We start from the raw sequence: 57,671 nt of genomic DNA, 5'->3' as shown, positions 1-57,671 counted from the left end.
GCGCCACGGTTATGCCCGCCCGACGGTACAAGGCGCTGAAGGCGGCGGGCAGGGCGTAATGCTGCCAGGTTTCAAGCCGTACTTCCGCCATCGCTTTCGGCACGTTAATCGCAAATTCATGAGGCGGCGCATACTGACACGCGTGCAGACAAGCGCCGCAGTTATGGCACAGGTTCGCCAGATAGTTAATATCGGCTTTACCGAATTCCAGGCGCTGGGTCATCGCCGGGAACACAGCGCAAAAACCTTCGCAGTAGCGGCAGGCGTTACACACCTGCATCACTCGCCCGACTTCAGCTTCCGGCTCAGTGAGAATGTGTGCTTCGATGATCAACTTCTCAAGCTGCTTCATGACGCGCCTCCTTCTGTGCTGCCAGAGCGGCCTCTTTTCCGGCGATACGACCAAAGGTGGTGCCGATGGACATGCCGACGCCAGCGGTATAGCCTTTGCCCAGCACGTTGCCCGCCATCATTTCGCCGGCGACAAACAGATTACGGCTCGGTTGTCCGGCAAAGTGCACTGCGGCGCGTGCGTTCACTTTCAGTCCCAGATAGGTGAAGGTGATGCCTGGTCGCAAGGCATAGCCATAGTAAGGCGGCGTGTCGAGCGGTCGTGCCCAGTGGGTTTTTGGCGGCGTCAGCGCCTTCGTTGCGCAGTTATCCAGCGTGGTATGGTCGAATTGCCCGGGCTGGCAGGCTTTATTGTATTGCGTTACGGTGTGGGTTAAGCGTTCGCCATCCAGCCCTAACTGGCGCGCCAGTTCCGCCAGCGTATTGGCCTGCGCGCCGGGGAAGACCGGCGGCATAAAGTGGCCGATCGCTTTGCTGTCGATAATGGAATAGCCAATTTGCCCCGGCTGGTGGGCGACCAGACGCCCCCAGATGGCGTAACGTTTTGGCCAGAAATCTTCCCCTTCATCATAAAAACGCTCAGCGTCACGGTTGACCACCACGCCCAGCGATACGCAGTCCACGCGGGTACAAATCCCGCCGTCATACAGCGGCGCTCTGGCATCGATCGCCACGCAATGTGACTGGGAGGGATCGCCGATAATGTCCGCCCCGGCATCCATCATAAATTTGAGCAGGACGCCCTGGTTAAAGCGGGTGCCGCGAATGAGAAAATTATCCGCTGGCCACTCGCCGCGTTCGTTTTCACCCCACGCTTCCCGCAGCCATTCGCGGTTAGATTCAAATCCTCCGGCGGCGAGGACACAGGCTTTAGCTTCAATGCGTTCCTCTCCCGCCAGTGCCGCCACGAACTCGCCGTTATGCAGTTCAAGCGCCTGCACTGGCATGTTGTAGCGAATTTGCACCCCCAGCTTTTCTGCACTGCGATAATAGGCATTGACGAGAGCTTTCCCGCCGCCCATAAAGAAGGCATTGGTACGTGCTACATGTAGCGCGCCGGAAAGAGGGGGCTGAAAGTTAACGCCGTGCTGGCGCATCCAGTCGCGACATTGTGAAGAGGTACGGATCACCAGTCGCGCCAGCGCTTCGTCGGTATTCCCTTCGGTAACGCGGCGGAGATCCTGCCAGAACTCCTCTTCGGGATAGCTCTCGACCAGCACATCCTGCGGCGCATCGTGCATGCAGCGTAAGTTGCGGGTGTGTTGCGAATTTCCGCCGCGCCACTCCCGGGGGGCCGCTTCAAGCAGCAGCACGGAGGCTCCGCTCTCACGGGCGGTCAAGGCGGCACATAATGCGGCGTTGCCTCCGCCAATCACCAGGACATCAATCATCGTATACTCCATTACTATTTAACTGATTGTTAAATTTGTAATTAAAATGTATACGTATAAGTTGTGTGGGCGCTATGAGGCTCTGCTAAAGAGTTCTTTAGTTAGCGTAAAGTGTTGCTCCAGGCCAACCGCCTGTATCTACCAGGTGACGCATGACCTTCGTCAGCACGACGCGGGCGGCGAGGCCCGCAGGGGTAAGCTCATCATCAGAAAGGCTGACCAAAAAGTTGGGGCGACTCAGTATCGGATTGTGGATGCCGATCACTCTGAGCGCCTCTTTATCAAGATGAGAAATTGCGGCGCCTGGCTGTAGCGTGGCGCCGAGCCCACTACGAACGGCGTGCATCAACAAGGTCAGGCCGTCAATTTCTGCTGTAATTTCAACCTGAAACGCATTTTCCTGACAAATTGCTTCCAGTCTGCCACGCAGACCATGACCGGGACTGGGCATAATCAGGGGAATACTGGTCAACTCTGCTGGGGTGATGATCTCATCAGAAATTTCAGCCAGCAGAGCGTGTGCGCCAATCAGAAACAGTCGCTCTTCAAGAATCGGCCTGGCGCTCCAGCGCAGCATTTTCTCTTTCTGGAACACCACGGCTAAATCAATCTGCCGGGTATTGATCATCCGTTCCAGATTACCGGAAAGGCTTTCCACCAGATGCAGACGCACATCCGCATAGTTTTCCCGCATCGCATGGATAAAAGGTATGCCGAGGACAGAGGCGGTGCTGGGGGCCATGCCGACGCTGACGTGTCCTGAGAGACGCGCTTCCCGCGCGGCGAGAATAGCATCGTCAGCATGACGCAGCGCCAGCTGAGCCTGGGAATAAAAGGCCAGTCCGGCACTGGTGGGCGTTACGCCGCGAGAAGTGCGTTGCAACAGGCGAATGGCAAGTTCGTTTTCCAGCCGCGTCATCTGCTGGCTGAGTGCCGAGACGCCGATATTAAGATCGAGCGCCGCACTGCCCATACTCCCGGTTTCCACAATACGGACAAAGTAGCGTAGCTGGCGAAGCTCCATTTCGATTCTCCGGAAGAGGTCAGACAGAACTTACATGAGATTAGCACAGGGATGGCGGGGAGCGCGTGGGCGAGTTCAACAGATAAAAAAGCCAGCCTGATGCGGCTGGCTTTTCAGTGCGACATATTACTTGGTGTCGTGAGCGTGCTCATCTTCGCGGCAATCGCCTTCCGCACAGTGGCCGTACAGGTACAGGCTGTGGTTAGTCAGACGAATACCGTGTTTGGCGGCAATTTCACGCTGGCGCGCTTCAATGGAATCATCACTAAATTCGATCACTTTGCCGCAATCGAGGCAAATCAGGTGATCGTGGTGATGTTGCTGCGTCAGTTCAAAAACGGATTTACCGCCTTCGAAATTATGGCGGGTAACGATGCCAGCATCGTCAAACTGGTTCAGTACGCGATAAACGGTTGCCAGACCAATTTCTTCCCCCATATCAATCAGGCGTTTATATAAGTCTTCCGCGCTGACATGATGGTTATCCGGTTCCTGCAGGACTTCCAGGATTTTTAATCTCGGAAGGGTCACTTTCAGGCCAGCTTTCTTTAATGCGGTATTGTTGTCAGTCATGCGGAATCTGTCCTGTTGCTAAACGATCTACTTCCATGAGCGGAAGTAATACAGAGAATAACCCGATGTAATGCGTATCATTATAGAACTGCCATGGCGAAATGAAAACCGCAAGCATCGGGCCTTGTATACTGTCAAAAACGAGGCATTCGCTGCAAAAGCACTTTACGTGACCTCGTTAAATCAGAGGACATTGTACAGATATGTGATTAAAAGTTAAAAACTTGTAGCTATATCTTTGATTGCTTTTGTCTATTAATGCAAAAAAATCTGTCGATTATGTTGTTTATCCCCTCACTAATTCAAGTTGCAGGACAAAACGGTTAACCGTTTTGAACAGCGCTTGCGCTGGCCTCGCAGGGCAAGGCCCGGGGATGAGCGAGTATTGTCAACGCAGATGCAACAGACCGTATGACGGGTACAGACTCAGGCATTCTTGATTTCTTCAAGATGCAGTTCTTCAGAAATCTGTTTTACCCATTTGTCGACACGTTCATTAGTCAGTTCCGGCTGACGGTCTTCGTCGATAGCCAGGCCGACGAAGTGGTCATCATCGACCAGGCCTTTAGACGCTTCAAAATGGTAGCCAGCTGTCGGCCAGTGACCCACGATAGTCGCGCCGCGAGGCTCAATGATATCGCGGATAGTCCCCAGCGCGTCACAAAAATATTCTGCGTAGTCTTCCTGATCGCCGCAGCCAAAGAGCGCGACCAGCTTGCCATTGAAATCTATCTCTTCCAGCGTAGGGAAAAAATCATCCCAGTCGCATTGGGCTTCACCGTAATACCAGGTCGGGATGCCGAGCAGCAGAATGTCGTGGCCTTCCAGATCTTCTTTGCTGCTTTTGGCAATGTCGTGGACTTCAGCAACATCTTTACCAAGCTGCTTTTGAATCATTTTTGCAATATTTTCGGTGTTGCCGGTGTCGCTGCCAAAAAAGATGCCGATGATAGCCATGAGTAAAATAACCTCTTGAAACTTAATGATGTGGTAATGGCTTAATGCCTGCAGATAAGGGCAATCATAGCAGAACTGAGAAGGGCGCGGAAACAGCAATCGCGCCCAACTGCACACTCTGCTACATGAAAGGTTATTTTTTGAAGGTTTCAGGCGTTATCGTGGCTGCGCATGGCCGCCAGTTGGTTCATCAGTATCTCTTCTATCAGATCGCTGCGGGTCATACGACGGGCTTCGGCCAGCTCATTCAGCTCATCGACGATATCGGCATTCAGTTTTAACTCAACGCGCTTCAATCCGCGAACTTTATCGCGTTTAAGCTGATTGCGTTTATTGATGCGCAGTTGTTCATCGCGTGAAAGCGGATTGGTTTTCGGTCTACCCGGCCGACGCTCAGTTGCGAACAAATCTAATGTCGTACGGTCCGTTTGTTCTTTTGCCATGATTCAGAGTGACTTCGGGGGAAACAAGCTGTCGGGTATAGCCGACGCAGATAGCGCGCCATCATACATCAGGCAATGCGATGCGCCAACGACCGCAGACATTCTGCCGCGCGGTCGGGCAGATTTTAGCCAGTTATGCGCCGAGGGTGAGCAAATATCGGCGAATTGCCCGTATCACGGCCTCCGGCTTTTCGGCATGCACCCAATGCCCGGCACCGGCAATGACGTGCGCCCGGGCCTGGGGAAATTGCGCCAGCAGGGCATCGCGGTAAGCATCGGTCACGTAAGGGGAGTTGCCACCGGGGATAAACAGCGCCGGGTGAGGCCAGGCCGGGATAGTTTGCCAGCCGACGATATTGTCATACTGCTCCCACAGAGCCGGTACGTTAAAACGCCACTGGCTATCGACAAAAGACTTCAGCAGAAACTGAATCACCCCTTCTTCGTGAAGGTGCTCGCGCATAATCACTGCTGCCTGTTGGCGAGTACTCGCGCCGGCATCGGTTACGGCATTGATGGCGGCGAAGATTTCATCATGACGGCGGACGTGATAATTCACGGGGGCGATATCAATGATCACCAGACCTGCAATGCGTTCAGGAGCCAGCGCGCTTAGCGCCATGACCGCCTTGCCGCCCATAGAATGGCCAATAAAGACCGCTTTTTCTATCTGACATTCATTGAGGGTATCCAGCAGATCCTGCGCCATCGCGGCATAGGTCATTTCCGGCGCGCGCGGCGAAAGGCCGTGGTTTCGCATATCAACCTGCAAAATATCGTGATCGGCGACCAGATCGCGGGCGAGGATCCCAAGGTTATCCAGGCTGCCAAAAAGGCCGTGGACCAGGACGACAGGGGGATGATTATGCGGATTCTGTGCAGATTGTATTCGGCTATTTAATTTCATGGCAAAGTTCTTTTTTTCGCTCCGTCGGGTTAGGGTATTATGTTGGACATTCTGCCATTCGGCTGCAAGAACCGGAAGATTTCCGAGTTTTGCCGCCATCCTGGTTTGACGCTATCCGCGGTTGGGATTTGCCCCTATAATCCCGACAACTTGTATTCAGAAAAAGATATCGCACTGGATTAAGATGAAAACAATCGAAGTTGATGATGAACTCTATAGCTATATTGCCAGCCACACCAAGCATATTGGCGAGAGCGCATCCGACATTTTACGGCGCATGTTGAAGTTTTCCGCCGTTCCTCAGTCCGCTGCACCGGTAGCGAAAGCTACTCCGGCTCCCGCGCCAGCGCCTGTCGTTGAAGTGAAACCCGTTAATCCTCTGAAAGATAAAGTCCGCGCGATGCGCGAACTGCTGTTGTCTGATGAGTACGCTGAACAAAAGCGTGCGGTAAACCGTTTCATGCTGATTCTGACCACCCTCTATTCTTTAGACAGCAAAGGGTTTGCGGAGGCCACCGAGTCTTTGCACGGGCGTACCCGCGTCTATTTTGCGGAAGATGAGAAGACGCTACAGAAAAACGGTAATCAGACGAAACCTAAGCAGGTTCCGGGTACGCCATGGTGGGTGATTACAAATACCAATACCGGTCGCAAATGCAGCATGATCGAACATATCATGCAATCAATGCAGTTCCCCGCGGAATTGATCGAAAAGGTTTGCGGTACGATCTAGTTGTTTAACTTTTGCACCAGAAGGATCAGGCAATGGCAATCGATAAGCGCGCAGGTCAACCTGCGCAACAGAGTGATTTGATTAACGTCGCCCAACTGACTGCCCAGTACTATGTGCTGAAGCCGGATGTAGGCAACGCGGAACATGCAGTGAAGTTTGGTACCTCCGGTCACCGCGGCAGCGCGGCGCGCCACAACTTCAACGAGCAGCATATTCTGGCGATTGCGCAGGCAATTGCCGAAGACCGCGCGAAGAACGGGATCACCGGCCCATGCTACGTCGGGAAGGACACCCACGCATTATCCGAACCGGCTTTCATTTCCGTACTAGAAGTGCTGGCGGCAAACGGTGTTGATGTCATCGTGCAGGAAAACAACGGTTTTACTCCGACACCAGCGATTTCGAATGCGATTCTGGTGCATAATGAAAACGGCGGGCCACAGGCTGACGGGATTGTCATTACTCCCTCTCATAACCCGCCGGAAGACGGCGGTATCAAATACAATCCGCCAAATGGCGGCCCGGCAGATACCAACGTCACTAAAGTGGTAGAAAACCGGGCCAACGAACTGCTTGCTGCAGGTTTGCAGGGCGTGAAGCGCATTTCCCTGGATGCCGCACTGGCCTCCGGACATGTGAAAGAGCAGGATCTGGTGCAGCCGTTTATCGAAGGGCTGGCGGATATCGTCGATATGGCGGCGATTCAGAAAGCGGGCCTGACGCTGGGCGTTGATCCGCTGGGCGGTTCCGGTATCGAATACTGGAAGCGTATTGCTAAGCACTACAACCTGAACCTGACTATCGTTAACGATCACGTTGATCAGACGTTCCGCTTTATGCATCTCGACAAAGACGGCGCAATCCGTATGGACTGTTCCTCCGAGTGCGCGATGGCGGGTCTGCTGGCGCTGCGTGATAAGTTCGATCTGGCGTTCGCCAACGACCCGGACTATGACCGCCACGGCATCGTGACTCCGGCTGGGCTGATGAACCCGAACCACTATCTGGCGGTCGCGATCAACTATCTGTTCCGGCACCGCCCGCAGTGGGGCAAAGAGGTGGCGGTCGGTAAAACGCTGGTCTCTTCCGCGATGATCGACCGCGTAGTGAACGATTTGGGGCGTAAACTGGTGGAAGTGCCGGTCGGCTTTAAATGGTTCGTCGACGGTCTGTTCGACGGCAGCTTCGGCTTCGGCGGCGAAGAGAGCGCCGGGGCTTCTTTCCTGCGTTTCGACGGCACGCCGTGGTCTACCGATAAAGACGGCATCATCATGTGCCTGCTGGCGGCGGAAATCACGGCCGTCACCGGGAAAAACCCGCAGGAGCACTACAACGAGCTGGCGGCCCGCTTTGGCGCGCCGAGCTATAACCGTTTGCAGGCAAGCGCGACCTCCGCGCAGAAAGCGGCGCTGTCTAAGCTCTCTCCGGAAATGGTCAGCGCCAGCACGCTGGCGGGCGATCCGATCACCGCGCGCCTGACGGCGGCGCCGGGTAACGGCGCGTCGATTGGCGGCCTGAAGGTGATGACCGACAACGGCTGGTTTGCCGCGCGACCTTCTGGTACGGAAGACGCGTATAAGATCTATTGCGAAAGCTTCCTCGGTGAGGAACACCGCAAGCAGATCGAAAAAGAAGCGGTTGAGATTGTCAGCGAAGTGCTGAAAAACGCGTAAGTGCGGTTTGTGTGCCGGGCGGTAGTGCGGCCCGGCCTACAACAACGATCGTGGGCCCGGTAAGCGTTAGTTATCGCTACCGGGCTTTTTTTTAACCGTGTTTGTTTTTCAGCTCAAAGCGCGGCGATACCAGTCCATACAGCGTCCAGCCGAGGAAGGTCACGATGGAGCCGTACAGCATCGCTTCTTCACCGGAGGAATACAGCGCGTAGAAGCTGTACAGCGCGCCGATGAATGCCACGAAGTTCGCCGTTTTGGCTTTTGACGACGGAACATTTGCCACTTTCTGAATGATCACCAGCGCGGCCATCGACAGAATGTACGGGATAATGTTTGTTACCACCGCCAGGTTAACCAGCACGTTGAACTGGCTGTTCAGCGATGGGCTGATGGTCATCAGCGATAATCCGCTCTGGATAATCACAATGGTCAACATCCCCTGAACCGGCGCATCCACTTTCGTTACGCGAGAGAAGATTTTCGGGAAATAACCTTCATCCGCCGAGGATTTGAAGACCTGGGCGATGGTGAACTGCCAGCCCAGCAGCGAACCGCAGCAGGACATCACCATCAACGCCATGATCACTTTACCGACTTCCGGGGTAAACATCTGTGCGAACGCCAGACCGAACGGCGCGGTGGAGTTGGCCAGATCCATGTTCGGTACGATCCCGGCAATCACGTTGGTGGAGATGATGTAAATCACCGCCGCGCCCAGCGTACCGCCTAATACCGCAATCGGTACGTTACGCTCCGGGTTTTCCACCACTTCGGCGTTGGCGCAGGCAGATTCCAGACCGAGGAAGGCCCACAGCGTCATCGCAATAGAAGAACCGACGGCGGTGAAGAACGGTACGTGATGCGGGTTCCAGGAACTGGCGTACAGCGTCGGGCTAAACCAGAACCAGCCGATGATGCACAGACCGACAACCGGAATAATCACCCCCCAGACGGTGATACTGCTGATTTGCCCGGTAATGCGCGCGCCGCCGAAGTTGGCGACGGTGCACAGCCACAGCACGCCGATGGTCGCCAGACCGATCTGCACCGGTGACAGCGTGGTGCCGAATAACTCGGTGCCGTAGCCGACGGCGGAGATGGCGATAGCGACGTTGGCAATCAGCAGCGAAACGCCATAGGTGTAGTTCGCCATAAAGTTGCCGGACTTACCAAAGGCATACTCCGCGTAGCCGCCCATGCCGCCGGATTTACGGCTGAACATCCCGCATTTGGCGAAAGCCCATGCCAGCGCCATTGAACCAACGGCAGTCACCAGCCACGAGATGATTGAGATGGTGCCGACCTCCGCAAGTTTGGTGGGCAGCATGATAATCCCGGAGCCCATCATATTGACCATTGTCAGGATAGTGAGCTGGACGACGCCCATTTTATTGGCTTTAGCTTTGCTCATAATTTTTCCCCTTTCAGCAGGGTGTTCTGTGCTTCGCGTGGTTTAATGACGTAACACCACACCTGTTTACATCCGTCTTGTTCTTCGATGTAAACGCCCTGTAGTTCAGGCGCGAAGCCCGGCAGCAGGTTGATCCCTTCTTCCAGCGCGCTGAAATAACGCAGCACCGCCCCGCCCCAGATTTCACCCGGAACAACGCACAAAACCCCTGGCGGATAGGGAAGCGCGCCTTCTGCCGCGATCCGTCCTTCTGCTTCCGGCAGGCGAACCAGTTCGACTTCACCGCGCAGATAGGCGTAGTTGGCGTCCTGTGGATTCATGCTGACGCGTGGGAAATGGGATTTACGGAACATCTCTTTTTGCAGTTGTTTGACGTTATGGCGTGCGTACAGATCGTGCATCTCCTGGCACAACTGACGCAAGGTGTAACCGGCGTAACGGGTTTCGTGCTGTTTGTAGATTGATGGCAGAACTTCGGCCAACGGCGCATCGGCTTCCAGCAGTTTCTCAAAGCGCACCAGCAGGGCGATGAGTTGCTGCAATTTCGCCATGTCTTCCGCTGGCGTCAGCAGGAACAGGATCGAGTTGAGATCGCATTTTTCCGGTACCACGCCGTTTTCACGCAGGAAGTTGGCAAGGATGGTCGCCGGAACGCCAAAGGTGTCGTATTCTCCGTTGCGCGCATTGATGCCCGGCGTCGTGAGCAGTAGTTTGCACGGATCAACAAAGTATTGATGTTCGGCGTAGCCTTCGAAGGCATGCCAGCGTTCGCCCGGCACAAAGTGGAAAAAGCGCAGGTCGTTTGCAATCTCTGCAGTGGGGTAAGATTGCCAGGGTTTGCCATCGATCAGATCGGGCACAAACGGACGTATATGACGGCAGTTATCAAGGATCAGCTTACGCGCGTTGATGCCGTTCTCTACGCAGTCCATCCACATGTTACGGCCACTGACGCCTTCGTGCATTTTGGCATTGATGTCCAGAGCGGCGAACAGTGGGTAGAACGGGCTGGTGGAGGCGTGCATCATGAATGCGTTATTTAGACGCTTATGCGGTACATAGCGCTCCTGTCCTTTGATATGGCTGTCTTTTTTGTGGATCTGCGAGGTCTGGGAGAAACCGGCCTGCTGTTTGTGAACCGACTGCGTGACCAGGATCCCCGGATCGTTTTCGTTCAGATCCAGCAGCAATGGCGAGCAATCGGCCATCATCGGAATAAACTGCTCGTAGCCGACCCATGCGGAGTCAAACAGGATGTAGTCGCACAGATGACCAATCTTATCCACCACCTGCCGGGCGTTGTAGATGGTGCCATCGTAGGTGCCTAACTGGATCACTGCGAGGCGGAACGGACGCGCGTCCTGCGCGCGTTGCGGCGCCACTTCGCTGACCAGTTTACGCAGATAGCTTTCTGCAAAGCAGTGGGCGTCGATCCCGCCGATGAAGCCGTACGGGTTGCGCGCGGTTTCCAGATAAACCGGCGTCGCGCCCGCCTGCAACAGCGCGCCGTGGTGGTTCGATTTGTGGTTATTACGATCGAACAACACCAGATCGCCTGGGGTCAGCAGCGCGTTAAGTACCACTTTGTTTGACGATGAGGTGCCGTTCAGCACAAAGTAGGTTTTATCGGCGTTGAACACTTTCGCGGCGTGTTGCTGGGCGATGCACGGCGCGCCTTCGTGGATAAGCAGATCGCCCATCGCCACGTCGGCATTACACAAATCAGAGCGGAAAAGCGTTTCGCCAAAGTACTCAACAAACTGGTTCCCTGCCGGATGTCGGCGGAAGAACTCGCCGCCCTGATGCCCCGGACAGTCAAATGCGCTGTTGCCCTGGTTTACGTAGTCCACCAGCGCCCGGAAGAACGGCGGGCGCAGTTGCGTTTCATAGTGGCTGGCAGCGGTCTCCAGTTGGCGACCATAGAAAGCCGTACGGGCGTCATTATGTTCAAATACGCCCGAGATCCGCGGCAGATATTCGGCCGGAACGCGCTCTTCATTTTGTGTCGCGATAAACACGGGAATACCGTAGCCTGTGGCATCAATCTCATCGAGTTTTCCACATTCAATATCATTGACAGACAATACCACTGCGGCAACGTCAATATAATTACTTTCATTAATATTAACGATACTTCGCTGCGTGGAAAAACAGTCAGGGCAGGTACGGCTGACGGCGATTTTTAATTCAGACATTTTTCATTCCTTTATTTCAGGTAATAGCAGGTCCTCAATTTCTTGAATAAGAAATCGATCGCTCCGGAAAAAAAGCAAAGTGCTGCCGCTGATAAATTAATCAGTAATTGCTTTTTTTAGTATGCAAAAAACCATGCCTGTCCGGTCACAGGTATGTCAGGTATTTGCAGAGTGAGCACCGCTGGATACAGGCGTTAGCCTGCGATACAGAGAGTCAGGAAGACCTGTATGCTGGAGTGCCCTTAGTCAAAAGACTAACGGGCATTAAAGAAATGAAAATCGAAGCTGTTACGGTGGGAGAACATCATAATATGCGTTGTTCGCCTTATATGGGGCATTGTTCGACTATTATTTTCCATTTTGGTTACCTTTACTGAATAAGTTTAAGGTGTGGGTATTTTATCCGTGAGATGCCGTTTTTGTGTGATAATGATCAATAAAAACGATCATTAATAAAATATTAATCCGGTTTTTTGGCTGTAACAAGCGATAAGATACTGCATTGTTGTTTTTGTGTTAATTATTTGTGTTTTTATATTTTATTAAGGACGACCTGCACTCTGTTAAATATATTTATTCAGAGTCGATAATAAAAAATATTATATTTATTTTTAATCAAAAAAAATGAATAACCATTCATGGCATAAAGCGATAGCCAATCCCGGTTTCGGTAATGAAATGGCGGGGACGAGCCGGATCCAGCTCCAGCTTCTGTCGCAGGTGGCCCATATAAATACGCAAATAGTGACTGTGCTCGACCGCGTTCGGTCCCCAGACCTGATTTAACAGTTGGCGCTGAGTCAGCACTTTTCCGGCGTTATTGAGCAGTACGGCCAGCAGACGGAATTCGATCGGCGTCAGGTGAATCTCCTCTTCATCGCGACGAACAAGGTGTGCGGCTAAATCCACTTTTACGCTGGAAAACTGTACGATGGGTTCGGAAGAAGGGCCGCTGGCGTGACGTCGCAGCGCCACGCGTAAGCGCGCCTGCAGTTCGCCGATGCCGAAGGGTTTACTCAGATAGTCGTCAGCGCCCGCATCCAGCGCGGCGATTTTGTCGCTCTCTTCACTACGCGCAGAAAGCACAATCAACGGAATTGCGCTCCACTGCCGCAGATCGCGAATAAAATCGATGCCGTCGCCGTCAGGCAGGCCAAGATCAAGAATGATGAGATCGGGTTTTCGCGTGGCAGCTTCCAGCAGGCCGCGATTTAACGTTTCTGCCTCATACACGCGCAGCCCGTCACTTTCCAGCGCGCTGCGCAGAAAGCGGCGAATAGCCTGTTCATCTTCAACTATCAGAACGTTGGTCACATATCCTCATGAAAATCTTCAAATTCAGGTGCGGTTTCCTGCGGGAGTGTAACACGGAAACAGGTTCCGCCTTGCGGACGATTATGCGCGGAAATCGTTCCGCCGTGCACTTCAACAATTGCCTGGCAAATAGCCAGCCCCAGGCCAACGCCCGGTACCGTCGACTCTTTATTCCCGCGGGCAAATTTGTCGAAGATGCTTTTCTCCTGCCCGTCCGGAATGCCGGGACCATTATCCCACACCTCAAGCTGGAGATACTGGCCTGCAATATGAGCATTAATGCCGATCTCCGCCTGTGAACCGGCGTACTTGACGGCGTTTTCCAGCAGGTTAATCAGCACCCGCTCGAACAGCGGGCCGTCAACGTACACCAGCGTCAGCGGCTCAGGCAACGACAGGTTAACCGGACGGGAGAGCCCTGGCTCCAGCATTTGCAGAGCGCTGCCAACGATCTCTTCAAGCGTCAGCCACTCTTTTTTAAGATTAAAGCCGCCGGACTGGATTCGCGCCATATCCAGCAGGTTATTCACCAGCCGGGTAGTGTTGAGCACATGCTGGCGAATTTCGCTGGCCTGGCGAGCGTGAGGCGATCCTTCACTTGCTAAATCAAGGGTTAAAATTTCCGCCTGACCAAACAGCACCGTCAGCGGCGTGCGCAGATCATGGGATAGGGCGGCGAGCAGGGCGTTGCGAACGCTCTCGCGCTCGCTGGCGAGTCGCGCCAGCTCTTCGCTGGCGGTCAGCGTCAGGCGCTCCAGCGCGCTGGCGACCAGCAGGGTGAATGTTTCCAGTAACCGCTGTTGCTCCGGGATCATCAACTGGCGAAGATTACCCGGCTCCACTACCACCAGCCCGTGCGTTTTGTCGGCGCTTTTTAACGGCAGGATTTGATACGGCACGCCGGGCAGGGTATCGGTGCCCGCCCCGGCTGGCAGGCCTTTATCAAAACTCCATCGGGCGATGGCGTCATCCCAGGGTGTGATGCCCTGCTGGTGCGTCAGCGGCGTTAGCGTGCCGTTTTCGTCCGGCAATAACACCTGACTACGAGCCTGAAACGTGGAGGTGATAAACCGTTCGCTGGTGGCGGCGATATCCTGCTTGCTTCGCCCTACCGCCAGCGCTTTGGACATCTCGTACAGATGGCGTGTGCGTTGTTCGCGATAACGGGCAACCCGTGCCTGGTAGCGTACGCCTGCCGTCAGGTTACCAATCACCAGACCCACAGTCAGCATCACGGCGAAAGTTAACAGGTATTGCACATTGGAAACGGCAAGCGTACCGCGAGGCGCGATAAAAAAGAGATCGAAGCTGGCGACGTTAATAAAGGTGGCGACCACCGAGGGCCAGCGCCCGAAAAACAGGGCGATAATCACCACGCCCAGCAGGTACAGCATCACCAGGTTAGCGGCATCAAAAGCGACCATCCACTGTATGGCGATGATCGTCGTCAGCGCACATAAAGCGATGGCAACCAGACAGCCCTGGATTTGTACCCGCCACTTATCCTTAAACGTTCGGGTGTCCGATGAGCTGCTAAGCGGGCGAACTGGCGGGTCATCGATCGCCACCACTATCTGATCGAGATCCGGGGCCAGTTTCGCCAGCCGATCGGCAAACGAATCGCTGCGCCACCAGCGCCGCGTTGTGGGACGGCCCAGCACAATTTTGCCGAGATTATGCTCCCGGGCGTAATGCACAACCGCTTTTTCTGCCGCAGGATCGGAGAGGGTGGCGGTCTCGGCCCCCAGTTCCTGCGCCAGGCGCAGGGCGCTTAAGATGGCGCGTCGCTGCTTTTCTGGCAGACGATGCAGCGCCGGGGTTTCGACATACACCGCGTGCCAGACGCTACCGAGGCGGGCTGCCAGCCGCGCGGCGGCGCGCACCAGTTTTTCACTACCGGTGTTGTGTCCGATGCACAGCAGAATGGCGTCGCGGGTATGCCATACTTTCTCTTCGCCAGGATGGCCCCGCCAGGCGCGCATCTGATCGTCCACCCGGTCGGCCGTGCGGCGCAGCGCCAGTTCACGCAGGGCAATCAGATTACCTTTACGAAAGAAATGTTCAATGGCGCGTTCGGCCTGACCGGCAATATAAACCTTGCCTTCTTTCAGGCGCGCCCGCAGATCGTCAGGCGGCAGATCCACCAGCACCACTTCGTCGGCGGCATCGAAGAACGGATCGGGGACGGTTTCGCGGACCTGAACGCCGGTGATGCCGCTGACCACATCATTCAGGCTCTCCAGGTGCTGGACGTTGACGGTGGTAAAGACATCAATTCCGGCTTCCAGAAGTTCCTCTACGTCCTGCCAGCGTTTGGGATGACGTGAGCCGGGCGCGTTGTTATGCGCCAGTTCATCGATGAGGATCAGCGCCGGGCGGCGAGCCAGCGCGCCGTCCAGATCAAACTCTTTAACGTAGCGCCCTCGGTGGGAAAGGCGGCGCAGGGGAAGGACGCTGAGCCCGTCAAGCATCGCCGCCGTCTCTTTACGCCCGTGGGTTTCCACCACGCCGATCAAAATATCCAGGTCCTGACCGCGCAGCCGCTGCGCTTCCGCCAGCATCGCCCAGGTTTTCCCGACGCCCGCGCAGGCGCCAAAGAAGATTTTCAGTTTTCCCCGGTGCGGTGCGGCGGTGTGTTCCAGAAGGTGGTCAGGGTCCGGGCGCAGCGGCTCATCACTCATTTTTCACTTATCCTTCAGCGCATCCAGCGACATATTTAGCTGCAGTATATTTACCACAGGTTGGCCAAGAAAGCTGAGCAACGGTGTTTGCGTTGCGTCGTTGACCAGCTGGCTGACCTGTTCAACGCTAAGCTGCCGCGCTCTGGCGACGCGAGGTACCTGCCATAGGGCGGCGGCCGGAGTCAGATTGTTATCCAGTCCGCTCGCCGAGGCGGTGACCAGCTCCACCGGCACAGCCGGACTCGCATCCGGGTTGGCGGCGCGCAGCGCCTGTATCCGTTCGCCGATAGTTTTATCCAGCGCCGGATTGCTGACGGAAAGGTTGCTGCCGCCGGAAGCCAGCGGGTTGTCCGGCATCCCGGTCGTGGCGGACGGGCGGCCCTGGAAATAGCCAGCGGAGGTAAAGTTCTGGCCGATCAGGCGGGAACCGCGCACTTCACCGTCAATCCTCACCAGCGAACCGTTGGCTTGTTGCGGGAACCACCACTGTCCCAGCGCGGTGGTCAACAGCGGATAGACGCCGCCGGTAATAAGCGTTAACAGAATAAAAAGCACAATGGCGGGGCGAATCAATGACATGATCTTTTCCTCACAGCAGCCCGCTCAGGGTAAGTAACAGATCGATAGCTTTGATACCGATAAACGGTATCACCAGCCCGCCAAGACCGTAGATCCACAGGTTACGGCGCAGCATGGCAGAGGCTGAAAGCGGCTTATAGCTCACCCCTTTTAATGCCAGCGGGATCAGAAAAATGATAACCAGCGCATTGAAGATCACCGCGCTGAGGATCGCGGAGTCCGGCGAATGCAGACGCATAATGTTCAGCGCATTCAACTGTGGATAGGTCGCGGCAAACGCCGCCGGAATAATAGCGAAATATTTTGCTACGTCGTTGGCGATGCTAAAGGTGGTTAAAGAACCGCGGGTCATCAGCATCTGTTTGCCGATATGCACCACCTCAATCAGCTTAGTGGGGTTAGAATCGAGATCCACCATGTTGCCGGCTTCTTTCGCCGCCTGAGTACCGGAGTTCATCGCCACCGTCACATCAGCCTGCGCCAGCGCCGGCGCATCGTTGGTTCCGTCGCCGGTCATCGCCACCAGACGGCCTTCGGCCTGATACTGGCGAATCAACGCCAGCTTGGCTTCCGGCGTCGCTTCCGCCAGAAAATCATCCACACCGGCTTCGGCGGCAATCGCCGCCGCCGTCAGACGGTTATCGCCGGTGATCATCACCGTTTTGATGCCCATTTTGCGCAACTGGGCGAAGCGTTCTTTGATCCCGCCTTTGACAATATCTTTCAGCGCGATAACGCCCAGCACGCGGGAACCTTCCACCACCACCAGCGGCGTGGCGCCAAGACGAGCGACGCTATCCACTTTTTGTTCCACGTCAGCAGGAAAATGACCGCCGCTGGCGGCGACATGGCGACGAATGGCATCCACGGAACCTTTACGGATCATTCGGTTATCGATATTGATACCGCTCATTCGGCTTTGCGCGGTAAAGGGAACAAAAGTGGCATGAAGCGACTGGACATCGCGTTCCCGCAGGTTAAAACGTTGCTTGGCGAGGATGACGATGCTGCGGCCTTCCGGCGTTTCGTCGGCCAGCGAGGAGAGTTGCGCCGCGTCCGCCAGCGTCTTTTCATCCACGCCCTGAGCGGGCAGAAAATCCGAAGCCTGGCGGTTACCGAGGGTGATGGTGCCGGTTTTGTCCAGAAGCAGCACGTCCACATCGCCTGCGGCTTCTACCGCGCGTCCGCTGGTGGCGATGACGTTGGCCCCCAGCATCCGGCTCATCCCGGCAACGCCAATCGCCGAGAGTAATCCGCCGATAGTCGTCGGGATCAGACACACCAGCAGGGCGACCAGCACCGTTACGCTGACGGCGTGACCGCCCCAGGCAGAGAAAGGCCAGATGGTGGCGGTCGCCAGCAGGAACACCAGAGTCAGGGCGATCAGCAGAATGGTCAGGGCGATTTCGTTTGGCGTTTTGCGGCGCTGCGCGCCTTCCACCATGGCGATCATCCGGTCAAGGAAGGTTTCGCCGGGATTCACGCTGCATTCGATGACCAGCCAGTCAGAGAGAATTCGCGTTCCGCCGGTCACCGAGGCGAAGTCGCCGCCGGATTCGCGAATGACCGGCGCGGACTCGCCGGTGATGGCGCTTTCGTCCACCGACGCGCCCCCTTCGATAACTTCGCCATCGCAGGGAATAATATCCCCTGCTTCGACCAGGACGACGTCCCCTTTACGCAGTTCATCGGCGGGGATGTGGTCAATTTGCGCATCGCGCTGCGGCGCGCGCAGTTTACGGGCAAATGCGGTCTTTTTGACCCCTTTGAGGCTACTGGCCTGCGCTTTACTGCGGCCTTCGGCCATTGCTTCGGCGAAGTTGGCGAACAGCACGGTAAACCACAGCCAAATACTGACGGCAGCGGTAAACGGGGCGCTTCCCGCGATCTGCCCGCTTGCCATCGCGATGGCGAGCAGAGTGGTCAGCAGGCTGCCGATCCAGACGATAAACATGACCGGGTTACGCCACTGTACTTGCGGGCTAAGTTTTTTCACTGCGTCAAGCAACGCCTGGCGTACAAGCGTCGGCTCCAGCAGGGCTAATGATTTGCGACTCATAACAGGTTGCTCCGCAATCGCTTAAAGTAAAGAGAATTGTTCCGCCAGCGGGCCGAGCGCGAGCGCGGGAATAAAGGTCAGGGCACCGACCAGCAAAACGGTGCCGATCAGCAGGCCGATAAATAACGCGTCATGGGTTGCGAGCGTCCCGCTGCTGGCGGGCTGAATTTTCTTCGTTACCAGCGAGCCGGCAATGGCCATTACCGGAATAATGACCGCGAAGCGGCCGACCAGCATGCAGAACGCCAGTAGCAGGTTCCAGAACGGCGTCGTTGCGTTGATGCCCGCGAAGGCGCTGCCGTTGTTATTGGCCGCCGAAGTTACCGCGTACAGCACTTCGCTAAATCCGTGCGGGCCGGGATTAAGCATTGCGGCGCGTCCGGCCCCGGTCATCATCGCCAGAGCCGTACCGAGGAGCACCAGCGTCGGCGTGACGAGGATCGCCAGCGCAATCATTTTCATTTCACGGACATCGATTTTCTTACCGAGGTATTCCGGCGTGCGGCCAATCATTAACCCGGCGATAAATACCGCCAGCATCACGAATAACAGCATGCCGTACAGACCCGACCCGACGCCGCCAAAAACCACTTCGCCGATTTGCATCAGCCACATGGGCACCATCCCGCCCAGCGCGGTAAAGGAGTCATGCATCGCATTCACCGCTCCGCAGGATGCGGCGGTGGTGATAACCGCAAACAGGCTGCTGGCGAGAATGCCAAAACGACTCTCTTTGCCTTCCATATTCAGATTACTGTCGGCCCCGAGGTGTAACAGATGCGGGTTGCCGCGAGTTTCCGCCCACATCACCGCCGCCGCGCAGACAATAAAGATCAGCAACATTGCCCACAGAATCGCGCGACCCTGGCGGCGATCGCCCACCACCTCGCCAAAGGCGAAGCACAATGCCGCCGGGATCAGAAAGATCGCCAGCATCTGCACCATATTGGTCAGCGCGGTGGGGTTTTCGAACGGGTGAGCGGAATTGGCGTTAAAGAAACCGCCGCCGTTGGTGCCAAGCATCTTAATGGCTTCCTGGGAAGCCACTGGCCCCATCGGCAGCATCTGGCGCACACCTTCAAGCGAAACCATGCTCTGATAGGGAGCGAAATTCTGCGGCACGCCTTGCTGAATAAAGAACAGGGCGATCAGTAGCGAAATCGGCAGCAACAACCAGAGCGTGATACGAATCAGATCGACCCAGACGTTGCCCAGGGTGCTGACTTTCTGCCGGGCGTACGCACGGGTGAAAGCGAAGACCACCGCGATCCCGGTGGCGGCAGAGAGGAAATTTTGCACCGCCAGTCCTGCCATCTGGCTCAGATAGCTCATGGTGGTTTCCCCGGCGTAGGCCTGCCAGTTGGTGTTACTGACGAAGCTCACCGCGGTATTCAGCGCCAGATCCCATGACAGGCCGGGCAGATGCTGAGGGTTGAGCGGCAGTGAACCCTGAAGCATCAGCAGCACAAATAACGCCAGTATACCGAGGGCGTTAAACAGCAAAATAGCGCATAAATATTGATACCAGTTCATCTCCTGCGAACGAATACCGGCTACCCGCCATAAACTGCGTTCGATACCGGCAAGGCCAGGTAACGGTACATCGTTAATCATGCTTGCCAGTACGCTTCCCAGCGGACGCGCCAGGATGAACAGCAGCAGAATAAAGCTCGTGATGAGTAAAAATCCTTGCGCGGCCATCAGAATGCCTCCGCGTGTAGCAGGGCATAAACCAGATAAACCAGCAACAGGAACACCAGCGCTACGCCAGCGATTACGCCTGCGGTCACAATCCACCTCCGGGTGTTTTTGGGCTTTACGCGGAGAATAGAAAGTTGGGCGCAAAGATTTCGCAAAAATCAGCGCCGGGGGGATAAAAAAAATATAAAAATCGTTAAAACCACAATTTAACTAATGGTTAGTATTAATTTAACTTTTATGTAACTAATTTACCGAATGAATAAAAATAAAGGCGAAAATAAGTGCTTTTTAGTGGTCGGATGAGTAGTAAAATTACAGTCAAAGCGGTACTATTTTAGCCAGAGTACATTGGCACTTTACCGGCGTTGATTGCCGGCCTGACAAAGGGGAGAGAAATTATGACGTTGTACAAAAACTATCCGGCTTACGTCATCTTCGCGCGCCGTGCTTTCGCCGTTGTGGCTGGCGTGCTGGCTTTTCCGGTGATGCTGTTCTGGAAGGATCGCGCCCGTTTTTACAGCTGGTTGCACCGCGTGTGGGCCAAAACCAGCGATCAGCCGGTATGGATGGCCCAGGCGGAAAAAGCCGCCGCAGATTTTTACTGATCGTCTCAAATTATTCATCGTACGGATAGTGTGCGGGTATTTCCGCCTGATGGCGATCGAGGCCTGGCTTCTCATGGGAAACTCGTAATATCATCATGTTATGAATTTTACTCCGGTCCGCGCAAGCGAAGCGCCGCCGGGCAATTCCAGGAATAACCCACTTTATCAGTCATCTGGCCGCCGGTTTTCCCGGCGGTTTTTTTTTGCCAGTTGTGTTTTATACCCTAAATTATTCGAGTTGCAGGAAGGCGGCGACGCAGTGAATCCCCGGGAGCGTACTCCAGTACGTGACTGGGGTGAACGAGGAAAGCCAACGCACATGCAACTTGAAGTATGACGGGTATACACTGACAACTTCCCATGAGACAAGGAGCGGTAATGAATGAGACCTGGCTGGAAGACGATGATAAAACCCGTATGTATACCTTACGTGAACTGGATAACTTGCGTCGCGAAGGATTGACCCGCGGCGGACTGATCGATTTTCATAGCCGCTACAAGTTGATACTGCTGGCGCATTCGCAGCCAGCGTACCGTCAGATAGGGCCTTTTGTGGCGGCGATGGCCGACTGGCCATCGCTGGATGCTTTTTTCGATGCCTATCGTGAGCGTCTGGTGAATCTGCTGGCCCATCCTTCTACCCGGCAGAACCATACCAACGTTCTGATGCATGTTCAGGGCTATTTCCGTGAACACCTGACCGCTGAACAGAAGCAGGCGCTGACGATGCTCATTAATGACTATCGCTTGGGGAGAGAGCCGTTGCTTGCCCCGGTAACGTTGCTAAAACATTATATGACCGAATTTCCGGATGCTTACCTCGCTGAACAACGCTATTTCACTGGCTGGCCGGAAACACTGAACGAATAAAAAATCACGGATTTCAGGAGCGTTATGGCCACCCATCTGGTCTGGTTTCGCGCGGATTTGCGCATTCACGATAATCTGGCGCTCGCGGCGGCCTGCCGGGATCCACATGCCCGTGTCCTCGGGGTATTTATCGCCACGCCAGGACAATGGCATCAGCATGGCATGGCGCCACGCCAGGCGGCATTTATCGTCAGCCACCTTCATAGTCTGCAAACGGCGCTGGCAACGCGAGGGATCCCGCTGCTCATTGAACATGCGGAAGACTTCGCCGCCAGTGTGAATCTGCTCGCCAGGATCTGCGAGCAGCAGCAGGTCACCCATCTGTTTTATAACTACCAGTACGAAATTAATGAACGCCAGCGCGACGCGGCCGTGGAGAAAATCTTAGAAAAGGCGATCTGTCAGGGTTTTGATGACAGCGTATTGCTGGCGCCCGGCAGCGTGCTCACCGGCAATCGCGAAATGTATAAGGTGTTTACGCCATTTAAACATGCTTTTATTCGCCGTTTACAGGAGGCGTTGCCTGAGTGTGTTGCCGCGCCGCAAGTCCGCGCCAGCGGGGCAAGGGTGTCGGCGTCTGAAGTGAAAATAGACTATCCGCAAACGCCCTTTGATCGCGCCCTGTTCGCCGCTGATGAAAAAAGTGCTATTACGCAGCTTCGCCGGTTCTGTCAGAAAAAGGTTGCCGATTATGAACACCTGCGCGACCTGCCAGCCATTGAGGGAACCAGCCGGCTGTCACCGTGTCTGGCGGTGGGCGTCCTCTCGCCGCGTCAGTGTCTGCATCGCCTGCTGGTGGAGCAACCACGGGCGCTTAATGGCCACGCAGGGGCCGTGTGGCTCAATGAACTTATCTGGCGCGAATTCTACCGCCATCTGATGGTGTACCATCCGAAAGTGTGTAAAGGACGCCCCTTTATTGCCTGGACTGATAATGTCGCATGGCGGGATGATGAGTTAGCGCTACAGGCCTGGCAACGCGGAAAAACCGGCTTCCCGATTGTTGATGCCGCGATGCGTCAGCTAAATACGACTGGCTGGATGCATAATCGCCTGCGAATGATTGTCGCCAGTTTCCTGGTGAAAGATCTGCGTATCGACTGGCGGCTGGGCGAACGCTACTTTATCGAACAGCTTATTGATGGCGATCTGGCGGCCAACAATGGCGGCTGGCAGTGGGCGGCTTCAACCGGCACCGATGCCGTACCCTATTTTCGTATTTTTAACCCGACGACGCAGGGTGAACGGTTTGATAAAGCCGGGACGTTTATTCGCCAATGGCTACCTGAGCTGGCCGATGTTCCTGACAAAGCGCTGCATCAACCGTGGATATGGGCGGAGAAAAATGGCCTCACGTTGGATTATCCGCGCCCGATTATTGATCACAAGCAGGCCCGGCTGGCGACGCTGGCAGCCTGGGACGCCGCCAGAGAGCTGAAGAGGCCATCGGCGGACGACTGAACGGCGTCACGTCCACGCGACGTCGCAGAACATCCCCTCCAGGTGCGGTAATCGTCGTCACAATGAGCGACGGTACCGACCGCTCCCGCCTGAACAGCACGGCGGGCAGGCGCGCAAAGCAGGTGAAAAAACAGCGCCGGATTTCGCGCATGATCAAAATCGTCAGCGAAAGGCGGGAGGCTATCGACGGATCGCATGGATATCGTTATGTTATCCCTCTGCACAACACGATCGCCTGATGGAGCGAAAATGAAAAATAGTGAACTGGAACAACTGATTAATGAAAAGCTGAATAGTGCGGCCATCAGTGATTACGCCCCCAATGGTCTGCAGGTGGAAGGACGTGAAACGGTGCAAAAAATTGTTACCGGCGTGACTGCCAGCCAGGCGCTGCTTGACGAAGCCGTGCGCCTGGAGGCCGATGCGGTGATTGTCCATCATGGTTATTTCTGGAAAGGGGAATCGCCGGTTATTCGCGGTATGAAGCGTAACCGTCTCAAGACGTTGCTAAGCAATGATATCAACCTCTATGGCTGGCACTTACCCCTTGATGCCCACCCGGAACTGGGGAATAACGCGCAGCTGGCTTCGCTGCTTGGCATCAACGTGATGGGTGAGATCGAACCGCTGGTGCCATGGGGAGAACTCTCAATGGCGGTATCCGGCCTGGAACTGGCTTCGTGGATTGAAGCGCGCCTGGGACGTAAACCGCTGTGGTGCGGTGATACCGGGCCGGACAAAGTAGCCCGTGTGGCGTGGTGTACCGGGGGCGGTCAGAGCTTTATCGACAGCGCGGCGCGTTTTGGCGTCGATGCGTTTATTACCGGTGAAGTTTCGGAACAAACCATCCATTCGGCGCGTGAGCAGGGATTGCATTTTTACGCCGCGGGTCACCATGCCACCGAGCGCGGCGGGATTCGTGCGTTAAGCGAATGGTTGACGGAAAACAGCGAACTGGATGTCACATTTATTGATATCCCGAATCCGGCCTGATAAATGGAGGTAAAAGTGCAGCGAGCGCGTTGTTATTTATTAGGTGAAACGGCTGTTGTGCTGGAGCTGGAGCCACCGGTGACGCTGGAGAGTCAGAAACGGATTTGGCGGTTAGCGCAGCGGCTGATTGGCCATAGTGAGGTGGTGGAAGCGATTCCCGGTATGAACAACATTACCGTGATATTGCGTAATCCACAGCAAACCGCGTGGGATGCGATTGAGCGCCTGCAAATCTGGTGGGAGGAGTGCGATACGCTCGAACCGGAATCCCGGCAGGTCTCGATCCCGGTCGTTTACGGTGGCGAAGGCGGCCCGGATCTGGGGGAGGTCGCTCGCCATAGCGGCCTGAGCGAAAAGCAGGTTGTTGAATTGCATGCCTCGGTGGAGTACGTGGTCTGGTTTCTTGGCTTCCAGCCTGGGTTCCCGTATTTTGGCGGCCTGCCGGAACAACTGGCGATGCCGCGCCGGGCGGAGCCGCGGCTACTGGTGCCCGCCGGTTCGGTCGGGATTGGCGGGGCGCAAACCGGGATCTACCCGCTGGCGACGCCGGGAGGCTGGCAGCTACTGGGGCGTACGCCGCTGGCGCTGTTTGATCCGACGCGCAAGGAGCCGACGCTGCTGCGTTCCGGCGACCGGGTCCGTTTTGTGCCGCAAAAGGAGGGCGTATGTTGAAGATAATCCGTGCCGGGATGTATACCTCGGTACAGGATGGCGGGCGTGAAGGGCTGCGTCAGTTGGGCATCAGCCGCTGCGGCGCGATGGATAAGCCCGCGCTGGTGATCGCCAATTTGCTGGTGGGTAACGGCGCCAACGCCGCGGCGCTGGAGATAACCCTGGGTCAGGTGGATATTCAGTTTGAACGTAGCGGCTGGTTTGCACTGACCGGCGCCGCCTGTGAGGCGAAGCTGGATGATGAGCCGGTGTGGGTCGGCTGGCGGACGGCGGTCAGGGCGGGCCAGCATCTGGTGCTCAAAAATCCCCAGCACGGCGTGCGTAGTTATCTTGCGGTGGCGGGGGGCATTGCGGTGCCGAAAGTGTTGGGCTCGCGCAGTACCGACCTGAAAGTGGGGATTGGCGGACTGGAAGGACGGCGTTTACAGGATGGCGACCGGCTGAAACTGGGTAAATCCGAAAAACAATTTCGCGGGCCGCGCGGCGTGAAGCAACTGCCTGTCGGCAATCGCATCCGTGCGCTGCCTGGGCCGGAATATCAGGAATTTGATAGCGCATCGCAGGCGTCTTTCTGGCGTTCGCCCTGGCAATTGAGTCCGCAAAGCAATCGCATGGGGTACCGTCTGCAGGGGCAACCGCTGAAGCGGACGACCGATCGCGAGATGCTCTCTCACGGCCTGCTGCCCGGCGTGGTGCAGGTTCCGCACAACGGTCAGCCGATCGTACTGATGAATGATGCCCAGACGACCGGTGGCTATCCGCGTATTGCCAGTATTATTGAGGCTGATATGTACCAGCTGGCGCAAATTCCGCTGGGTCAGCCGATCCACTTTGTTCCCTGTACGCTGGAGGAAGCGCTTAAAGCGCGTGACGACAGACAGCGTTATTTCGAACAACTGGCATGGAGACTTGATAATGAAGATTGATTTAAATGCCGATCTGGGTGAAGGCTGCGCCAATGACAGTGCCCTGTTGCAACTGGTTTCTTCCGCCAATATCGCCTGCGGTTTCCATGCCGGAGATGCGGTGATGATGCTGCAGAGCGTCCGCGACGCGCTGAAATATGGCGTTGCGGTAGGGGCGCATCCGAGCTTCCCTGACCGGGAGAACTTCGGACGGACGCCTATGCAACTGCCGCCGGAAACCGTTTATGCGCAAACGCTGTACCAGGTTGGCGCGCTGGCGGCGATGGTGCGCGCGCAAGGCGGCGAATTACAGCACGTTAAGCCGCACGGAATGCTCTATAACCAGGCGGCGAAAGATCCGCAACTGGCCGATGCGATTGCCCGTGCGGTGCGCGATATTGATGCTGATCTGGTGCTGGTTGGGCTGGCGGGCAGCGAGCTGATTCGCGCCGGACAACGTTACCAGTTGGCTACCCGTCAGGAAGTGTTTGCCGATCGCGGCTATCTGGCGGATGGCAGCCTGGTGCCGCGCACGCAGCCTGGCGCGCTGATTGAGAGCGAAGAGCAATCGCTGGCGCAGACGCTGGAAATGGTGCAACACAATCGGGTTCGGAGCATTACCGGTGAATGGGCGCATGTGGTAGCGGAAACCGTTTGTTTGCATGGTGACGGTGAGCACGCGCTGGATTTTGCCCGTCGTTTGCGCGCGGCGTTTGCCGGGCGCAATATACAGGTGAGCACGGAAACAGAAGAGTAAAATAATAATATTAAGCAATTAACAATACACAACATACAGGATGCTACTATGGAACAGTCAGTATCTCTCTGGCCGCTGATCGGCATTGCCGCGATCGTGGTTGGTTTTCTATTACGTTTTAACCCGGTTCTGGTGGTGATTGTTTCCGGGATCATCACCGGGCTGACGGCGCATATGCCGGTCGCGACCATTCTGGAAAAGCTGGGGGAAGGGTTTCTTAATACCCGCAATCTGCCGTTTATTCTTCTGCTGCCGCTGGCGGTCATCGGCCTGCTGGAACGGCATGGGCTGAAAGAGCGCGCGCAGGCGTGGATCGCGAAGATCCGCAGCGCAACAGCGGGCCGTTTGCTCATTGTCTATCTGTTCGTACGTGAAGTGACCGCCGCGCTGGGGTTAACCAGTCTGGGTGGGCATCCGCAGATGGTGCGTCCGCTGCTGGCACCGATGGCGGAAGGCGCGGCGGAGAAGAATTTTGGCGCGCTGCCGGGCGATATCCGTTACCGCTTACGCGCGATGTCGGCCGCCACCGATAACGTTGGCCTGTTCTTCGGCGAAGATATTTTTGTCGCCTTTGGCGCGATTATCTTTATGCATAACTTTATGCTGGAGTCAGGCGGCATTCAGACCGAGCCGCTGCACATCGCCGTGTGGGGGATCCCTACGGCGGTATGCGCCTTCCTGATCCACTCCGCCCGTCTGTGGCGTCTGGACCGTCATCTACAGCGTGAGCTGGACAAGATTAACGCCGCGCAGGCGAAAGGCGGTGTCGCATGAATTTTCAGCAAACCTGGTTGTACTGGCTGGCGGGCGCCGTTCTGCTGGTGGTGGCGGTGATGTCATGGCGCGATAAAGCGAACCCGCGCAGGCTGACGACCGGTCTGTTCTGGGGGCTTTACGGCGTGGTGTTTCTGTTTGGCGACTGGACGTATCAATTGGTCGGCGATAAGCGGACCGTTAATATTGCCGTCGGTATCATCGTTGTCGTGCTGGCGCTGATTGCTGGTTTTGGCGGTGTTCGCCTCGGCCGCTATCATCAGCGTTCGCAGGAAGAGCGCACCGCCAGCGCCGCGCGTCTGGGCAACAAACTGTTCTTCCCCGCGCTGGCGATCCCGGTGGTGACCGTTGCTGGCGTGTTGCTGTTTAACAATCTGCCAGCGTTGCAGGTTGCCGTCTTTGGCGCGGGCAATCACGCCACGTTGATTACCCTGTTTTCCATGACCGCGGGAACGCTGCTCGGCCTGGTGATGGCGATCCGCATGACCCATGAAACCGCCGCACAGCCGTTACAGGAGGCGCGCCGTCTTCTGGATTCGGTCGGCTGGGCGTTTATTTTGCCGCAGATCCTGGCGGTTCTCGGCCTGCTGTTTACCGCCGCCGGCGTCGGCAATAGCATCTCGTGGTTGACGCAGCACTATCTGGCGGTGGACAGCCGGTTTATTGCCGTTGCCGTTTATGCTATCGGCATGGCGCTACTGACGATGGTGATGGGTAACGCCTTCGCCGCATTCCCCATCGTGACGGCAGGTGTCGGGATCCCGATTCTGGTGTTACAGCATGGCGGAAATCCGGCGGTGATGGCGGCGATTGGTATGTTCTCCGGCTATTGCGGCACTCTGATGACCCCGATGGCGGCTAACTTCAATATCGTCCCGGCGGCGCTGCTGGAGCTGCCGGATAAAAACGCGGTGATCAAAGCTCAGGTACCGACCGGTGTGCTGCTGCTTACCGTGAACGTATTTTTGCTCTATTTCCTGATGTTCCTGTAAGGAGGGATGATGGCTGGCGTATTGATCACCGGTTTTGAACCCTTTGGCGGCGAGGCGATTAATCCTTCGTGGGAAGTGGTTAAGCAGCTGGATGGGGTTATTATCGCCGGGCTGCCCGTTACGGCGCGGCAACTGCCGTGCGTATTTGGCGATGCCCTGGCGGTACTCAACGCGGCGCTGGACGAGCTGGAGCCCGTCTTGACGCTGGCGATTGGTCAGGCGGGCGGGCGCGTCGATATCACCGTGGAACGGGTGGCGATTAACGTTGATGATGCGCGAATTCCGGACAATAAAGGCCTGCAGCCGATCGACGTACCGATTATTGCCGATGGTCCGGCGGCGTATTTCAGCACGCTGCCGATTAAAGCGATCGTTGCGGCGCTGCGCGAGCGTGGGATCCCGGCGTCGGTGTCGCAGACGGCGGGAACATTTGTCTGTAACCATGTGATGTATGGTCTGCTGCATCGGCTACAGGGTAAATGCGGCGTGAAGGGGGGATTTATTCATATCCCCTATTTGCCGGAGCAGGCTGCGGCTCATCCCGGCGAAGCGAGTATGGCGGCAGAGACGGTACGTGCGGCGCTGGAGATCGCGATTGCCGTTGCTTTGCGCCAGGATGGCGATGTGAAAGCGGTAGGCGGCGCAACGCATTAAGACAAGGACATTATTATGCCGGAAGGTCCGGAAATTCGCCGTGCGGCGGATAGCCTGGAAGCGGCGATCAAAGGCGAACCGTTGACTGAGGCGTGGTTCGCCTTCCCGCAGTTACACGCTTATCAGTCACAGCTGATCGGCCAGCAGGTGACGCGTATCGAAACTCGCGGCAAGGCCTTACTTACTCACTTCTCTGGCGGATTGACGCTTTACAGCCACAATCAGCTGTATGGCGTCTGGCGAGTGGTCGACGCGGGGGAACAACCTGAAACGACGCGTATTTTGCGCGTTCGCTTGCAGACCGCCTGCAAGGCGGTTTTGCTCTATAGCGCCTCTGATATTGAAATACTGACGCCTGAACAGCTCGCCCGACATCCGTTTTTGCTGCGGGTCGGGCCGGATGTGCTCAATATGACGCTTACCGTTGAGAAAGTTAAAGCGCGTCTGCTGTCGGCGAAATTCCGCAATCGTCAGTTCTCCGGGCTGTTGCTGGATCAGGCGTTTCTTGCGGGGCTGGGGAATTATTTACGCGTAGAGATTCTCTGGCAGGCGGGGTTAACCGGGCGGCACAAGGCTTCCGGACTTGATAATAAACAGCTTGATGTGCTGGCTCAGGCGCTGCTGGATATTCCGCGGCTGTCCTACAATACTCGCGGCCTGGTTGATGATGATAAGCATCACGGCGCGCTGTTTCGCTTTAAGGTTTTTCATCGCGAAGGGGAGAATTGTGAGCGCTGCGGCGGGATTATCGAGAGAACGATGCTGTCGTCAAGACCGTTTTACTGGTGTCCAGGATGCCAGCATTAGCCGGTGAGATTGCCGGCCGGTTTGCTCTTCCGGAATCGCCCGGCGGCGCTTCGCTTGCGCGGGCCTGCTGGTGATACATAATCTATTGATATTAAAGAGGTTATAGGCCGGGTAAGGCGTTAGCCGCCACCCGGCGGAAATGCGGGCACAATATCTGACACGGGTTTGTCAGTACGCGAAAACGCGCCTTCTGGCGCGTTTTCGTCATATCAGGCTTACCGCTTGATATCGTTCTGGAAATCGCGTTTTTCGTAGCCGGTGTACAGCTGACGTGGGCGAGCGATTTTCATGCCGTCGCTGTGCATTTCGTTCCAGTGCGCGATCCAGCCCACGGTACGCGCCATCGCGAAGATAACGGTGAACATGGAGGAGGGAATACCCATCGCTTTCAGGATGATGCCGGAATAAAAATCGACGTTCGGATAGAGTTTTTTCTCAATAAAGTACGGGTCGTTGAGCGCGATGTGCTCAAGCTCCATGGCCACTTCCAGCAGATCGTCTTTGGTGCCCAGTTCTTTGAGCACCTGGTGGCAGGTTTCACGCATAACGGTCGCACGTGGATCGTAGTTTTTATATACGCGGTGGCCAAAGCCCATCAGACGGAAAGAGTCGTTCTTGTCTTTCGCGCGACGGACAAACTCCGGAATGTGTTGAACGGAGCTGATCTCTTCCAGCATCTTCAGTGCCGCCTCGTTGGCGCCGCCGTGCGCCGGCCCCCACAGGGAGGCAATGCCCGCCGCAATACAGGCAAACGGGTTAGCGCCGGAAGAGCCCGCGGTACGAACAGTGGAGGTTGAGGCGTTCTGTTCGTGATCGGCATGAAGGATCAGAATACGGTCCATGGCGCGCTCCAGTATCGGGTTTACCTCATACTTTTCACACGGCGTGGAGAACATCATATTCAGGAAATTACCCGCGTAAGAAAGGTCGTTGCGCGGATAAACGAAAGGCTGGCCAATCGAATATTTGTAACACATCGCCGCCATGGTCGGCATTTTGGAGAGCAGGCGGAACGCAGCGATATCGCGGTGACGCGGATTATTTACATCCAGCGAATCGTGGTAAAACGCGGCCAGCGCGCCGGTGATACCGCACATTACGGCCATCGGGTGAGAGTCGCGGCGGAATGCGTGGAACAGACGGGTGATCTGTTCGTGAATCATGGTGTGGCGGGTAACGATGGTTTTGAATTCGTCGTACTGGGCCTGAGTCGGCTTTTCACCGTTCAGCAGGATGTAACACACTTCCAGATAGTTGGAATCGGTGGCTAACTGATCGATCGGGAAACCGCGATGCAGCAGGATACCTTCATCGCCATCGATAAAAGTGATTTTAGATTCGCAGGATGCGGTTGAGGTAAAACCAGGATCAAAAGTAAATACGCCCTTTGAACCAAGGCTACGAATATCAATAACATCCTGACCGAGCGTGCCCTTTAGCACATCCAGTTCGATAGCAGTATCACCACCCAGGGTGATTTTTGCTTTAGCATCAGACATTTATGGTCTCCTTAGCGCCTTTATTGCTTAAGACTGCCGGGTGGTGGATTTGCATTCGGCCCGTAGCAGATAACATTACCAGTTTGTTATGTTGCACATCGCTCTGCGTCGCGGAACAGGGCAGGGTACAGAGCAAGGGCGCTTGATGGTACGCCTTCTGTCTACGATGAAACAACAGCAAATCAGCGTTTTAGCAGTCCGAATTTTATAAACTATATACCACTAATAACTGTCCTGATTACATCGGTCAATACTCTCTCACTGTTACATAACTTATTCTCAGGTAAAAGCATGACCCGATAACTTTTGTGCATTATCGCATTTATCTGGTAATGGTTGTAACAATAATGTTTAATATTTGTCAAATCAGATGATTAAATTTTAAAAATATGTTGTTATCGTGATATTGATCACTGTTCGGGAGAAAACCCGACAAACTATATGTAGGTTAATTGTAATGATTTTGTGAACGGCCTATACTGCCGCCAGGTCTCCGGAATACCCTGCAATCCCGAGCCACCCAGCGTTATTTTCGTCACGTTTTAACTCCTGAAAAAGAGTTTTAACATGACTTCAGGTTATAGATAAGGACGCTGTCTGACCCGCAAGCAGACCGGAGGAAGGAAACAATAAGAACAGCATGTGGGCGTTATTCATGGTAAGAAATGTGAAAAAACAAAGACCTGTCAATCTGGATCTGACAACGATCCGGTTCCCAATCACGGCGATAGCGTCCATTCTCCATCGCGTTTCCGGTGTGATCACTTTCGTGGCGGTCGGGATCCTGTTGTGGTTACTGGGCACCAGCCTCTCTTCCCCTGAAGGATTCCAGCAAGCGTCCGCTATCATGGATAGCTTCATTGTTAAATTTATTATGTGGGGCATTCTTACCGCGCTGGCATATCACGTCGTGGTCGGCATTCGTCACATGATGATGGATTTTGGTTATCTGGAAGAAACATTCGAAGCGGGTAAACGCTCAGCCAAAATCTCTTTTGTTATCACTGTCGTGCTTTCACTTCTCGCAGGAGTCCTCGTATGGTAAGCAACGCCTCCGCATTAGGACGCAATGGCGTACATGACTTCATCCTTGTCCGTGCCACCGCTATCGTTCTGACGTTATATATCATCTATATGGTGGGTTTCTTCGCCACAAGCGGCGAACTCACTTTTGAACTCTGGCGCGGTTTCTTCTCATCGTCATTCACCAAAGTCTTTACCCTGCTGGCGCTTTTTTCCATCTTGATTCATGCCTGGATTGGCATGTGGCAGGTATTGACCGACTACGTTAAACCGCTGGCCGTGCGTCTTGTGCTGCAACTTGCTATCGTTGTTGCGCTGGTGGTTTACGTCATTTATGGATTTGTTGTGGTGTGGGGTGTGTAATGAAACTGCCAGTCAGAGAATTTGATGCTGTTGTTATTGGCGCAGGCGGCGCAGGTATGCGCGCAGCGCTGCAAATTTCCCAAAGCGGCCAGACCTGTGCGCTGCTCTCCAAAGTCTTCCCAACCCGTTCCCATACCGTATCCGCACAAGGTGGCATCACCGTGGCGCTCGGTAATACCCATGAAGATAACTGGGAATGGCACATGTACGATACCGTAAAAGGGTCTGACTACATCGGTGACCAGGATGCCATTGAATATATGTGCAAAACCGGCCCGGAAGCGATTCTGGAACTGGAGCACATGGGGCTGCCTTTCTCCCGTCTTGACGATGGCCGTATCTATCAGCGTCCGTTCGGCGGCCAGTCGAAAAACTTCGGCGGCGAACAGGCGGCGCGTACCGCGGCGGCGGCTGACCGTACCGGTCACGCATTGCTGCATACGTTGTATCAACAGAATTTGAAAAACCATACCACTATTTTTTCTGAATGGTATGCGCTGGATCTGGTGAAAAATGCCGACGGCGCAGTGGTAGGTTGTACCGCCCTGTGTATCGAAACCGGCGAAGTGGTTTACTTCAAAGCGCGCGCAACCGTGCTGGCGACCGGCGGCGCAGGCCGTATTTACCAGTCCACCACTAACGCGCATATCAACACCGGCGACGGCGTCGGTATGGCGTTGCGCGCCGGCGTTCCGGTGCAGGATATGGAAATGTGGCAGTTCCACCCGACCGGTATTGCGGGCGCGGGCGTGCTGGTGACAGAAGGCTGCCGTGGCGAAGGCGGTTATCTGCTGAATAAACACGGCGAGCGCTTTATGGAGCGCTATGCCCCGAACGCGAAGGACCTGGCCGGTCGTGACGTGGTCGCGCGTTCTATTATGATCGAAATCCGCGAAGGTCGCGGCTGCGACGGCCCGTGGGGGCCGCATGCCAAACTGAAGCTCGACCATCTGGGGAAAGAAGTGCTCGAATCCCGTCTGCCGGGGATCCTCGAATTGTCCCGTACCTTTGCCCACGTTGACCCGGTGAAAGAGCCGATTCCGGTGATCCCAACCTGTCACTATATGATGGGCGGCATCCCGACCAAAGTAACCGGTCAGGCGCTGACCGTGAACGAGCAGGGCGAAGATGTGGTGATTCCTGGTCTGTTCGCGGTGGGTGAAATTGCCTGCGTATCCGTACACGGCGCTAACCGCCTGGGCGGCAACTCGCTGCTTGACCTGGTAGTCTTCGGGCGTGCGGCCGGTCTGCATCTGCAGGAGTCCATCGCCGAGCAGGGCGCGCTGCGTGACGCCAGCGAGTCTGACATTGAGGCCTCTCTGGAACGTCTCAACCGCTGGAACAACAACCGTGACGGCGAAGATCCGGTCACTATCCGTAAAGCGTTGCAGGAGTGTATGCAGCACAACTTCTCGGTGTTCCGTGAAGGCGACGCGATGGCGAAAGGGCTTGAGCAACTGAAGGTGATTCGCGAGCGTCTGAAAAATGCCCGTCTGGACGACACCTCCAGCGAATTCAACACCCAGCGCGTGGAGTGCCTGGAGCTGGACAACCTGATGGAAACGGCATTTGCAACGGCCGTCTCCGCCAACTTCCGTACCGAAAGCCGTGGCGCGCATAGCCGCTTCGACTTCCCGGATCGCGATGATGAAAACTGGCTGTGCCATACCCTGTATCTGCCAGAGACGGAATCCATGACGCGTCGAAGCGTCAATATGGAACCGAAACTGCGCCCGGCATTCCCGCCGAAGATTCGTACTTACTAATGCGGAGACAGGACAATGAAACTCGAGTTTTCAATTTATCGCTATAACCCGGATGTTGATGACGCTCCGCGCATGCAGGATTACACCCTGGAGGGCGAAGAAGGGCGCGATATGATGCTGCTGGATGCATTAATTCAGCTTAAAGAAAAAGATCCCAGCCTCTCTTTCCGTCGTTCATGCCGTGAAGGCGTGTGTGGTTCAGATGGCCTGAATATGAACGGTAAAAATGGCCTGGCGTGCATCACGCCGATTTCAGCGCTGAACCAGCCGGGCAAGAAAATTGTGATTCGCCCACTACCCGGTTTACCGGTTATCCGCGACCTGGTGGTAGACATGGGGCAATTCTATGCACAATATGAGAAGATTAAGCCTTATTTATTGAATAATGGGCAAAATCCACCCGCTCGCGAGCATTTGCAGATGCCAGAGCAGCGTGAAAAGCTTGATGGGCTGTATGAGTGTATCCTTTGTGCATGCTGTTCAACTTCGTGCCCGTCCTTCTGGTGGAACCCGGACAAGTTTATTGGTCCGGCGGGCCTGCTGGCCGCGTATCGCTTCCTGATCGACAGCCGCGATACGGAAACCAGCGAGCGCCTCGAAGGATTGAACGATGCATTCAGCGTATTCCGCTGTCATAGCATCATGAACTGCGTCAGCGTATGTCCTAAGGGGCTGAACCCGACGCGCGCCATCGGTCATATTAAGTCGATGTTGTTGCAGCGCAGTGCGTAAGTAACAACGCCGGATGGCGCTGCGCTTATCCGGCCTACGTAACAGTAGGCCCGGTTAGCGTAGCGCCACCGGGCAAATTGCAGAAACCTTTAAAAACTGCCAGATAAGTAAATAATCGAGACGTTCAGCGCGAGACAAGGCGCGGTTGAACGAATTCCCTGGAGCATAGTTGACTATGTGACTGGGGTGAGTGAAAGCCGCAACGCAGTCGCAGCCGGAACGACGAAGATTATTTAGACAGTTTCTAAAGGTTCCTTCGCGAGCCGCTACACAGAGAAGAGCTCGCAAGTGAACCCCGGCACGCACAGCAATGTGCGTGGTAGTATCCATGGCGAAGTAAGCATATAAATGCTTAAGGGATCACGATGCAGAACGGCGCAATGAAAGCCTGGCTGGACTCTTCTTACCTCTCTGGCTCGAACCAGAGCTGGATAGAACAGCTCTATGAAGACTTCTTAACCGATCCTGACTCTGTTGACGCTAACTGGCGTTCTATGTTCCAGCAGTTACCTGGCACCGGAGTCAAACCGGATCAATTCCATTCCAAAACGCGTGATTATTTCCGCCGCCTGGCGAAGGATGCCTCACGTTACACTTCTTCAATTTCCGACCCTGACAGCAATGTCAAGCAGGTGAAAGTCCTGCAGCTCATCAACGCCTACCGCTTCCGTGGTCACCAGCATGCGAATCTCGATCCGCTGGGGCTGTGGCAGCAAGAGCGAGTGGCGGATCTCGATCCGGCATACCACGATCTGACTGAGGCTGATTTTCAGGAAAGCTACAACGTCGGATCTTTTGCCATCGGTAAAGATACGATGAAGCTGGGCGAGTTGATTTCCGCCCTCAGGCAAACCTACTGCGGCTCAATCGGTGCGGAATATATGCACATCACGTCTACCGAAGAAAAACGCTGGATCCAGCAGCGTATTGAGTCGGTAGCAGGAAAAGCGAACTTTAGCGGCGAAGAGAAAAAACGCTTTCTCAGCGAACTGACGGCGGCTGAAGGGCTGGAACGCTACCTCGGCGCGAAATTCCCCGGTGCAAAACGTTTCTCGCTGGAAGGTGGCGACGCGCTGATCCCGATGCTGAAAGAGATTATCCGCCATGCGGGTAAGAGCGGTTCCCGCGAAGTGGTGCTGGGCATGGCGCACCGTGGTCGTCTGAACGTGCTGGTCAACGTGCTGGGTAAAAAACCCCAGGATCTGTTTGATGAATTCTCCGGTAAACATAAAGAGCAACTCGGTACCGGCGATGTGAAGTACCATATGGGCTTCTCGTCCGATATGGAAACCGAAGGTGGCCTGGTGCACCTGGCGCTGGCGTTTAACCCGTCGCACCTGGAGATCGTCAGCCCGGTGGTGATTGGTTCCGTGCGCGCCCGTCTCGACCGTCTGGATGAGCCGAGCAGCAATAAAGTGCTGCCCATTACCATTCACGGCGACGCCGCGGTGACGGGCCAGGGCGTGGTTCAGGAAACCCTGAACATGTCTAAGGCGCGTGGTTACGAAGTGGGCGGCACCGTGCGCATCGTTATCAACAACCAGGTGGGTTTTACCACCTCCAACCCGCTGGATGCGCGCTCCACCCCGTACTGCACCGATATCGGTAAAATGGTACAGGCACCGATTTTCCACGTTAACGCCGATGATCCGGAAGCGGTGGCTTTCGTTACTCGCGTGGCGCTGGACTTCCGCAACACCTTTAAACGCGATGTCTTCATCGACCTGGTGTGCTACCGCCGTCATGGCCATAATGAAGCCGATGAGCCGAGCGCAACTCAGCCGCTGATGTACCAGAAAATCAAAAAACATCCGACCCCGCGCAAAATCTACGCTGATAAGCTGGAAGCGGAAAAGGTCGCGACCCTGGAAGATGCGACTGAAATGGTCAACCTCTACCGCGATGCGCTGGATGCCGGTGAATGCGTGGTCAAAGAGTGGCGTCCGATGAACATGCACTCTTTTACCTGGTCCCCGTATCTCAACCATGAGTGGGATGAGAGCTATCCGGACAAAGTCGAACCTAAACGTTTGCAGGAGCTGGCGAAACGCATCAGTACCGTGCCGGAAGCTGTGGAGATGCAGTCCCGCGTAGCGAAAATTTATGGCGATCGTCAGGCGATGGCTGCCGGAGAGAAACTGTTCGACTGGGGCGGGGCGGAGAATCTCGCATACGCCACGCTGGTTGATGAAGGCATTTCCGTGCGTTTGTCCGGAGAAGACTCCGGGCGCGGTACCTTCTTCCATCGTCATGCGGTGATTCATAACCAGAAAAATGGTTCCACCTATACGCCGCTGCAGCACGTGCATAATGGCCAGGGGCACTTTAAGGTCTGGGATTCGGTCCTGTCTGAAGAAGCGGTGCTGGCGTTTGAATATGGTTATGCCACCGCGGAACCGCGCACGCTGACTATCTGGGAAGCGCAGTTTGGTGATTTCGCCAACGGCGCGCAGGTGGTTATCGATCAGTTCATCTCTTCCGGCGAGCAGAAATGGGGCCGGATGTGCGGTCTGGTGATGTTATTGCCACACGGTTATGAAGGTCAGGGGCCGGAGCATTCTTCCGCGCGGCTGGAGCGTTATCTGCAACTTTGCGCCGAGCAGAATATGCAAGTTTGCGTGCCGTCAACGCCGGCGCAGGTTTACCATATGCTACGCCGTCAGGCGCTGCGCGGTATGCGTCGTCCGCTGATCGTGATGTCGCCGAAATCCTTGCTGCGTCATCCGCTGGCGGTTTCCAGCATGGAGGAACTGGCCAACGGGACTTTCCAGCCCGCAATCGGGGAAATCGACGATCTCGATCCGAAAGCGGTGAAGCGCGTTGTGCTGTGTGCGGGTAAAGTTTATTACGATCTGCTGGAACGCCGCCGTAAAAATGAGCAGAAAGATGTTGCCATTGTGCGTATTGAACAGCTTTATCCGTTCCCGCATCAGGCGGTGCAGGAGGCGCTGAAACCTTACGCGCATGTGCATGATTTTATCTGGTGTCAGGAAGAGCCGCTCAACCAGGGCGCCTGGTACTGTAGCCAGCATCACTTCCGCGAAGTGATTCCGTTTGGGGCTTCTCTGCGTTATGCAGGCCGCCCGGCCTCCGCCTCTCCGGCGGTGGGGTATTTGTCCGTTCACCAGAAACAGCAACAAGATCTGGTCAATGACGCGCTGAACGTCGATTAATTAAAGGATACATAATGAGTAGCGTAGATATTCTGGTTCCCGACCTGCCTGAGTCCGTAGCTGATGCAACGGTTGCAACCTGGCATAAAAAACCGGGCGATGCGGTTGTTCGTGACGAAGTGCTGGTAGAAATCGAAACTGACAAAGTGGTACTGGAAGTACCGGCTTCAGCGGATGGCATTCTGGATGCAGTTATTGAAGATGAAGGCGCCACCGTGCTCTCTCGTCAGATTCTGGGGCGCCTGCGCGAAGGTAACAGCGCGGGCAAAGAGTCCGACGCGAAGGCCGATACCAAAGAATCAACGCCGGCCCAGCGTCAGCAGGCCTCTCTGGAAGAACAAAACAACGATGCGCTGAGTCCGGCGATTCGTCGTCTGCTGGCGGAACATAGCCTTGACGCGTCGGTAATTCAAGGTACCGGCGTGGGTGGCCGTCTCACCCGTGAAGATATTGAAAAATATCTGGCGAGCGTGCCAGCGAAAAAAGAAGAAGCGAAAGCGCCAGAAGCGGCGGCTCCGGCTGCACAGCTGGGTAACCGTTCTGAAAAACGCGTGCCGATGACCCGTCTGCGCAAGCGCGTAGCCGAACGTCTGCTGGAAGCGAAAAACTCCACCGCGATGCTGACGACGTTCAACGAAGTCAACATGAAGCCGATTATGGATCTGCGCAAGCAGTATGGTGAAGCGTTTGAAAAACGGCACGGTATCCGTCTGGGCTTTATGTCCTTCTACGTGAAAGCGGTGGTTGAAGCGCTGAAACGCTACCCGGAAGTGAACGCCTCCATTGATGGCGACGACGTGGTGTATCACAACTACTTCGATGTCAGCATGGCGGTTTCCACGCCGCGCGGCCTGGTTACCCCGGTTCTGCGTGATGTGGATCTGCTGGGTATGGCGGATATTGAGAAGAAAATTAAAGAGCTGGCAGTGAAAGGGCGTGACGGCAAGCTGACCGTGGATGACCTGACCGGCGGTAACTTCACCATTACTAACGGCGGCGTTTTTGGTTCTCTGATGTCCACGCCAATCATTAACCCACCGCAGAGCGCGATTCTGGGTATGCATGCCATTAAAGACCGTCCGATGGCGGTGAATGGCAAAGTAGAAATTCTGCCAATGATGTATCTGGCGCTCTCCTATGATCACCGTCTGATCGACGGACGCGAATCGGTCGGTTTCCTGGTGGCGATTAAAGAGCTGCTGGAAGATCCGACGCGTCTGTTGCTGGACGTTTAGTCAGCAAGAGTATTACCTACCATAGGCCAGATAAGGCGTTGATGAGATGCCTGATGGCGACGCTGGCGCGTCTTATCAGGCCTACAGGTTTAAAGATAATTATTCCCTGAAGGATGGACAGAACACATGAACTTACATGAATATCAGGCAAAACAACTTTTTGCCCGCTATGGCTTACCGGCGCCGGTGGGTTATGCCTGTGCTACTCCGCGTGAAGCAGAAGAAGCCGCTTCAAAAATCGGCGCGGGCCCGTGGGTAGTTAAATGTCAGGTTCACGCAGGTGGCCGCGGCAAAGCGGGCGGTGTGAAGGTTGTTAACAGTAAAGAAGAGATTCGCGCGTTCGCGGAGCACTGGCTGGGCAAACGTCTGGTGACCTACCAGACAGACGCCAACGGCCAGCCGGTTAACCAGATTCTGGTTGAAGCGGCGACCGATATTGATAAAGAGCTGTACCTGGGCGCGGTTGTTGACCGTAGCTCCCGTCGGGTGGTCTTTATGGCTTCCACCGAAGGCGGCGTGGAGATCGAAAAAGTGGCGGAAGAGACCCCGCACCTGATCCACAAAATCGCCCTCGATCCGCTGGCGGGTCCGATGCCGTATCAGGGGCGCGAGCTGGCGTTCAAACTGGGTCTGGAAGGCAAGCAGGTTCAGCAATTTACGAAGATCTTTATGGGTCTGGCGACCATTTTCCTTGAGCGCGATCTGGCGCTGATCGAAATCAACCCGCTGGTGATCACTAAACAGGGCGATCTGATCTGTCTCGACGGCAAACTGGGCGCTGACGGCAACGCGCTGTTCCGCCAGCCGGATCTGCGCGAAATGCGCGACCAGTCTCAGGAAGACCCGCGTGAAGCCCAGGCGGCGCAGTGGGAACTGAACTATGTTGCGCTGGACGGCAACATCGGCTGCATGGTTAACGGAGCCGGTCTGGCGATGGGCACGATGGACATCGTTAAGCTGCACGGCGGCGAACCGGCTAACTTCCTCGACGTAGGCGGCGGCGCGACCAAAGAGCGCGTGACCGAAGCGTTCAAAATCATCCTCTCCGATGACAACGTGAAAGCGGTTCTGGTTAACATCTTCGGCGGTATTGTTCGTTGCGATCTGATTGCTGACGGTATCATCGGCGCGGTTGCTGAAGTGGGCGTTAACGTACCGGTGGTTGTCCGTCTGGAAGGCAACAACGCCGAACTGGGCGCGAAAAAATTGGCTGACAGCGGCCTGAATATTATTGCAGCGAAAAGTCTGACGGATGCAGCTCAGCAGGTTGTTGCCGCAGTGGAGGGGAAATAATGTCTGTTTTAATCGATAAAAACACCAAGGTTATCTGCCAGGGCTTTACCGGTAGCCAGGGGACTTTCCACTCCGAACAGGCGATTGCTTATGGTACGCAGATAGTGGGCGGCGTCACGCCAGGCAAAGGCGGCACCACGCATCTGGGTCTGCCGGTGTTCAATACCGTGCGTGAAGCGGTAGAGGCCACTGGCGCCACCGCAACGGTTATCTACGTTCCGGCGCCGTTCTGCAAAGACTCCATTCTGGAAGCTGTCGACGCAGGCATCAAACTGATTATCACCATCACCGAAGGTATCCCGACGCTGGATATGCTGACGGTGAAAGTGAAGCTTGACGAAGCGGGCGTGCGCATGATCGGGCCGAACTGCCCGGGCGTGATCACCCCAGGCGAGTGCAAAATCGGCATCATGCCGGGCCACATCCACCAGCCGGGCAAAGTGGGTATCGTGTCCCGTTCCGGTACGCTGACCTATGAAGCGGTTAAGCAGACCACTGACTACGGTTTTGGCCAGTCCACCTGTGTGGGCATCGGCGGCGACCCGATTCCGGGCTCTAACTTTATCGATATCCTGAAACTGTTCGAGGAAGATCCGCAGACTGAAGCGATCGTGATGATCGGTGAGATCGGCGGTAGCGCGGAAGAAGAGGCGGCGGCCTACATCAAAGATCACGTAACCAAACCGGTTGTTGGTTACATCGCGGGCGTTACCGCGCCGAAAGGCAAGCGTATGGGTCACGCAGGCGCGATTATCGCGGGTGGTAAAGGGACGGCGGATGAGAAATTCGCCGCGCTGGAAGCTGCAGGCGTGAAAACCGTCCGTAGCCTGGCGGATATCGGCGAAGCGCTGAAAACTGTCATTAAGTCATAAGTAAAAAAACAGCCCTGATTGTCTGCATGGTCAAGGGCTGGTTCAGTTTCGACATGGTTGGCCATCTGATGATGGCCTTTTTTGTTTTTAATTCATTTAGTTACCACTAAACTCCACGCTTTTTGCTCTACGTCAGGCTGCATGTGCGTCGGCCGGGCTGTGACTCATCTCATTGATGCGGACCGTTGCTTTGCCGCGTGATTAGGCCTGCGACCTCACTCCTTCGTAGCCAGCGCAGTTCAACACGGTTAACCGTTTTGTCATGCAACACGAATTCTTTAGGGGATATATTTATCCTGCCAGATTAATTACGCAAAATTATGGATAATAACAGCACGTTCGGAAATTTATGGTTTACCGTAGCCTACTCAGACAATATCCTGGATTGATTATCTCTCCCTATAATTATTTAGCGCGTTGATGAGATTAAATAGAGGCGAATATTTTGGGCTGATGATTGTGACCCGTTAATTGACATGCATGATTGTAGTGAACAGTTTTCTCTTTTAGTCTATTTTTCTGCGTGTGATTGTTCGCTTGTATAGTATTAAAATCATTATATATCATATGGTTATGTTTCTTATTGGTATTTATCGGTCAGTGCGAGCGATAAATAGACTATCGTCTGTATCATTTTTTCTCCTGATAACTTCCTGTAGACTTTAAGCTGTTGATACGTTGACTGTGGCGTATTTGGATCATCAGTGATTTATCGTAAACCATTTTTGTTCTACGCCTTCCATTACTCAGGTGATAAGCGCTGAATACAATGTGACCTGGAGGGGGAGGGCAAATCGCGACAGATGAGGAAAAAGGGCTTTGCTGAACGCAGGCCAGAGGCAGAACGTTGCGCGGCACCGGGGCAAGAAAGGCGGTCATGCAGCGCATTTACTTGATAATGAGATAGTTACTTAGCTGTGTTAACTTAAAGTGAATGCAATGATAAATAATACAAACAAAAAAATATATGGTGTTAACTTGATAAAAAAAATCTGTGAACTATATAGTCTTTTACGTTTATGGCTGATTTAACTCACCGCCCTTTCTGCCATTAAATTCCGCTCCGAAATTGAATAGATGGACTATCATTTTTAGTAACTGACGACACTCTTGAAAAACATATTGTTAACCAGCGTGCTACCTATGACTCACATGGTAAACATAATTAACATTTAAAGTGAAAATTGATTTATATCAATGTTTAAAGCTTGGAAATAAATGCGAAATGGAGTTAAATTGTTGCGGATCAAATTGACCAAATCAGGGTGTTTTCGCTATAAATTGATCGCTGTCGAAAATTGCAAATTTATCACAATAAAAACCTATTTATTGTAAGGGTTTTGCAGCGTAATATAATCACGGGATCAATTTGGGTGTTTTGTTAACATGTTTGTAACTTTCCAGCACTGCCGTTTTCTTGACTAAGAAGAGGGTGTGAAGAAAAGAAGCAAATACATTTGTATTGGGGCATGCGTGTGACCCTTTCTAACGGGGTTCACTCTCGGAGTCTTCATGCGATGAGCAAGGAGTCATGATGTTAGATATAGTCGAACTGTCGCGCTTACAGTTTGCCTTGACCGCGATGTACCACTTCCTTTTTGTGCCGCTGACGCTGGGTATGGCGTTCCTGCTGGCCATCATGGAAACGGTTTACGTCCTTTCCGGCAAACAGATTTATAAAGATATGACCAAATTCTGGGGCAAGTTGTTTGGTATCAACTTCGCCCTGGGTGTGGCAACCGGTCTGACCATGGAGTTCCAGTTCGGGACTAACTGGTCTTACTACTCTCACTACGTCGGTGATATCTTCGGTGCGCCGCTGGCCATTGAAGGTCTGATGGCTTTCTTCCTCGAATCTACCTTTGTCGGTCTGTTCTTCTTCGGTTGGGATCGTCTTGGCAAAGTTCAGCACATGGCTGTTACCTGGCTGGTGGCGCTGGGGTCGAACCTGTCGGCGTTGTGGATCCTCGTCGCTAACGGCTGGATGCAGAATCCTATCGCGTCGGATTTCAACTTTGAAACCATGCGTATGGAGATGGTCAGCTTCTCCGAGCTGGTGCTGAACCCGGTGGCTCAGGTGAAATTCGTTCACACCGTGGCATCTGGCTATGTGACCGGCGCGATGTTCATCCTTGGCATCAGTGCCTGGTATATGCTCAAAGGCCGTGATTTCGCCTTTGCGAAGCGTTCCTTCGCCATCGCAGCCAGCTTTGGTATGGCGGCAGTTCTCTCTGTTATCGTCCTCGGTGATGAATCCGGTTATGAAATGGGTGATGTGCAGAAAACCAAACTGGCGGCAATCGAAGCGGAATGGGATACTCAGCCGGCTCCGGCGTCCTTTACTCTGTTTGGTATTCCCGATCAGGATGCACAAGAGAACCACTTTTCGATTCAGATCCCTTATGCGTTGGGTATTATCGCGACCCGCTCCGTGGATAAGCAGGTGACTGGCCTGAAAGATCTGATGGCGCAGCACCAACAGCGTATCCGTAACGGGATGAAAGCCTACTCGCTGCTGGAACAACTGCGTGCGGGGTCTACCGATCCAGCCGTTCGCGATGAATTTAACAACGTGAAAAAAGACCTCGGTTATGGTCTGCTGCTGAAACGCTATACCGACAATATTCCTCAAGCTACGGAAGCGCAGATCGCGCAGGCGACCAAAGATTCGATTCCTCGCGTCGCGCCGCTGTACTTTGCTTTCCGTATTATGGTGGCGTGCGGCGTGCTTATGCTGTTGATTATCGGCGCGTCCTTCTGGACCGTGATTCGTAACCGCATTGGCGAGAAAAAATGGCTGTTACGTGCTGCGTTCTACGCTTTGCCACTGCCATGGATTGCCGTTGAAGCAGGATGGTTTGTTGCTGAATATGGCCGCCAGCCGTGGGCTATCGGTGAGGTATTACCGACGGCGGTCGCCAATTCGTCACTGACGGCGGGTGACCTGATCTTCTCCATGGTACTGATCTGCGGTCTGTATACCCTGTTCCTGGTGGCTGAGCTTTTCCTGATGTTCAAGTTCGCCCGTAAAGGACCAAGCAGCCTGAAAACCGGTCGCTATCACTTTGAACAGTCCTCCGCGGCTATTCAGTCGGCACGCTAAGACAGGAGTCGTCAAATGATCGATTATGAAGTATTGCGTTTTATCTGGTGGCTGCTGATCGGCATTTTGCTAATCGGTTTTGCTGTCGCCGATGGCTTCGACATGGGGGTGGGCATGCTCACCCGCTTTCTGGGTCGTAATGACACCGAGCGTCGAATTATGATTAACTCCATCGCCCCGCACTGGGACGGTAACCAGGTGTGGCTGATCACTGCCGGTGGCGCGCTGTTCGCCGCCTGGCCGATGGTCTACGCCGCTGCGTTTTCCGGTTTCTATGTGGCGATGATCCTCGTGCTGGCGTCTTTATTCTTCCGTCCGGTGGGTTTTGACTATCGCTCGAAGATTGAAGACACCCGCTGGCGTAATATGTGGGACTGGGGCATCTTTGTCGGCAGCTTTGTCCCGCCACTGGTGATTGGCGTGGCTTTCGGCAACCTGCTGCAGGGCGTACCGTTCCACATCGACGAATACCTGCGTCTGTATTACACCGGTAATTTCTTCCAGTTGCTCAACCCGTTTGGTCTGCTGGCTGGGATTGTCAGCGTGGCGATGATCCTGACTCAAGGGGCGACCTACCTGCAAATGCGTACCGTTGGCGAACTGCACCTGCGTACTCGCACCGTCTCAACGGTTGCGGCGCTGGTCACCCTGGTCTGCTTCGTGCTGGCGGGCGTGTGGGTCTACTATGGCATTGACGGTTATGTGGTGAAGTCCGTACTGGACCACACTGGCCCATCTAACCCGTTGACCAAAGAGGTCACACGGGAGGCGGGTGCCTGGATGGTGAACTTTAACCGTATACCTGCGCTGTGGATTATTCCGGCTCTGGGCGTGGTGCTTCCGCTGTTGACTGCCCTTAGCACTAAGGCAGATAAAGGCGCGCTGGCGTTTCTGTTCTCTTCATTGACGCTGGCCTGCATTATTCTGACTGCCGGTATCGCGATGTTCCCGTTCATCATGCCGTCCAGCACGGAATTGAACGCGAGCCTGACCATGTGGGACGCGACCTCCAGCCAGAGAACGCTGAACCTGATGACATACGTGGCGATTGTCTTCGTGCCAATTATTCTGGCCTACACCACCTGGTGTTACTGGAAAATGTTTGGCCGCATCACGCGTGACGACATCGAAAAGAACACCCATTCGCTGTACTAAGGTAAGGAGCTATATATGTGGTATTTCGCATGGATTTTGGGAACGCTTCTTGCCTGTGCTTTTGGGGTGATTACCGCGCTGGCGCTTGAGCACGTGGAAGCCACCAAAGCAGGTAAAGAAGAACACTGATGAGTATTATCGTGATGCGATATACGAAATCATTCGGGTTGCATCGAGGCGGCAAGTCTGTGAATCCCCAGGAGCTTACACAAGTAAGTGACTGGGGTAAGCAGACGTAGCCAACAAAGAGGCGTCGTGAATGATAAAGTATATGTATGCGATAATGGACAAGCGCCCGTTAAGGGCGCTTTCCTTATTGATGGCGCTGCTGTTAGCGGGCTGCATCTTCTGGGACCCGTCGCGTTTTGCGGCAAAAACCAGCGAGCTGGAGATCTGGCACGGTTTCCTGCTGATGTGGGCCGTTTGCGCGGGTGTGATCCACGGCGTGGGTTTTCGCCCGCGAACCATTCACTGGCAGGGAATTTTTTGTCCACTTATCGCTGATATTGTGCTCGTTTTGGGCCTGTTCTTTTTCTTCTTTTGAATAAGAAGTTTCTGGTAACTGTATGGGCTTGCATAAGCCCATAAAAATTTACTCGTCGTTTACTTTCCCCCATTCCAAACCACGATTGCCGCGCGTATAGTAGCGAAGTTTGAAAGCACTAACCTTTTGTTGCATTACCGGGATGTAAAGTGAATACAACGCTGTTTCGATGGCCGGTTCGGGTCTATTACGAAGACACCGATGCCGGTGGTGTGGTTTACCACGCCAGCTATGTCGCTTTTTATGAAAGAGCACGCACAGAGATGCTGCGCCACCATCACTTCAGCCAACAGGTTTTGCTGGCTGAACGAGTTGCCTTTGTGGTTCGCAAAATGACTGTGGAATATTTTGCGCCCGCCAGACTCGACGACATGCTTGAAATCCAGACGGAGATCACCTCAATGCGAGGCGCTTGTCTGGTATTCACGCAGCGAATCGTCAACGCCGAGAATGTCGTTTTGAATGAAGCAGAGGTTCTTATCGTGTGCGTTGATCCACTCTTAATGAAGCCTCGTGCGCTTCCCAAGTCTATTGTCGCGGAGTTTAAGCAGTGACTGACATGAATATCCTTGATTTGTTCCTGAAGGCGAGCCTTCTGGTTAAACTTATCATGTTGATTTTGATTGGTTTTTCTATCGCTTCCTGGGCCATCATTATTCAGAGAACGCGTATTCTCAATTCAGCGTCGCGTGAAGCGGAGGCATTTGAAGATAAGTTCTGGTCCGGTATTGAACTTTCTCGTCTGTATCAGGAGAGCCAGGGACGTCGTGATAATTTGACGGGGTCGGAACAAATCTTCTATAGCGGTTTCAAAGAATTTGTTCGCCTGCATCGTGCGAACAGCCATGCGCCGGAAGCGATTGTTGAAGGCGCCTCGCGTGCCATGCGTATTTCAATGAATCGCGAACTGGAAAGCCTGGAGACGCATATTCCGTTCCTCGGCACGGTGGGGTCGATCAGCCCTTATATCGGGCTGTTTGGCACCGTGTGGGGGATCATGCATGCCTTTATCGCGCTGGGTGCGGTAAAACAAGCGACGCTGCAAATGGTTGCGCCGGGGATCGCTGAAGCGCTCATCGCCACGGCAATTGGTCTTTTTGCCGCAATTCCGGCGGTGATGGCCTATAACCGCCTGAATCAGCGTGTGAACAAAATTGAACTCAACTACGACAACTTTATGGAAGAGTTCACCGCCATTCTGCACCGTCAGGCGTTTACCAGCAGCGAAAGCAATAAGGGGTAAGCCATGGCCAGAGCACGTGGACGCGGGCGTCGCGAACTGAAGTCCGAGATCAATATCGTTCCGCTGCTGGATGTTCTGTTGGTGCTGTTGCTGATCTTTATGGCGACTGCGCCGATCATTACGCAGAGCGTAGAGGTCGACCTGCCGGACGCAACGGAATCGCAAACGGTGAAAAGCAACGACGATCCGCCAGTGATCGTTGAAGTTTCCGGTGTTGGGCAGTATAGCGTGAAAGTGGGCGCTGAGACGCTGTCGCAACTGCCGCCGGAACAGGTGATTGCCGAAGCCAGGCGCCGACTTGAGGCGAATGAAAAAACGGTGTTCCTGATTGGTGGCGCCAAAGAGGTGCCCTACGATGAGATTATTAAAGCGCTTAACCTGTTGCACAGCGCAGGGGTTAAATCGGTTGGCTTGATGACTAAGCCGATCTAATCGCTCGGGATATACACGCCCGCCAGAATGTTGACTATGGGACGAAACCGTTTCGTGGTCGGCATAGTATAACGGGAACAGGCGAACAGTTTTTGGGAACCGATAGTGTCAAAGGCAACCGAACAAAACGACAAGCTTAAACGAGCGATCATCGTTTCAGTCGCGCTGCATATCGTATTGATAGCGTTACTGATCTGGAGTTCGTTTGACGAGCATCTGGATACATCAGCCGGCGGCGGCGGTGGTTCTTCTATTGACGCGGTAATGGTTGATCCGGGCGCGGTCGTGGATAACTACAACCGCGAGCAGCAGCAGCAGGCCAGCGCCCGCCGCGCCGCTGAACAGCGTGAAAAGCAGGCTCAACAGCAGGCGGAAGAGTTACGTGAAAAGCAGGCAGCCGAGCAGGAGCGGCTAAAACAGCTGGAACAAGAACGTCTGCAGGCGCAGGAAGCGGCTAAAGAAGCGAAAGAACAGCAGAAGCAGGCCGAAGAAGCGGCGGCCAAAGCTGCCGCTGAAGCGAAGGCGAAAGCGGACGCGCAGGCGAAAGCGGCGCAGGAAGCCGCCGCCAAAGCCGCAGCGGATGCGAAAGCGAAGGCGGAAGCCCAGGCGAAAGCAGCAGCGGCCGCGGCGGCCAAAGCCGCGGCTGATGCGAAGAAACAGGCCGAAGCGGAAGCGGCGAAAGCGGCTGCGGATGCGCAGAAGAAAGCCGAAGCTGAGGCGGCGAAGAAAGCTCAGCAGGAAGCCGAGAAGAAAGCGCAGCAACAGGCAGAGAAAAAAGCTCAACAGGAAGCGGCTAAACAGGCCGCAGCAGAAAAAGCGGCAGCAGAAAAAGCCGCCGCGCAGAAAGCTGCCGCCGAAAAAGCCGCCGCTGAGAAAGCCGCCGCTGCTAAAGCGGCTGCGGCAGAGAAGGCCGCTGCTGAGAAAGCGGCTAAAGCCGCTGCAGCTAAAGCCGCCGCCGCGAAGAAAGCCGCTGCGGCGAAAGAAGCCACTGGCGTTGACGATCTCCTTGGCGACCTGAGCTCCGGTAAGAATGCGCCGAAATCGGGCGGGGGCGCTAAAGGGAAGGGGCTGCCTTCCAAAGATTCAGGAACTTCTGGCGCAAACGGCGGTGATAACGGGGCTGACATAAGTGCCTATGCCAGGCAAATTCAGGTTGCGATTCAGCGTCGTCTGTATGATGCAAGTCTGTATCAGGGCAAACGGTGCGTATTGCATATAAACCTTGCACCCGACGGCACTTTAAAGGACATAACGTCTGAGGGCGGCGATCCTTCGCTTTGCCAGGCTGCGTTGACCGCCGCGAGAACTGCGACTATTCCTAAACCGCCAAGTCAGGCTGTTTATGAAAAAATAAAAAATGCGACACTGGACTTTAAATTGTAGTGATCTTCCCCGCTTCGGCGGGGAAAAACCAATCTCTGTCGTCACGGGGTTTTGGTAGTTTTGTGTATTTGAGTTTGTTAACATTCTGCTAAATTATCATGGGTTTTCAGCCCGGATAAGGGAGATATGATGAAGCAGGCATTACGAGTAGCATTTGGTTTTTTAATGCTGTGGGCGGCGGTGTTGCACGCAGAAGTCCGTATCGAGATAACCCAGGGGGTTGACTCGGCGCGCCCGATCGGCGTTGTGCCGTTCCAGTGGGCGGGGCAGGGTGCCGCGCCGGCGGATGTGGGGGGGATCGTGGCGGCTGACCTGCGCAATAGCGGCAAGTTTAACCCGCTGGATCGCTCTCGCCTGCCTCAGCAGCCGGGTAGCGCTCAGGAAGTGCAGCCTGCGGCATGGTCTGCGCTGGGTATTGACGCCGTGGTTGTCGGCCAGGTGACGCAAAACCCGGACGGTTCTTACAACGTGGCATATCAGCTGGTTGATACCGGCGGCGCGCCGGGTACCGTGCTGGCGCAGAACACATTTAAAGTGACTAAACAGTATCTGCGCTATGCGGCGCATGCTGCCAGCGATGCGGTATTTGAGAAGCTGACCGGCATTAAGGGCGCCTTCCGTACCCGTATCGCATACGTTGTGCAGACCAACGGCGGCCAGTTCCCGTATGAGCTGCGCGTATCCGATTACGATGGCTACAACCAGTTTCTTGTCAAGCGTTCAAGCCAGCCGCTGATGTCTCCGGCCTGGTCTCCGGATGGCTCCAAACTGGCTTACGTTACCTTCGAAAGCGGTCGTTCGGCGCTGGTAATTCAGACGCTGGCTAACGGCTCAGTTCGTCAGGTTGCGTCGTTCCCGCGTCATAACGGCGCGCCCGCGTTCTCCCCGGACGGCAGCAAACTGGCTTTCGCCCTGTCGAAAACGGGTAGCCTGAACCTGTACGTGATGGATCTTGCTTCGGGTCAGATTCGTCAGGTGACCGATGGTCGCAGTAATAACACCGAGCCAAGCTGGTTCCCGGATAGCCAGAACCTGGCCTTTACTTCCGACCAGGCCGGTCGTCCGCAGGTGTATAAAGTCAATATTAATGGCGGCACGCCGCAGCGCATTACCTGGGAAGGGTCGCAAAACCAGGATGCGGACGTGAGCGCTGATGGTAAAACGATGGTAATGGTAAGCTCGGCCAATGGTCAGCAGCACATTGCTAAACAAGATCTGGAAACGGGTGCTGTGCAGGTTCTCACATCAACGTTTTTGGATGAAACGCCAAGTCTGGCACCTAACGGCACTATGGTAATCTACAGCTCTTCTCAGGGGATGGGTTCCGTGCTGAATCTGGTTTCTACAGATGGGCGTTTCAAGGCGCGTCTTCCGGCAACTGATGGACAGGTTAAATCACCTGCCTGGTCGCCGTATCTGTGATAATAAATAATTGATTACTAAAGGAATCAAATAAATGCAACTGAACAAAGTGCTGAAAGGGCTGTTGATCGCTCTGCCGGTTATGGCAATCGCGGCATGTTCTTCTCATAAGAACGCCAGCAACGACCAGAGCGGTGAAGGCATGCTGGGTGCCGGCACTGGTATGGACGGTAACGCTAACGGCGGCAACATGTCTTCCGAAGAGCAGGCTCGTCTGCAGATGCAGCAACTGCAGCAGAACAATATCGTTTACTTCGATCTGGATAAATACGATATCCGTTCTGACTTCGCTGCAATGCTGGACGCGCATGCTAATTTCCTGCGTAGCAACCCATCCTATAAAGTGACTATTGAAGGTCACGCGGATGAACGTGGTACGCCGGAATACAACATCGCTCTGGGTGAGCGTCGTGCTAACGCCGTTAAGATGTATCTGCAGGGCAAAGGTGTCTCTGCTGACCAGATGTCCATCGTTTCTTACGGTAAAGAAAAACCTGCAGTACTGGGTCATGACGAAGCGGCTTACGCCAAAAACCGTCGCGCCGTACTGGTTTACTAAGAGAATTGCATGAGCAGTAACTTCAGACATCATCTGTTGAGTCTGTCGTTACTGGTTGGCATAGCGGCCCCCTGGGCCGCTTTTGCTCAGGCGCCAATCAGTAGTGTCGGCTCAGGCTCGGTCGAAGACCGCGTCACTCAACTTGAGCGTATTTCTAATGCTCACAGCCAGCTTTTAACCCAACTCCAGCAACAGCTTTCTGATAACCAGTCCGATATCGACTCCCTGCGCGGTCAAATTCAGGAAAATCAATATCAACTGAATCAGGTTGTTGAGCGCCAGAAGCAGATCCTGCAACAGATTGACGGACTGAGTAGCGGTGGTGCAACTGCGGGGGGACAGCCCTCAGCAGCGGCGCAGGGCGCGGCAGCCCCTCAGACTGCGCCTGCGGCCTCCTCAGGCGTTCCGGTGCAGACGGGAGATGCAAATACCGATTACAATGCGGCTATCGCCCTGGTGAGGGATTCTTCCCGCCAGAACGATGCGATGGCAGCGTTTCAGAATTTCATTAAGAAGTACCCTGATTCAACTTATCAACCAAATGCCAACTACTGGCTTGGTCAGCTGAATTATAACCAGGGGAAAAAAGATGACGCGGCGTACTATTTTGCTTCTGTGGTCAAAAAATACCCGAAATCCCCGAAGGCACCCGATGCGATGTTTAAAGTTGGGGTAATTATGCAGGACAAAGGTGATACTGCAAAAGCGAAGGCGGTTTATCAGCAAGTGATCAGTAAATATCCTGGCACCGATGGCGCGAAACAAGCGCAAAAACGCCTTAACGCCCTGGGATGATTATGCCATGACCAGAAATCGCGTTATTTCTGGTCTTGTCGCATGAATCCTAAGCAGTTAAGTGATCTTTCTCTAAATTCTTGTTGCGCTGAATTCTGAAATCAGTAATATATGCCGCCGTTGCCAGGGGATATCAAACAAGCCCCAGGCGACAGAAAAGAGTGGGTCGTTAGCTCAGTTGGTAGAGCAGTTGACTTTTAATCAATTGGTCGCAGGTTCGAATCCTGCACGACCCACCAATCGTTCTGGTGGAACGCGAGAGTAAAACGTAAAGGATAATGTTGCGTCAGCAACAGCCCGTAGGGCGAGGCGAAGCCGAGTCATCCTGCACGACTCACCACTAAAAGATGTATCCAGCGCAGTATCGGGTGATTAGCTCAGCTGGGAGAGCACCTCCCTTACAAGGAGGGGGTCGGCGGTTCGATCCCGTCATCACCCACCACTCGGGTCGTTAGCTCAGTTGGTAGAGCAGTTGACTTTTAATCAATTGGTCGCAGGTTCGAATCCTGCACGACCCACCAATTATTCTGGTGGAACGCGAAAGTAAAGCGTAAAGAATAACGTTGCGCGAGTAACGGCACGAAAGGCAAGGCGAAGCCGGGTCATCCTGCACCACAGCCAGGGTTAGATTGGTAGCAAGTAAAATCTTTCAGGTAACACCCATATGGGTCGTTAGCTCAGTTGGTAGAGCAGTTGACTTTTAATCAATTGGTCGCAGGTTCGAATCCTGCACGACCCACCAGTTTTAAAGGTGGTTACTGGTAGAGAACGTGAAGGATAACGTTGCGTCAGCAGCGGCCCGAAGGGCGAGGCGAAGCCGAGTCATCCTGCACGACCCACCATCCTGAATGATTAAAGCAGTAAAATCCCGCAAGGGGTCGTTAGCTCAGTTGGTAGAGCAGTTGACTTTTAATCAATTGGTCGCAGGTTCGAATCCTGCACGACCCACCAATGTAAAAAGGCGCCCTAAAGGCGCTTTTTTGCTATCTGCGATGTATAAGATTCGAACCTGCGGCAGATTCGGGCTGACAAAATAGTCGGGAACAAATTTGCACAACGCGTTGCGTTGCCCGAAGGGCGAGCGAAGCGAGTCATCCTCAGAAGTTCAGGACGGTAACCCTGCCGACAAATATCATTCATTGCCCGACTAACAGGGCCAGACATGGCTCATCAGAATCAACGGTAAGACAGGTTTATCGCTTTCACTATAAACATCCTGGTTTGCCTGCCTGATTCACCCTCGCGCGCTCTCTTGCCCGGTCAGAGGCGCTATTATTACCGCCCCGGGTTACCCACGCTCAACCGGGGATCTCACCAACTCAGGAATGTTCTGGCGATTGTCCTCTTTATCCATTTCTGCAAATCCTGGGATTCCCCTGCCTGTTTAGATTGAAATATTGCATACATATCTCGATCTCTATCACGTTTTAATATCGTTTATATTGAGGTAGTGCTATTGATGTGTATGCTGATCTCCGTTGGATTGTTACTGCGTTACCGCAGGCAAAACCAGATGTTCGCTGATGTCAGCGGACATCTGGTTTTTTTGTTTTCAGGGCCCAGAAAATGAAGATAGCCAGAAAATTGAACAATATTGTTGAGACAGTCATCAATAAGAGCCGAAGGTACAGATCTTCACTGCTCAGAAAGGTTGTAGATGGTATCCCATTCGCAGCCGTGGCTGCTGTGGGTAAGATAACCAGCCAGGCAAAAAATCGCTGCTCAAGAAAACGCCTGAGTAGCATCTATGTTTTTTTGATCGAGCATTGCAACTCAGGCATCAAATGCCGCAAGCAAGGGCAGATATTCGTAATGTGCTGAACAGAACCTGTCAGTAAATAGCAGCGCTGTATTCTGGCGTAATAAAAATCGGATTGTTACCGTATTTAAGCATTATGCATACGGGCAAAACCCAAACCACTTGTGTATATGGCTGTCGCCGTAGAAAAGTGGTTTGTTTTTTTGTCCCTAAAACTATGCTGAGTATTCACGACTGGATTTCCGCGAAGAGTGGCCTGATATTAAGGACCGACCATGAAATATAAAACATTAGCCAGTGAGAACCCTGCTGGCATAGGTGGCCGTGATAATGTCTGCAGTGTCGCGCATTGTGCGGCATGGCTACGCTTTACATTGAAAAATTACGGTAAAGTTAATAGGGGATTGTTTGATAAAAATCGTTATTTAATGATGTTTTTTTGCGGGATGGCAATTGCAAGTGCTGGCAGGAAATCAGGTTGGTGAGATATGCCAGGTGCCGATCGATGTTGATAAAATCAGTGATAATCCGGAAGTGCAATCCCCGTATAAAGGAAAACGAATTATCCTTTCTGATTTTATTGATACTGCATCTGGTATCGTCATCTCCCCAATCGGGAGACTGTCCGCATATGGCGTGTTAACGTTTTTTTAGTATTGCACCGGTTTTATAACGGGATGAAAGACAGTAGTGATAGCCAGGCAGCGCTATTTCCCGTCAGCGGTACGTTATTGTGTTTTTTTCCGATTATATTGGGACATTGCACTGGCAAAGATTTGAGTAGTAATACTTTTATTACCCTATGCTGCAACGGTGCGCAGAAGCGTTGCCACAAGAAGAATTCATTGTTATGCGGAAGTGATTAAGAGCCTATCCCATTAGGGCTATTTTGCTTGCTATTTTGAACCTGGGCAGTGCTCAGAATCCTCACGTACTACGTGTACGCTCCGGTTCTTCCGCGCTGGCCGTGTTCAAACTGTCTGCGCCAATAACGCCTACTGGGATAGGCTCTCAGTCAGGGCTGTTTTTGAAATAAAAAATGAAAAACAAGGCGCTGGAATAAACTTGTATCAGAGGAATAAAAAAATTATGAATCGACGAGAATTGTTGGTCAAGGCGGCCATTGCGGCTGCCAGCGTCAAAATCTGGCCAGCTGTGGCAGAGAAAGGCGTGAGCAGAGTACCCGCGGTGGAGAAAGGTGCGGGGTTGCCGCCGGGCGTGCCGTCAGAATCGTCACCACAGCGTTGGGTTGCACTCGCGGAAACGCTCAAACCCCGACTGCGTGAAGAGGTGCACTCTATCGTCGGTGCGGTGAAGGCGCAGAAAGATGCCGCGCAACCACTGGGCTACCGCATGACGCCGCTCTACACGCCGGACAAACTAGCGGGAAAGACTTTCCGGACCGGTGAACAGATTATTGTCGATTTCGGTGAACATTACACAGGTTATCTGAGTTTCCGTCTCGGCTGGCAGGGGGTGTCGTGCGATGCGCCAGCCCGGTTACGGCTGGTATTTGGCGAAGTGGTGACCGACGTAGCCGTACCACTTTATCCCTACAACGGCTGGGTCAGCGCTTCCTGGTTACCGGACGAGGTTCTGAATATAGATTTTCTGCCGCAGAGGGTGAATGTCGCGCGTCGCCATGCTTTCCGCTATGTGCGTATCGAGGTGGTGGCTGTGTCAAACAACTTCAGCGTTACGCTGGATGACGTCGCCGTGAGGGCGGTATCGTCGGCAGGTCAGGACACGGGACGTCCAGCGCACTATGACAGCGAACTACTGGGCGCGATTGATAGAGTCGGCATTCGCACGCTCCATGAATGTATGCAGACGGTATTTGAGGATGGTCCACGCCGTGATTGTCGACTTTGGTTGGGGGATCTGCGCTTGCAGGCACTAACCAACTACGTCAGTTTTCGCAATATGGCGCTCGTGCGTCGTTGTCTTTATCTGTTTGCGGGTATGTCGCGTGCGGACGGATACGTCACCGCCTGTGTGTATGAGAAGCCGCAGCCGCGTATCGGTGAAGTGGTACTGCTGGACTACTCGGCTCTGTTTGGCGACGTGCTGCTTGGTTATCTGCGCGCCAGTGAGGACCGGGTGACCGTTGATGAACTGTGGCCGGTAGCGAAAAAACAGATCGAACTCTTGTTGCGTCATGTGGGGGAGGACGGGCTGTTTCATGCGCCGGAGCAGGAAGGTTTTGTATTTATCGACTGGGATGCCGGAAAGGATCAGTCGGCGGCGTTGAAAGGTCTGGAGAGACAGGCGGCGATGCAGGGCGTGCTGATTTACAGTTGTCGCCGTTTGCTGGAACTGGGGAGCGCGATTGCGCCGCAGGATGACCTGGCGGTAGTAGAGACTGCTATAACGCGCATGTGTGCGGCGGCCAGAACGCATTTTTACGACGAGAAGCAGCAGCTATTTGTCAGTGGTGAACAGCGGCAGGTCTCCTGGGCATCGAATGTGTGGCTGACTCTGGCTCAGGTGCTGCCTGAATCGCAGAACGCGGTTGCGCTGCAACAGGTGATGAAACACGATGGCGCGGTTCGGCCTTTGACCCCCTATCTTTATCACCACATGGTGGACGCGTTGGTACAGAACGGGTTACCACAGGCGGCCCGACAACTGGTGGAAAGTTACTGGGGAGGTATGATCAAAGCTGGAGCAGATACATTTTGGGAAGCGTTCGATCCGGAGAACCCACTGGCGTCCCCCTACGGTGGACAACAAATAAACAGTTTCTGTCATGCCTGGAGCTGCACGCCTAGCTATTTTATTCGCCATCATTTTTCGCCACAGAAAATATAACGTTTGCAAAAAATCGCTCACGCAGAAACCGCGTGAGCAGAAGTTATTTACAGGATACCAGACGTAAATTAAAAACGTCAGGCGTTCTTCTTATTGCAAAAAATAACAACACTGTAAGGATATTGTTATGATCCAAAACACTCAGCTGAAATCCATTGTATTACTAATTTCTTCAGCTATTGTGTCTAATAGTGCTATGGCAGCCAAACTCACCATTGAGCAACGGCTGGAATTATTAGAAAAGGAACTGGCGGAAAATAAACAGGAACTACAATCCACGAGGAAAGCGTTACAGCAATATAAAGTTTTTTTTGATCGGCAACCGGTAACAACCGGGACGGCTGATACCGGCATTGCTAACAGTACTCGCGATAAACTGAACAAAAAACCGCAGACAGTGCCGACAGCAACCGTGTCGACATCTGTAGCAGCAACTACAGGCGGGAGTGCAACAAAAGTGACCGGCGCTACATCCGCTCAGGACATGACGCTGGCAGATATTAGTAAATATGTCAAAGATGATCTTGGCTTTAATTATAGCGGCTATTTTCGTACCGGATGGGCGACATCAAGCCACGGTGTTCCCAAATCTTATGCTATTGGCGCATTGGGGCGTTTCGGAAATGAATATGGAGGATGGTTTGATCTAATTCTGGATAAACGAGTCTACGCTCAGAATGGCAAAACGGTAAACGCAGTTGTTTGGCTGGACGGCAATGTCAGCCAGTCTTATAGTAATGGATCGTTTAATACCAATAAAGATAATATATTGCAGTTCTCAGATATGTATATTACAACCACAGGATTTATCCCATCGCTTCCTGAGGCCAACTTTTGGGTAGGGAAACATTATTTGCAGAACTATGAAATCCAGATGCTGGACTGGAAAGCACATAAAGCAGATTCTGCTGGTGCCGTTGGACTGGAGAATATTAATGTAGGTGTGGGTAAACTGGACATAGCATTGTTGCGTCAAGATTTGGATCTGTATTCAAAGGATTATTCCAGCACGACACAGGTGAATACC

Annotated in this window: 51 protein-coding genes, 5 tRNA genes and 1 pseudogene (2 of these 57 running past the window's edge); 40 read left to right on the top strand and 17 right to left on the bottom strand. The window is 54.2% G+C overall.

Translation table 11 applies throughout. From position 1 onward, the window contains the following. From tcuB to ybfF, 7 genes are all read right to left on the bottom strand, one after another. Positions 1-352 carry the 5' portion of a tricarballylate utilization 4Fe-4S protein TcuB gene (gene tcuB, locus ABK821_RS07135; protein WP_142501667.1) on the bottom strand. The gene continues 788 nt to the left of window position 1, outside the view, so 352 of the gene's 1,140 nt are visible here — the first part of the coding sequence; its start codon is at positions 350-352; its stop codon lies beyond the left edge, outside the window. Continuing rightward, entirely contained in the window at positions 339-1,742 is a 1,404-nt protein-coding gene (gene tcuA, locus ABK821_RS07130; protein WP_138360680.1) for an FAD-dependent tricarballylate dehydrogenase TcuA, read from the bottom strand. Before tcuA ends, tcuB begins: the two co-directional genes overlap by 14 nt. 97 nt (positions 1,743-1,839) lie before the next feature. Continuing rightward, positions 1,840-2,766 carry a tricarballylate utilization LysR family transcriptional regulator TcuR gene (gene tcuR, locus ABK821_RS07125; RefSeq protein WP_343177909.1) on the bottom strand — a complete coding sequence of 309 codons (927 nt, stop codon included), beginning with the start codon at positions 2,764-2,766 and terminating at the stop codon, positions 1,840-1,842. 126 nt (positions 2,767-2,892) lie between these two features. Then, positions 2,893-3,339 (bottom strand): ferric iron uptake transcriptional regulator, encoded by a 447-nt coding sequence (gene fur / locus ABK821_RS07120; RefSeq protein ID WP_138360678.1) that lies wholly within the window; start codon positions 3,337-3,339, stop codon positions 2,893-2,895. Positions 3,340-3,765: 426 nt separating this feature from the next. Next, on the bottom strand, positions 3,766-4,296 hold the full coding sequence (gene fldA / locus ABK821_RS07115) for a flavodoxin FldA (RefSeq protein WP_171034859.1): 531 nt from the start codon (positions 4,294-4,296) through the stop codon (positions 3,766-3,768). Between the two features lie 149 nt (positions 4,297-4,445). Further along, positions 4,446-4,739: a LexA regulated protein gene (gene ybfE, locus ABK821_RS07110; protein WP_142501665.1), complete on the bottom strand. Its 294-nt coding sequence runs from the start codon at positions 4,737-4,739 to the stop codon at positions 4,446-4,448. A 133-nt stretch (positions 4,740-4,872) separates the two neighbouring features. Further along, complete coding sequence (gene ybfF, locus ABK821_RS07105; RefSeq protein WP_138360676.1) at positions 4,873-5,646, bottom strand: esterase; 774 nt, start codon at positions 5,644-5,646, stop codon at positions 4,873-4,875. 184 nt (positions 5,647-5,830) lie between these two features. Here ybfF and seqA point away from each other — a divergent pair, with 184 nt between their 5' ends. Together seqA and pgm are read left to right on the top strand one after the other, a co-directional pair. Further along, on the top strand, positions 5,831-6,379 hold the full coding sequence (seqA, locus tag ABK821_RS07100) for a replication initiation negative regulator SeqA (RefSeq protein WP_142501664.1): 549 nt from the start codon (positions 5,831-5,833) through the stop codon (positions 6,377-6,379). A gap of 32 nt (positions 6,380-6,411) precedes the next feature. After that, complete coding sequence (gene pgm / locus ABK821_RS07095; RefSeq protein ID WP_343177907.1) at positions 6,412-8,052, top strand: phosphoglucomutase (alpha-D-glucose-1,6-bisphosphate-dependent); 1,641 nt, start codon at positions 6,412-6,414, stop codon at positions 8,050-8,052. 91 nt (positions 8,053-8,143) lie between these two features. On the opposite strand, the gene potE is transcribed toward pgm, so the two are convergent. The 9 genes from potE to kdpF form a co-directional block, all read right to left on the bottom strand. Continuing rightward, positions 8,144-9,463 (bottom strand): putrescine-ornithine antiporter, encoded by a 1,320-nt coding sequence (gene potE / locus ABK821_RS07090; RefSeq protein WP_343177906.1) that lies wholly within the window; start codon positions 9,461-9,463, stop codon positions 8,144-8,146. Next, positions 9,460-11,658, bottom strand: coding sequence for an ornithine decarboxylase SpeF (speF, locus tag ABK821_RS07085; RefSeq protein WP_343177904.1), 2,199 nt, complete (start codon positions 11,656-11,658; stop codon positions 9,460-9,462). The genes potE and speF overlap by 4 nt, the downstream gene beginning before the upstream one ends. Positions 11,659-11,912: 254 nt before the next feature. Next, positions 11,913-12,017 carry a leader peptide SpeFL gene (gene speFL, locus ABK821_RS07080; protein ID WP_155106617.1) on the bottom strand — a complete coding sequence of 35 codons (105 nt, stop codon included), beginning with the start codon at positions 12,015-12,017 and terminating at the stop codon, positions 11,913-11,915. A gap of 277 nt (positions 12,018-12,294) precedes the next feature. After that, the gene (gene kdpE / locus ABK821_RS07075; protein ID WP_138360673.1) at positions 12,295-12,972 is read right to left on the bottom strand and encodes a two-component system response regulator KdpE; all 678 of its coding nucleotides are present in this window, start codon (positions 12,970-12,972) and stop codon (positions 12,295-12,297) included. Next, on the bottom strand, positions 12,969-15,653 hold the full coding sequence (kdpD, locus tag ABK821_RS07070) for a two-component system sensor histidine kinase KdpD (RefSeq protein WP_343177903.1): 2,685 nt from the start codon (positions 15,651-15,653) through the stop codon (positions 12,969-12,971). The genes kdpE and kdpD overlap by 4 nt, the downstream gene beginning before the upstream one ends. A gap of 3 nt (positions 15,654-15,656) precedes the next feature. Beyond that, on the bottom strand, positions 15,657-16,232 hold the full coding sequence (gene kdpC, locus ABK821_RS07065) for a potassium-transporting ATPase subunit KdpC (RefSeq protein WP_138360671.1): 576 nt from the start codon (positions 16,230-16,232) through the stop codon (positions 15,657-15,659). 10 nt (positions 16,233-16,242) lie between these two features. Continuing rightward, the gene (gene kdpB, locus ABK821_RS07060) at positions 16,243-18,291 is read right to left on the bottom strand and encodes a potassium-transporting ATPase subunit KdpB (protein ID WP_395033898.1); all 2,049 of its coding nucleotides are present in this window, start codon (positions 18,289-18,291) and stop codon (positions 16,243-16,245) included. Between the two features lie 21 nt (positions 18,292-18,312). Continuing rightward, positions 18,313-19,992, bottom strand: coding sequence for a potassium-transporting ATPase subunit KdpA (gene kdpA, locus ABK821_RS07055; RefSeq protein ID WP_343177901.1), 1,680 nt, complete (start codon positions 19,990-19,992; stop codon positions 18,313-18,315). Continuing rightward, entirely contained in the window at positions 19,992-20,081 is a 90-nt protein-coding gene (gene kdpF, locus ABK821_RS07050) for a K(+)-transporting ATPase subunit F (RefSeq protein WP_138360668.1), read from the bottom strand. The genes kdpA and kdpF overlap by 1 nt, the downstream gene beginning before the upstream one ends. Before the next feature lie 309 nt (positions 20,082-20,390). Here kdpF and ABK821_RS07045 point away from each other — a divergent pair, with 309 nt between their 5' ends. The 11 genes and pseudogenes from ABK821_RS07045 (at position 20,391) to nei (ending at position 29,482) form a co-directional block, all read left to right on the top strand. After that, positions 20,391-20,597, top strand: coding sequence for a YbfA family protein (locus ABK821_RS07045; protein WP_138360667.1), 207 nt, complete (start codon positions 20,391-20,393; stop codon positions 20,595-20,597). A gap of 354 nt (positions 20,598-20,951) precedes the next feature. After that, a pseudogene (locus tag ABK821_RS07040) lies at positions 20,952-21,467 on the top strand (DUF1722 domain-containing protein); the annotation flags it as partial. A gap of 24 nt (positions 21,468-21,491) precedes the next feature. Next, positions 21,492-22,928, top strand: a complete 1,437-nt coding sequence (gene phrB / locus ABK821_RS07035) for a deoxyribodipyrimidine photo-lyase (RefSeq protein ID WP_142501658.1) — start codon at positions 21,492-21,494, stop codon at positions 22,926-22,928. Between the two features lie 249 nt (positions 22,929-23,177). Then, on the top strand, positions 23,178-23,921 hold the full coding sequence (locus ABK821_RS07030) for a type 2 GTP cyclohydrolase I (RefSeq protein ID WP_138360664.1): 744 nt from the start codon (positions 23,178-23,180) through the stop codon (positions 23,919-23,921). 15 nt (positions 23,922-23,936) lie between these two features. Continuing rightward, on the top strand, positions 23,937-24,593 hold the full coding sequence (gene pxpB / locus ABK821_RS07025) for a 5-oxoprolinase subunit PxpB (RefSeq protein WP_343177899.1): 657 nt from the start codon (positions 23,937-23,939) through the stop codon (positions 24,591-24,593). Then, positions 24,587-25,519, top strand: coding sequence for a 5-oxoprolinase subunit PxpC (gene pxpC, locus ABK821_RS07020; RefSeq protein WP_142501657.1), 933 nt, complete (start codon positions 24,587-24,589; stop codon positions 25,517-25,519). The genes pxpB and pxpC overlap by 7 nt, the downstream gene beginning before the upstream one ends. Next, entirely contained in the window at positions 25,509-26,255 is a 747-nt protein-coding gene (gene pxpA / locus ABK821_RS07015; protein WP_138360661.1) for a 5-oxoprolinase subunit PxpA, read from the top strand. Before pxpC ends, pxpA begins: the two co-directional genes overlap by 11 nt. A gap of 48 nt (positions 26,256-26,303) precedes the next feature. Beyond that, positions 26,304-27,029 (top strand): DUF969 domain-containing protein, encoded by a 726-nt coding sequence (locus ABK821_RS07010; protein WP_343177897.1) that lies wholly within the window; start codon positions 26,304-26,306, stop codon positions 27,027-27,029. Next, positions 27,026-28,021, top strand: coding sequence for a DUF979 domain-containing protein (locus tag ABK821_RS07005; protein WP_138360659.1), 996 nt, complete (start codon positions 27,026-27,028; stop codon positions 28,019-28,021). The genes ABK821_RS07010 and ABK821_RS07005 overlap by 4 nt, the downstream gene beginning before the upstream one ends. 9 nt (positions 28,022-28,030) lie before the next feature. Beyond that, positions 28,031-28,675 (top strand): pyroglutamyl-peptidase I, encoded by a 645-nt coding sequence (pcp, locus tag ABK821_RS07000; protein WP_138360658.1) that lies wholly within the window; start codon positions 28,031-28,033, stop codon positions 28,673-28,675. 15 nt (positions 28,676-28,690) lie between these two features. Then, on the top strand, positions 28,691-29,482 hold the full coding sequence (nei, locus tag ABK821_RS06995; protein WP_343177896.1) for an endonuclease VIII: 792 nt from the start codon (positions 28,691-28,693) through the stop codon (positions 29,480-29,482). A gap of 215 nt (positions 29,483-29,697) precedes the next feature. On the opposite strand, the gene gltA is transcribed toward nei, so the two are convergent. Continuing rightward, positions 29,698-30,981 (bottom strand): citrate synthase, encoded by a 1,284-nt coding sequence (gltA, locus tag ABK821_RS06990; protein WP_138360656.1) that lies wholly within the window; start codon positions 30,979-30,981, stop codon positions 29,698-29,700. A 640-nt stretch (positions 30,982-31,621) separates the two neighbouring features. On the opposite strand from gltA, the gene sdhC reads away from it, so the two are divergent. From sdhC to ABK821_RS06855, 27 genes are all read left to right on the top strand, one after another. Next, a complete protein-coding gene (gene sdhC / locus ABK821_RS06985; protein WP_171034858.1) occupies positions 31,622-32,026 on the top strand; it encodes a succinate dehydrogenase cytochrome b556 subunit in 405 nt (134 codons plus the stop codon). Next, positions 32,020-32,367: a succinate dehydrogenase membrane anchor subunit gene (gene sdhD, locus ABK821_RS06980; protein ID WP_138360654.1), complete on the top strand. Its 348-nt coding sequence runs from the start codon at positions 32,020-32,022 to the stop codon at positions 32,365-32,367. Before sdhC ends, sdhD begins: the two co-directional genes overlap by 7 nt. After that, entirely contained in the window at positions 32,367-34,133 is a 1,767-nt protein-coding gene (gene sdhA, locus ABK821_RS06975; protein ID WP_138360653.1) for a succinate dehydrogenase flavoprotein subunit, read from the top strand. The genes sdhD and sdhA overlap by 1 nt, the downstream gene beginning before the upstream one ends. A gap of 15 nt (positions 34,134-34,148) precedes the next feature. Beyond that, positions 34,149-34,865 (top strand): succinate dehydrogenase iron-sulfur subunit SdhB, encoded by a 717-nt coding sequence (sdhB, locus tag ABK821_RS06970; RefSeq protein ID WP_138360652.1) that lies wholly within the window; start codon positions 34,149-34,151, stop codon positions 34,863-34,865. 365 nt (positions 34,866-35,230) lie between these two features. Next, positions 35,231-38,038 carry a 2-oxoglutarate dehydrogenase E1 component gene (gene sucA / locus ABK821_RS06965; RefSeq protein ID WP_308560897.1) on the top strand — a complete coding sequence of 936 codons (2,808 nt, stop codon included), beginning with the start codon at positions 35,231-35,233 and terminating at the stop codon, positions 38,036-38,038. A gap of 14 nt (positions 38,039-38,052) precedes the next feature. Further along, entirely contained in the window at positions 38,053-39,273 is a 1,221-nt protein-coding gene (gene odhB / locus ABK821_RS06960; protein WP_308560896.1) for a 2-oxoglutarate dehydrogenase complex dihydrolipoyllysine-residue succinyltransferase, read from the top strand. A 126-nt stretch (positions 39,274-39,399) separates the two neighbouring features. Further along, a complete protein-coding gene (sucC, locus tag ABK821_RS06955) occupies positions 39,400-40,566 on the top strand; it encodes an ADP-forming succinate--CoA ligase subunit beta (RefSeq protein ID WP_138360649.1) in 1,167 nt (388 codons plus the stop codon). Further along, positions 40,566-41,438 carry a succinate--CoA ligase subunit alpha gene (sucD, locus tag ABK821_RS06950; protein ID WP_343177895.1) on the top strand — a complete coding sequence of 291 codons (873 nt, stop codon included), beginning with the start codon at positions 40,566-40,568 and terminating at the stop codon, positions 41,436-41,438. Before sucC ends, sucD begins: the two co-directional genes overlap by 1 nt. 1,534 nt (positions 41,439-42,972) lie before the next feature. After that, the gene (gene cydA / locus ABK821_RS06945) at positions 42,973-44,541 is read left to right on the top strand and encodes a cytochrome ubiquinol oxidase subunit I (RefSeq protein WP_138360740.1); all 1,569 of its coding nucleotides are present in this window, start codon (positions 42,973-42,975) and stop codon (positions 44,539-44,541) included. A 15-nt stretch (positions 44,542-44,556) separates the two neighbouring features. After that, positions 44,557-45,696, top strand: a complete 1,140-nt coding sequence (cydB, locus tag ABK821_RS06940; protein WP_138360647.1) for a cytochrome d ubiquinol oxidase subunit II — start codon at positions 44,557-44,559, stop codon at positions 45,694-45,696. A 15-nt stretch (positions 45,697-45,711) separates the two neighbouring features. Continuing rightward, complete coding sequence (gene cydX, locus ABK821_RS06935) at positions 45,712-45,825, top strand: cytochrome bd-I oxidase subunit CydX (RefSeq protein ID WP_004100325.1); 114 nt, start codon at positions 45,712-45,714, stop codon at positions 45,823-45,825. A gap of 130 nt (positions 45,826-45,955) precedes the next feature. After that, positions 45,956-46,240, top strand: coding sequence for a cyd operon protein YbgE (gene ybgE, locus ABK821_RS06930; protein ID WP_138360646.1), 285 nt, complete (start codon positions 45,956-45,958; stop codon positions 46,238-46,240). A gap of 149 nt (positions 46,241-46,389) precedes the next feature. After that, entirely contained in the window at positions 46,390-46,794 is a 405-nt protein-coding gene (gene ybgC / locus ABK821_RS06925; RefSeq protein WP_138360645.1) for a tol-pal system-associated acyl-CoA thioesterase, read from the top strand. After that, positions 46,791-47,483: a Tol-Pal system protein TolQ gene (gene tolQ / locus ABK821_RS06920; RefSeq protein WP_138360644.1), complete on the top strand. Its 693-nt coding sequence runs from the start codon at positions 46,791-46,793 to the stop codon at positions 47,481-47,483. The genes ybgC and tolQ overlap by 4 nt, the downstream gene beginning before the upstream one ends. Positions 47,484-47,486: 3 nt before the next feature. After that, the gene (tolR, locus tag ABK821_RS06915) at positions 47,487-47,915 is read left to right on the top strand and encodes a colicin uptake protein TolR (RefSeq protein ID WP_138360643.1); all 429 of its coding nucleotides are present in this window, start codon (positions 47,487-47,489) and stop codon (positions 47,913-47,915) included. A 105-nt stretch (positions 47,916-48,020) separates the two neighbouring features. Continuing rightward, entirely contained in the window at positions 48,021-49,298 is a 1,278-nt protein-coding gene (tolA, locus tag ABK821_RS06910) for a cell envelope integrity protein TolA (protein ID WP_308560894.1), read from the top strand. 129 nt (positions 49,299-49,427) lie between these two features. Then, a complete protein-coding gene (tolB, locus tag ABK821_RS06905; protein WP_142501649.1) occupies positions 49,428-50,720 on the top strand; it encodes a Tol-Pal system beta propeller repeat protein TolB in 1,293 nt (430 codons plus the stop codon). A gap of 34 nt (positions 50,721-50,754) precedes the next feature. Beyond that, a complete protein-coding gene (gene pal, locus ABK821_RS06900) occupies positions 50,755-51,279 on the top strand; it encodes a peptidoglycan-associated lipoprotein Pal (protein ID WP_138360641.1) in 525 nt (174 codons plus the stop codon). Between the two features lie 9 nt (positions 51,280-51,288). Beyond that, the gene (gene cpoB / locus ABK821_RS06895) at positions 51,289-52,074 is read left to right on the top strand and encodes a cell division protein CpoB (protein ID WP_343177894.1); all 786 of its coding nucleotides are present in this window, start codon (positions 51,289-51,291) and stop codon (positions 52,072-52,074) included. Positions 52,075-52,237: 163 nt separating this feature from the next. Then, positions 52,238-52,313 (top strand) — tRNA-Lys (locus ABK821_RS06890). A gap of 127 nt (positions 52,314-52,440) precedes the next feature. Beyond that, positions 52,441-52,516, top strand: a tRNA-Val gene (locus tag ABK821_RS06885). A 3-nt stretch (positions 52,517-52,519) separates the two neighbouring features. Then, positions 52,520-52,595, top strand: a tRNA-Lys gene (locus ABK821_RS06880). Between the two features lie 145 nt (positions 52,596-52,740). After that, positions 52,741-52,816, top strand: a tRNA-Lys gene (locus ABK821_RS06875). Between the two features lie 133 nt (positions 52,817-52,949). Then, positions 52,950-53,025: transfer RNA gene (locus tag ABK821_RS06870), tRNA-Lys, on the top strand. Positions 53,026-54,108: 1,083 nt separating this feature from the next. Further along, positions 54,109-54,318, top strand: coding sequence for a PTS transporter subunit EIIB (locus ABK821_RS06865; protein WP_142501648.1), 210 nt, complete (start codon positions 54,109-54,111; stop codon positions 54,316-54,318). 604 nt (positions 54,319-54,922) lie between these two features. Continuing rightward, on the top strand, positions 54,923-56,644 hold the full coding sequence (locus tag ABK821_RS06860; protein WP_343177893.1) for a sugar hydrolase: 1,722 nt from the start codon (positions 54,923-54,925) through the stop codon (positions 56,642-56,644). 127 nt (positions 56,645-56,771) lie between these two features. Then, a protein-coding gene (locus ABK821_RS06855; RefSeq protein WP_343177892.1) for a carbohydrate porin crosses the window boundary here: on the top strand, positions 56,772-57,671 show its 5' portion. Its footprint extends 726 nt past the window's final position; only the first 900 of its 1,626 coding nucleotides appear in the window; its start codon is at positions 56,772-56,774; the stop codon falls past the right edge of the window.

The sequence above is a fragment of the Klebsiella sp. KE9456 genome, from assembly GCF_043832615.1.
GTDB lineage: Bacteria > Pseudomonadota > Gammaproteobacteria > Enterobacterales > Enterobacteriaceae > Klebsiella > Klebsiella indica.
This window is presented reverse-complemented; position numbering and strand designations above follow the sequence as displayed.

Excerpts from the sequence above, each read along its gene's own strand:
- tcuA (WP_138360680.1), bottom strand. The coding sequence starts at position 1,742 with ATGATTGATGTCCTGGTGATTGGCGGAGGCAACGCCGCATTATGTGCC.
- tcuR (WP_343177909.1), bottom strand. The coding sequence starts at position 2,766 with ATGGAGCTTCGCCAGCTACGCTACTTTGTCCGTATTGTGGAAACCGGG.
- fur (WP_138360678.1), bottom strand. The coding sequence starts at position 3,339 with ATGACTGACAACAATACCGCATTAAAGAAAGCTGGCCTGAAAGTGACC.
- fldA (WP_171034859.1), bottom strand. The coding sequence starts at position 4,296 with ATGGCTATCATCGGCATCTTTTTTGGCAGCGACACCGGCAACACCGAA.
- ybfE (WP_142501665.1), bottom strand. The coding sequence starts at position 4,739 with ATGGCAAAAGAACAAACGGACCGTACGACATTAGATTTGTTCGCAACT.
- ybfF (WP_138360676.1), bottom strand. The coding sequence starts at position 5,646 with ATGAAATTAAATAGCCGAATACAATCTGCACAGAATCCGCATAATCAT.
- seqA (WP_142501664.1), top strand. The coding sequence starts at position 5,831 with ATGAAAACAATCGAAGTTGATGATGAACTCTATAGCTATATTGCCAGC.
- pgm (WP_343177907.1), top strand. The coding sequence starts at position 6,412 with ATGGCAATCGATAAGCGCGCAGGTCAACCTGCGCAACAGAGTGATTTG.
- potE (WP_343177906.1), bottom strand. The coding sequence starts at position 9,463 with ATGAGCAAAGCTAAAGCCAATAAAATGGGCGTCGTCCAGCTCACTATC.
- speF (WP_343177904.1), bottom strand. The coding sequence starts at position 11,658 with ATGTCTGAATTAAAAATCGCCGTCAGCCGTACCTGCCCTGACTGTTTT.
- speFL (WP_155106617.1), bottom strand. The coding sequence starts at position 12,017 with ATGGAAAATAATAGTCGAACAATGCCCCATATAAGGCGAACAACGCAT.
- kdpD (WP_343177903.1), bottom strand. The coding sequence starts at position 15,653 with ATGAGTGATGAGCCGCTGCGCCCGGACCCTGACCACCTTCTGGAACAC.
- kdpC (WP_138360671.1), bottom strand. The coding sequence starts at position 16,232 with ATGTCATTGATTCGCCCCGCCATTGTGCTTTTTATTCTGTTAACGCTT.
- kdpB (WP_395033898.1), bottom strand. The coding sequence starts at position 18,291 with ATGAGTCGCAAATCATTAGCCCTGCTGGAGCCGACGCTTGTACGCCAG.
- kdpA (WP_343177901.1), bottom strand. The coding sequence starts at position 19,992 with ATGGCCGCGCAAGGATTTTTACTCATCACGAGCTTTATTCTGCTGCTG.
- ABK821_RS07045 (WP_138360667.1), top strand. The coding sequence starts at position 20,391 with ATGACGTTGTACAAAAACTATCCGGCTTACGTCATCTTCGCGCGCCGT.
- phrB (WP_142501658.1), top strand. The coding sequence starts at position 21,492 with ATGGCCACCCATCTGGTCTGGTTTCGCGCGGATTTGCGCATTCACGAT.
- ABK821_RS07030 (WP_138360664.1), top strand. The coding sequence starts at position 23,178 with ATGAAAAATAGTGAACTGGAACAACTGATTAATGAAAAGCTGAATAGT.
- pxpC (WP_142501657.1), top strand. The coding sequence starts at position 24,587 with ATGTTGAAGATAATCCGTGCCGGGATGTATACCTCGGTACAGGATGGC.
- pxpA (WP_138360661.1), top strand. The coding sequence starts at position 25,509 with ATGAAGATTGATTTAAATGCCGATCTGGGTGAAGGCTGCGCCAATGAC.
- ABK821_RS07010 (WP_343177897.1), top strand. The coding sequence starts at position 26,304 with ATGGAACAGTCAGTATCTCTCTGGCCGCTGATCGGCATTGCCGCGATC.
- ABK821_RS07005 (WP_138360659.1), top strand. The coding sequence starts at position 27,026 with ATGAATTTTCAGCAAACCTGGTTGTACTGGCTGGCGGGCGCCGTTCTG.
- pcp (WP_138360658.1), top strand. The coding sequence starts at position 28,031 with ATGGCTGGCGTATTGATCACCGGTTTTGAACCCTTTGGCGGCGAGGCG.
- nei (WP_343177896.1), top strand. The coding sequence starts at position 28,691 with ATGCCGGAAGGTCCGGAAATTCGCCGTGCGGCGGATAGCCTGGAAGCG.
- gltA (WP_138360656.1), bottom strand. The coding sequence starts at position 30,981 with ATGTCTGATGCTAAAGCAAAAATCACCCTGGGTGGTGATACTGCTATC.
- sdhC (WP_171034858.1), top strand. The coding sequence starts at position 31,622 with ATGTGGGCGTTATTCATGGTAAGAAATGTGAAAAAACAAAGACCTGTC.
- sdhD (WP_138360654.1), top strand. The coding sequence starts at position 32,020 with ATGGTAAGCAACGCCTCCGCATTAGGACGCAATGGCGTACATGACTTC.
- sdhA (WP_138360653.1), top strand. The coding sequence starts at position 32,367 with ATGAAACTGCCAGTCAGAGAATTTGATGCTGTTGTTATTGGCGCAGGC.
- sdhB (WP_138360652.1), top strand. The coding sequence starts at position 34,149 with ATGAAACTCGAGTTTTCAATTTATCGCTATAACCCGGATGTTGATGAC.
- sucA (WP_308560897.1), top strand. The coding sequence starts at position 35,231 with ATGCAGAACGGCGCAATGAAAGCCTGGCTGGACTCTTCTTACCTCTCT.
- odhB (WP_308560896.1), top strand. The coding sequence starts at position 38,053 with ATGAGTAGCGTAGATATTCTGGTTCCCGACCTGCCTGAGTCCGTAGCT.
- sucC (WP_138360649.1), top strand. The coding sequence starts at position 39,400 with ATGAACTTACATGAATATCAGGCAAAACAACTTTTTGCCCGCTATGGC.
- sucD (WP_343177895.1), top strand. The coding sequence starts at position 40,566 with ATGTCTGTTTTAATCGATAAAAACACCAAGGTTATCTGCCAGGGCTTT.
- cydA (WP_138360740.1), top strand. The coding sequence starts at position 42,973 with ATGTTAGATATAGTCGAACTGTCGCGCTTACAGTTTGCCTTGACCGCG.
- cydB (WP_138360647.1), top strand. The coding sequence starts at position 44,557 with ATGATCGATTATGAAGTATTGCGTTTTATCTGGTGGCTGCTGATCGGC.
- cydX (WP_004100325.1), top strand. The coding sequence starts at position 45,712 with ATGTGGTATTTCGCATGGATTTTGGGAACGCTTCTTGCCTGTGCTTTT.
- ybgE (WP_138360646.1), top strand. The coding sequence starts at position 45,956 with ATGATAAAGTATATGTATGCGATAATGGACAAGCGCCCGTTAAGGGCG.
- tolR (WP_138360643.1), top strand. The coding sequence starts at position 47,487 with ATGGCCAGAGCACGTGGACGCGGGCGTCGCGAACTGAAGTCCGAGATC.
- tolB (WP_142501649.1), top strand. The coding sequence starts at position 49,428 with ATGAAGCAGGCATTACGAGTAGCATTTGGTTTTTTAATGCTGTGGGCG.
- pal (WP_138360641.1), top strand. The coding sequence starts at position 50,755 with ATGCAACTGAACAAAGTGCTGAAAGGGCTGTTGATCGCTCTGCCGGTT.
- cpoB (WP_343177894.1), top strand. The coding sequence starts at position 51,289 with ATGAGCAGTAACTTCAGACATCATCTGTTGAGTCTGTCGTTACTGGTT.
- ABK821_RS06865 (WP_142501648.1), top strand. The coding sequence starts at position 54,109 with ATGAAATATAAAACATTAGCCAGTGAGAACCCTGCTGGCATAGGTGGC.
- ABK821_RS06860 (WP_343177893.1), top strand. The coding sequence starts at position 54,923 with ATGAATCGACGAGAATTGTTGGTCAAGGCGGCCATTGCGGCTGCCAGC.